Origin of the sequence: Pseudomarimonas arenosa (assembly GCF_014841215.1) — a bacterium.
GTDB lineage: Bacteria > Pseudomonadota > Gammaproteobacteria > Xanthomonadales > Xanthomonadaceae > Pseudomarimonas > Pseudomarimonas arenosa.
In genome coordinates this window covers 1-57,671 of sequence record NZ_JACYTR010000013.1, presented here as the reverse complement: position 1 = coordinate 57,671, position 57,671 = coordinate 1, and the positions used below count along the sequence as shown (strand labels likewise).

General features: G+C 64.0%; 38 protein-coding genes (1 of these 38 running past the window's edge). 22 read left to right on the top strand and 16 right to left on the bottom strand.

Annotated elements, in window-relative coordinates; all coding sequences use genetic code 11:
- On the bottom strand, nucleotides 1-409 hold the 5' end (the start) of the coding sequence (locus IFO71_RS08830; RefSeq protein ID WP_192029265.1) for a serine/threonine-protein kinase. Its footprint begins 2,015 nt before the window's first position; the window shows 409 of its 2,424 coding nt (coding positions 1-409); it begins with the start codon at nucleotides 407-409; the stop codon falls past the left edge of the window.
- 228 nt (nucleotides 410-637) lie between these two features.
- On the opposite strand from IFO71_RS08830, the gene IFO71_RS08825 reads away from it, so the two are divergent.
- Nucleotides 638-1,381, top strand: a complete 744-nt coding sequence (locus IFO71_RS08825; RefSeq protein ID WP_192029264.1) for a M48 family metalloprotease — start codon at nucleotides 638-640, stop codon at nucleotides 1,379-1,381.
- A 10-nt stretch (nucleotides 1,382-1,391) separates the two neighbouring features.
- Here the strand turns inward: IFO71_RS08825 and IFO71_RS08820 are convergent, their stop codons facing one another.
- A complete protein-coding gene (locus tag IFO71_RS08820) occupies nucleotides 1,392-2,123 on the bottom strand; it encodes a ComF family protein (protein ID WP_192029263.1) in 732 nt (243 codons plus the stop codon).
- Between the two features lie 83 nt (nucleotides 2,124-2,206).
- On the opposite strand from IFO71_RS08820, the gene bioB reads away from it, so the two are divergent.
- The 3 genes from bioB to bioH are packed head-to-tail and all read left to right on the top strand — an operon-like array spanning nucleotide 2,207 to nucleotide 5,222.
- Complete coding sequence (gene bioB, locus IFO71_RS08815; protein ID WP_192029262.1) at nucleotides 2,207-3,223, top strand: biotin synthase BioB; 1,017 nt, start codon at nucleotides 2,207-2,209, stop codon at nucleotides 3,221-3,223.
- A 44-nt stretch (nucleotides 3,224-3,267) separates the two neighbouring features.
- The gene (gene bioF, locus IFO71_RS08810) at nucleotides 3,268-4,458 is read left to right on the top strand and encodes an 8-amino-7-oxononanoate synthase (RefSeq protein WP_192029261.1); all 1,191 of its coding nucleotides are present in this window, start codon (nucleotides 3,268-3,270) and stop codon (nucleotides 4,456-4,458) included.
- A 2-nt stretch (nucleotides 4,459-4,460) separates the two neighbouring features.
- Nucleotides 4,461-5,222 carry a pimeloyl-ACP methyl ester esterase BioH gene (gene bioH / locus IFO71_RS08805; RefSeq protein WP_192029307.1) on the top strand — a complete coding sequence of 254 codons (762 nt, stop codon included), beginning with the start codon at nucleotides 4,461-4,463 and terminating at the stop codon, nucleotides 5,220-5,222.
- A gap of 51 nt (nucleotides 5,223-5,273) precedes the next feature.
- Here the strand turns inward: bioH and IFO71_RS08800 are convergent, their stop codons facing one another.
- The 9 genes from IFO71_RS08800 to IFO71_RS08760 form a co-directional block, all read right to left on the bottom strand.
- Nucleotides 5,274-6,920 (bottom strand): diguanylate cyclase, encoded by a 1,647-nt coding sequence (locus IFO71_RS08800; protein ID WP_192029260.1) that lies wholly within the window; start codon nucleotides 6,918-6,920, stop codon nucleotides 5,274-5,276.
- Complete coding sequence (locus tag IFO71_RS08795) at nucleotides 6,917-7,300, bottom strand: response regulator (RefSeq protein ID WP_192029259.1); 384 nt, start codon at nucleotides 7,298-7,300, stop codon at nucleotides 6,917-6,919. The genes IFO71_RS08800 and IFO71_RS08795 overlap by 4 nt, the downstream gene beginning before the upstream one ends.
- A gap of 126 nt (nucleotides 7,301-7,426) precedes the next feature.
- Nucleotides 7,427-8,032, bottom strand: a complete 606-nt coding sequence (locus IFO71_RS08790) for a 1-acyl-sn-glycerol-3-phosphate acyltransferase (protein ID WP_192029258.1) — start codon at nucleotides 8,030-8,032, stop codon at nucleotides 7,427-7,429.
- On the bottom strand, nucleotides 8,032-8,457 hold the full coding sequence (arfB, locus tag IFO71_RS08785; RefSeq protein ID WP_192029257.1) for an alternative ribosome rescue aminoacyl-tRNA hydrolase ArfB: 426 nt from the start codon (nucleotides 8,455-8,457) through the stop codon (nucleotides 8,032-8,034). The genes IFO71_RS08790 and arfB overlap by 1 nt, the downstream gene beginning before the upstream one ends.
- A gap of 117 nt (nucleotides 8,458-8,574) precedes the next feature.
- Nucleotides 8,575-9,138: a hypothetical protein gene (locus IFO71_RS08780; RefSeq protein WP_192029256.1), complete on the bottom strand. Its 564-nt coding sequence runs from the start codon at nucleotides 9,136-9,138 to the stop codon at nucleotides 8,575-8,577.
- Between the two features lie 360 nt (nucleotides 9,139-9,498).
- Nucleotides 9,499-10,863 carry a sigma-54-dependent transcriptional regulator gene (locus tag IFO71_RS08775; RefSeq protein WP_192029255.1) on the bottom strand — a complete coding sequence of 455 codons (1,365 nt, stop codon included), beginning with the start codon at nucleotides 10,861-10,863 and terminating at the stop codon, nucleotides 9,499-9,501.
- A complete protein-coding gene (locus tag IFO71_RS08770) occupies nucleotides 10,850-12,277 on the bottom strand; it encodes a sensor histidine kinase (RefSeq protein WP_192029254.1) in 1,428 nt (475 codons plus the stop codon). The genes IFO71_RS08775 and IFO71_RS08770 overlap by 14 nt, the downstream gene beginning before the upstream one ends.
- A 128-nt stretch (nucleotides 12,278-12,405) precedes the next feature.
- Entirely contained in the window at nucleotides 12,406-13,191 is a 786-nt protein-coding gene (locus tag IFO71_RS08765; RefSeq protein ID WP_192029253.1) for a hypothetical protein, read from the bottom strand.
- Between the two features lie 72 nt (nucleotides 13,192-13,263).
- Nucleotides 13,264-14,052 carry an undecaprenyl-diphosphate phosphatase gene (locus tag IFO71_RS08760; protein WP_225444505.1) on the bottom strand — a complete coding sequence of 263 codons (789 nt, stop codon included), beginning with the start codon at nucleotides 14,050-14,052 and terminating at the stop codon, nucleotides 13,264-13,266.
- A 114-nt stretch (nucleotides 14,053-14,166) separates the two neighbouring features.
- Between IFO71_RS08760 and IFO71_RS08755 the strand changes: the two genes are divergently transcribed.
- Both IFO71_RS08755 and IFO71_RS08750 read left to right on the top strand, forming a co-directional pair.
- Entirely contained in the window at nucleotides 14,167-16,242 is a 2,076-nt protein-coding gene (locus tag IFO71_RS08755; protein WP_192029251.1) for an amidohydrolase family protein, read from the top strand.
- Between the two features lie 45 nt (nucleotides 16,243-16,287).
- Complete coding sequence (locus tag IFO71_RS08750) at nucleotides 16,288-17,628, top strand: amidohydrolase (RefSeq protein WP_192029250.1); 1,341 nt, start codon at nucleotides 16,288-16,290, stop codon at nucleotides 17,626-17,628.
- Nucleotides 17,629-17,888: 260 nt separating this feature from the next.
- Here the strand turns inward: IFO71_RS08750 and IFO71_RS08745 are convergent, their stop codons facing one another.
- Nucleotides 17,889-19,208 (bottom strand): APC family permease, encoded by a 1,320-nt coding sequence (locus tag IFO71_RS08745; RefSeq protein WP_192029249.1) that lies wholly within the window; start codon nucleotides 19,206-19,208, stop codon nucleotides 17,889-17,891.
- Nucleotides 19,209-19,310: 102 nt separating this feature from the next.
- Here IFO71_RS08745 and IFO71_RS08740 point away from each other — a divergent pair, with 102 nt between their 5' ends.
- Nucleotides 19,311-20,522: a helix-turn-helix domain-containing protein gene (locus IFO71_RS08740; RefSeq protein WP_192029248.1), complete on the top strand. Its 1,212-nt coding sequence runs from the start codon at nucleotides 19,311-19,313 to the stop codon at nucleotides 20,520-20,522.
- A 132-nt stretch (nucleotides 20,523-20,654) separates the two neighbouring features.
- Nucleotides 20,655-22,466: a serine hydrolase domain-containing protein gene (locus IFO71_RS08735; protein WP_192029247.1), complete on the top strand. Its 1,812-nt coding sequence runs from the start codon at nucleotides 20,655-20,657 to the stop codon at nucleotides 22,464-22,466.
- Between the two features lie 74 nt (nucleotides 22,467-22,540).
- Here IFO71_RS08735 and IFO71_RS08730 read toward each other — a convergent pair whose 3' ends face one another.
- Nucleotides 22,541-24,148 (bottom strand): hypothetical protein, encoded by a 1,608-nt coding sequence (locus IFO71_RS08730; RefSeq protein WP_192029246.1) that lies wholly within the window; start codon nucleotides 24,146-24,148, stop codon nucleotides 22,541-22,543.
- Nucleotides 24,149-24,301: 153 nt separating this feature from the next.
- Between IFO71_RS08730 and IFO71_RS08725 the strand changes: the two genes are divergently transcribed.
- Nucleotides 24,302-26,212: a hypothetical protein gene (locus tag IFO71_RS08725; protein WP_192029245.1), complete on the top strand. Its 1,911-nt coding sequence runs from the start codon at nucleotides 24,302-24,304 to the stop codon at nucleotides 26,210-26,212.
- Nucleotides 26,213-26,292: 80 nt separating this feature from the next.
- Here IFO71_RS08725 and IFO71_RS08720 read toward each other — a convergent pair whose 3' ends face one another.
- On the bottom strand, nucleotides 26,293-27,183 hold the full coding sequence (locus IFO71_RS08720; RefSeq protein WP_192029306.1) for an alpha/beta fold hydrolase: 891 nt from the start codon (nucleotides 27,181-27,183) through the stop codon (nucleotides 26,293-26,295).
- Between the two features lie 43 nt (nucleotides 27,184-27,226).
- On the opposite strand from IFO71_RS08720, the gene IFO71_RS08715 reads away from it, so the two are divergent.
- The 7 genes from IFO71_RS08715 (at nucleotide 27,227) to IFO71_RS21815 (ending at nucleotide 42,682) form a co-directional block, all read left to right on the top strand.
- On the top strand, nucleotides 27,227-27,751 hold the full coding sequence (locus IFO71_RS08715) for a globin (RefSeq protein ID WP_192029244.1): 525 nt from the start codon (nucleotides 27,227-27,229) through the stop codon (nucleotides 27,749-27,751).
- A gap of 211 nt (nucleotides 27,752-27,962) precedes the next feature.
- Nucleotides 27,963-30,107, top strand: coding sequence for a type I secretion system permease/ATPase (locus IFO71_RS08710; protein WP_269749971.1), 2,145 nt, complete (start codon nucleotides 27,963-27,965; stop codon nucleotides 30,105-30,107).
- Nucleotides 30,108-31,532: an HlyD family type I secretion periplasmic adaptor subunit gene (locus IFO71_RS08705; RefSeq protein ID WP_192029243.1), complete on the top strand. Its 1,425-nt coding sequence runs from the start codon at nucleotides 30,108-30,110 to the stop codon at nucleotides 31,530-31,532.
- A gap of 68 nt (nucleotides 31,533-31,600) precedes the next feature.
- Nucleotides 31,601-32,143 carry a hypothetical protein gene (locus IFO71_RS08700; RefSeq protein ID WP_192029241.1) on the top strand — a complete coding sequence of 181 codons (543 nt, stop codon included), beginning with the start codon at nucleotides 31,601-31,603 and terminating at the stop codon, nucleotides 32,141-32,143.
- A 153-nt stretch (nucleotides 32,144-32,296) separates the two neighbouring features.
- On the top strand, nucleotides 32,297-33,388 hold the full coding sequence (locus IFO71_RS08695) for a WD40 repeat domain-containing protein (protein ID WP_192029239.1): 1,092 nt from the start codon (nucleotides 32,297-32,299) through the stop codon (nucleotides 33,386-33,388).
- Between the two features lie 107 nt (nucleotides 33,389-33,495).
- Complete coding sequence (locus tag IFO71_RS08690; protein WP_192029237.1) at nucleotides 33,496-34,566, top strand: hypothetical protein; 1,071 nt, start codon at nucleotides 33,496-33,498, stop codon at nucleotides 34,564-34,566.
- A gap of 268 nt (nucleotides 34,567-34,834) precedes the next feature.
- Nucleotides 34,835-42,682 carry a calcium-binding protein gene (locus IFO71_RS21815; protein ID WP_225444503.1) on the top strand — a complete coding sequence of 2,616 codons (7,848 nt, stop codon included), beginning with the start codon at nucleotides 34,835-34,837 and terminating at the stop codon, nucleotides 42,680-42,682.
- A 268-nt stretch (nucleotides 42,683-42,950) separates the two neighbouring features.
- On the opposite strand, the gene IFO71_RS08670 is transcribed toward IFO71_RS21815, so the two are convergent.
- Nucleotides 42,951-43,235, bottom strand: a complete 285-nt coding sequence (locus IFO71_RS08670; protein ID WP_192029235.1) for a 2TM domain-containing protein — start codon at nucleotides 43,233-43,235, stop codon at nucleotides 42,951-42,953.
- A gap of 182 nt (nucleotides 43,236-43,417) precedes the next feature.
- Here IFO71_RS08670 and IFO71_RS08665 point away from each other — a divergent pair, with 182 nt between their 5' ends.
- The 6 genes from IFO71_RS08665 (at nucleotide 43,418) to IFO71_RS08640 (ending at nucleotide 55,542) form a co-directional block, all read left to right on the top strand.
- Nucleotides 43,418-46,666 (top strand): S41 family peptidase, encoded by a 3,249-nt coding sequence (locus IFO71_RS08665; protein ID WP_192029233.1) that lies wholly within the window; start codon nucleotides 43,418-43,420, stop codon nucleotides 46,664-46,666.
- Nucleotides 46,667-46,891: 225 nt separating this feature from the next.
- The gene (locus IFO71_RS08660; protein WP_192029231.1) at nucleotides 46,892-47,164 is read left to right on the top strand and encodes a YcgL domain-containing protein; all 273 of its coding nucleotides are present in this window, start codon (nucleotides 46,892-46,894) and stop codon (nucleotides 47,162-47,164) included.
- On the top strand, nucleotides 47,151-50,525 hold the full coding sequence (locus tag IFO71_RS08655; RefSeq protein WP_192029229.1) for an ankyrin repeat domain-containing protein: 3,375 nt from the start codon (nucleotides 47,151-47,153) through the stop codon (nucleotides 50,523-50,525). Before IFO71_RS08660 ends, IFO71_RS08655 begins: the two co-directional genes overlap by 14 nt.
- A gap of 237 nt (nucleotides 50,526-50,762) precedes the next feature.
- Nucleotides 50,763-52,961, top strand: coding sequence for a catalase/peroxidase HPI (gene katG / locus IFO71_RS08650; RefSeq protein ID WP_192029227.1), 2,199 nt, complete (start codon nucleotides 50,763-50,765; stop codon nucleotides 52,959-52,961).
- Between the two features lie 146 nt (nucleotides 52,962-53,107).
- A complete protein-coding gene (locus IFO71_RS08645; RefSeq protein WP_192029224.1) occupies nucleotides 53,108-54,739 on the top strand; it encodes a Na/Pi cotransporter family protein in 1,632 nt (543 codons plus the stop codon).
- Nucleotides 54,740-54,837: 98 nt separating this feature from the next.
- On the top strand, nucleotides 54,838-55,542 hold the full coding sequence (locus IFO71_RS08640; protein ID WP_192029222.1) for a sterol desaturase family protein: 705 nt from the start codon (nucleotides 54,838-54,840) through the stop codon (nucleotides 55,540-55,542).
- On the opposite strand, the gene IFO71_RS08635 is transcribed toward IFO71_RS08640, so the two are convergent.
- Nucleotides 55,449-57,338: a monovalent cation:proton antiporter-2 (CPA2) family protein gene (locus IFO71_RS08635; RefSeq protein WP_192029220.1), complete on the bottom strand. Its 1,890-nt coding sequence runs from the start codon at nucleotides 57,336-57,338 to the stop codon at nucleotides 55,449-55,451. The two genes, IFO71_RS08640 and IFO71_RS08635, sit on opposite strands and share 94 nt — an antisense overlap.
- Nucleotides 57,339-57,671 lie beyond the last annotated feature (333 nt).

The following is a 57,671-nucleotide window of genomic DNA, read 5'->3' as shown; positions in this document are numbered from 1 at the left end:
TGTGCGGATGACTGAGCTGGGCCAGCACATGGCGTTCGAACTGAAAGCGCTCGCGGGCGGCGGCGTCAAGCTGTGCCTCTCGCACCCACTTCAGTGCCACCCGCTGCTGAAAGTCCTGGTGGTCACACTCGGCCTCGGCGACCTGACCCATGCCGCCGCGACCGAGGTCACGCAGCAGCCGGAAGCGTCCGAGCTGCGCCGGCCGCGGCGCCGATTCGACATCGTCGGTGACCATGCGGCCGAGTCGATCGGTGGCGTTGGCATGGCCACGCAGCAGGCTGCGCACTCGCGCCGCCACCGCGCTCGGCTGGCGCTCAAGCTCGGCCCAGAAGGCCGGTTCGGCCTCGTGATCCAGATCGAGCAGCTGACGGAACAGACGTAGGGCGTGACGTTCGGTCTCGATCTGCAAGCGTAGGTGTCTCCGGCTCGGCGATGACAGGTTGGCGAAAACAGTGGTTGATGAACAGCGCAGGCGGCTGAACACCTGCGGGTGACTCTCAGTAGCCCACGCCTGGGTCGGCGTCCACCCTCGGGCTGGCCCGCCTGATCAATTATCCAACGAAATTACGTAACTCACTGTGGTGCGCCCTCCGTTCGAGCGGCGTTCCGCTACCCCTTATGCAATTGGAGCAAAACGATGGATCGCAGACAGTTCTTGATGGCCGGCGGCAGCCTGGCGGTGTCGGGTCTCGCCGTGGCCGGCGAGCGTAGCCTGGGCGGCCTGTTCGGCGCCGGCGCCAAGGCCTTGAAGGCCGCCACCCTGAGTGACGAGCAGGTACGGCAGTACGGTGCACAGATGGCGAGCTACTACGATCAGCGCGCGCGTATCGCACCGTTCTCCGACCCCTATGCCAAGCGCTTGCTGGCCGTGACCCGGGGTCTCGACGAAGATCAGGGGCTGGCGCTGAACTACAAGGTCTATCTGACCCAGGACATCAATGCCCATGTCACGCCGGATGGCAGCGTGCGCCTGTACTCCGGCCTGATGGACATGATGGATGATGACGAACTGCGCTTCGTCATCGGCCACGAAATCGGCCATGTGGCGCATCAGCACCAGCGCAAGCGGCTGCAGACCGCGCTCACCGCCAGCGCGGCACAGGACGCGGCCGTCGCCTCCGGCAATGACAGGGTGGCGCGTCTGGCCGACAGCGCGCTGGGCGATCTGATCGTCAAGGTGATCACCGCCCAGCACTCGCAGGGCAATGAGAAGCAGGCCGATGACTATGGCCTGGCCTTTATGGGGCGGCGCAAGTTCAGCCGGCCGGCCTCGGTATCAGCGCTGGACAAGCTGGCCCGTCTATCGGACGCCAAGGCGGCCTGGCTGAGCACTCATCCCGATCCGAAGAAGCGCGCCGAGCGCCTGCGGCGAGCGGTCTGATCGCACCGGCTCAGCGTCGGCTCGGCGCTCGGGCCAGCGCCAGCCAGTGCACCTCGGCGGCACCCGCGGCGAGCAGGGTGCGGGTTGCCTCACTCAGGGTGGAACCGGTAGTGATGACGTCGTCGACCAGCAACACCCGGCGTCCAGCGACCCGCTCGCTGGCGCTGAACACGCCGCGCACGTTGCGTCGGCGTTGACCGGCATTGAGGTCGGATTGCGGGGCGCTGGCCCGGTTGCGGGTCAGCAGCTCCGGCGCCAGCCGCGCGCGCCAGGCCGACGCGCAGCCGCGCAGCAGTTCGGCGCTCTGGTTGTAGCCGCGCTCGCGCCACCGCTGTGCATGCAGAGGCAGCGGCAGCAGCAGGTCGAGGTCTGTCGGCGACAGGCGCTGATCGAGCAGCGCCTGCAGCTGCGTGGCCAACCCGGCGCCGGCGGCGAGATCGGCGGAAAACTTCAGCCGTGCCAGCAGTCGATCGATCGGGTCGGCATAGAGAAAGAGCGCCAGGGCGCTGCGCTGCGGCGGTGTTCGGCGCAGGCAGCGGCCGCACAGTGCGCTGGGCTCGGCGGCCGGCAAGGGCAGGGCGCAGCGCTGACAGGCGCGGCCCAGCCAGGGCAACTCGGTGAGGCAGGGTGGGCAGAAGGCCTGCTCGGCCGGGCTGTTCATGCCACAGGCCAGGCAGCGCCGCGGCAGCAGCAGATTCAGGCCTTGCCCCAGGACCGCACGCCAGGGTATGGATTGGCTCAAGTTGACAGTCTCCGCCTGGCTTCCCAGACTGCTCGCCCACGCGTTGCCGGCGCCATACGCCGGTGAGAAAGCCAAGGATAGTCATGAGTCAAGCACTGCGTCACGATTGGAGTCGCGAAGAGGTTGTCGCGCTGTTCGATTTGCCCCTGCCGGAATTGCTGTTCCGGGCGCAGAGCGCGCATCGCCAGCATTTCGACCCGGCCGAAGTGCAGGTCTCGACCCTGTTGTCGATCAAGACCGGCGGCTGCCCGGAGGATTGCGGCTATTGCCCGCAATCGGCCCGCTTCAACACCGGTCTCAAGGCACACAAACTACTCTCGGTTGAAGAAGTGGTTAAGAGGGCGCAGACCGCCAAGGACGCCGGCGCCACGCGCTTCTGCATGGGCGCAGCCTGGCGCAGTCCGAAGGACAAGGATGTTGCCCAGGTCGCCGAAATGGTCAGCGCAGTGCGCGCGCTGGGCATGGAAACCTGTGCCACTCTGGGCATGCTGAGCGAGGATCAGGCCTGCACACTGAAAGGCGCCGGGCTCGACTACTACAACCACAATCTCGACACCGCACCGGAGTATTACAACGAGGTGATCCACACCCGCGGCTATCAGGATCGCCTCGATACCTTGGATAACGTGCGCAAGGCTGGAATGAAGACCTGTTGCGGCGGCATCGTCGGCATGGGTGAGAGTCGCGAGCAGCGCGCCGGTTTGCTGCAGACCCTGGCCAATCTGGCCGAGCATCCGCAGTCGGTGCCGATCAATCGGCTGGTTCAGGTGGAGGGCACCCCGCTGCACGGTACTGCCGAACTCGACGCCTTCGAATTCGTGCGCACCATTGCGGTGGCCCGTCTGCTGATGCCGGCATCGATGGTGCGGTTGTCGGCCGGGCGCGAAACCATGAGTGATGAATTGCAGGCGCTGTGCTTCAGCGCCGGCGCCAATTCGATCTTCTATGGCGAGAAGTTGCTGACCACCGGCAACCCGGATACCGAGCGCGATCAGGCCCTGTTCGCCCGCCTTGGATTGCGCCCGATGGCGGTGCAGCCGAGCGGCCATGACGGCAGCGTGCATGTGTCGATCGAGTGCGAGTCCTCGCAGGCCGCCTGATGTGAAGCCCCTCCCCCTGGCGGGGGAGACGGGCAACCGCCGACATGCCGCGCCCTTCGCTAGTCCAACGCCACCAGCTGCAACAAAGCGAGCGCGCCCAGCAGTCGCGGCTGCGCCGACTGCGCCTGGCCGAGCCGCAGCCTGGCGCCCGGGTGGTGGTCGAAGGGCGCGAGTATCTGGGCTTGGCAGACAATGATTATCTCGGTCTGGCCGATCATCCGGCGCTAAAGGCGGCGGCTGCGCGGGCGATCGAGACTCAGGGTGTTGGCGCGCGCTCGGCCCATCTGATTCTCGGTCACGGACCTGAGCATGCCGCGCTGGAGCGGGAAGTCGCCGAATGGTTGGGCCAGCCGGCCGCGCTATTGTTCGGTTCGGGCTATCTGGCCAATCTTGGTGTGCTGCAGGGGCTGCTGTCACCGGCGGACCTCTGTGTTCAGGACAAGCTGAACCACGCCTGCCTGTTGGACGGAGCCAAGTTGTCCGGCGCCCTGTTGCGGCGTTATCCGCATGCCGACGTGGCGGCTGCCGAACGTCAGCTGCAGTCCGCCGAGCGCCCGGCCTTGCTGGCCACCGATGGGGTGTTCAGCATGGATGGTGACCTTGCGCCACTCCAGGAGCTGACTGCCCTGTGTCAGCGCGAATCGGTCTTGTTGTATGTCGATGATGCGCACGGCGCCGGTGTGCTGGGTGCATGTGGTCGCGGCACGGCGGCGGAATTGGGTGTTCAAGATCAACTGCCGTTGCAGCTGGTGACTCTGGGTAAGGCCTTCGGTGCCTACGGCGGCGTGGTCGCCGGCCAGCAGGAGTGGATCGAGGCGATTCTGCAGTCAGCACGACCGTATCTGTTTGCCACCGCTCTGCCGGCGCCGCTCGCCGCGGCGGCGCGCGCCGCTCTGCGCATCATCGCCAGCGATGAGGGAGCACAGCGACGCGCTCAGCTGCATGCGATGGTCGATCGGTTTGTCGGCGCTGCGGCCGAGCTTGGGCTGCCTCTGCTGCCGAGCCGCACAGCGATACAGCCGCTGCTGCTGGGCGACGACGCGCGCTGCATGCGCGTTGCGGCGGCCCTGGCTGAACAGGGCATCTGGGTCGGGGCGATTCGGCCGCCGACCGTGCCGGCGGGCCAGGCCAGGCTGCGAATCGCCCTGTCGGCCCGACACACTGAGGATGACGTCGATCGCTTGTTGCAGGCGCTGCACACCGTGCTCGGCCAGGAGCGGGAGGCGCGTGAGTGACCTTGCATGTCGACGTGGTGGGCAAGGGGCCGCCCTTGGTGATGCTGCACGGTTGGGCCATGCATGGCGGCATCTTCAGGCCGCTGAGCCAACGCCTGCAGCAGCACTTTGAGCTGCATCTGGTTGATCTGCCTGGGCACGGCCACAGCCGTGCGCTGAGTCTGGCGCTGGACCGCACCCAGGTCATCGATCAATTGCTCGATGCGCTGCCCTGTGCGCCCTGGCTGGGTTGGTCACTGGGCGGTCTGTTGGCGATCGAAGCGGCGCTTCTGCGCCCCGAACGTCTGCAGGGCTTGATCGTGCTCTGCGGTTCGCCGTGCTTCGTGCGTCGCGAACACTGGCCGCATGCGGTCGAGGCCGAAGTGTTCCGTCAATTTGCCCGCGATCTGGCCGCTGACTACGCGGCCACCATCGACCGCTTCATCGCCCTGGAAGCTCATGGTTCGGACCAGATGCGCGCTGACCTGCGTGAACTGCGTGCCCACGTTTTCGACCGCGGTGAGCCGGATCCGGCGATCCTCAGCAGTGGGCTGAGCCTGCTCGAACAGGGCGATTGTCGCGCTGGTCTGTCGACCTTGAACCTGCCCAGTCTGTGGCTGGCTGGCCGTCGCGATCGGCTGGTGCCCTGGCAGGGCATGCAGCAGGCGGCCGAACTCTGTGGCGGTGCCTATGCACGCATCGAGTCAGGCGGACATGCACCCTTTCTCAGCCATGCCGATGAGGTGGCGGCGTTGATCTACGGCTTCCAGCCGAGCTGCAGATAGTAGACTGCGCCGCAACGCCCAGGTTCTTGCGCCTGGCAGCCAGGCCGAATCCTACGGTGCCGTGCCAATCTCACTGCGATCGCGGCCGTTCTGTTTGGCTCGATACAGGGCCTCGTCGGCCACGGCGATCAGGGCGGTGGCGTCGGCCACCTCTTCGCTGCAGGCGATGCCGGCGCTCAAGGTCACGCTGAACTGCTGATTCTTGGCGGCAAACTGCAACGCCTTGAAGCGCTGACGGATGTCGTCGGCAAGCTGCTGCGCTGAGTCAGCCCGGCAGTTGGGCAGCACCAGCATGAACTCCTCGCCTCCATAACGTCCAATTCGATCGCTGGCCCGCACCCGTTGCCGCATCAGATTGCCCAGGGCGCGAATCACCTGGTCGCCAGCGGGGTGACCGTAGGTGTCATTGACCTTCTTGAAGTGATCGATATCAGCCATCACCACCGACAGCGGTAACCTGCTGCGCCGCGAACGACTGACCTCGTTGATCAGTTCCTCCTTGATTCGGGCGTGCTTTAACAGGCCGGTCAGACTGTCGCGGTTGATCAGCATCGACATCTGATAGGCGCGCTCGCAGCGATTGCGTGCAGCCGCCACCAGGTGTCCATCGCTGATTGGCTTGGTCAGAAAGTCGTCGGCGCCCTCGCTGGTCGCGGTGAGCTGCAGATCGACATCGGTTTCTGCTGACAGGTAAACGATCGGCGTTGCCAGCCAGTCTTCATGCATGCGTATCACGCGCGCCAGCTCGGTGCCCGAGCAGCCCGGCATGTAGATGTCGAGCAGAACCAGATCGGGGCGGAAGCGCGCCATCACATCCAGCGTGGCATAGGGGTTCTCCACCACCTCGACGTCGAATCCGCCCGCTTCAAGGATGGTCGCATGATGACGTGCCAGCAGGATGTCATCGTCCACCACCAGCACCTTGAAGCGTGGCGCGGCACGGTGCTGTCGGGCCAGTTCGAGCCGGTCGACGATGGCCATCGGATCGATCGGTTTGACGAACAAGCCGCTGGCCGCGGCGCGCGCGGCGGATAGCCGCAGCTCGGTGGAATCATCGGTGGAGAGATAGAAGACGACGCTCTGTGAGAGATCGCCGTCGTCGCGCAGGGTCTGCACGCGATCGAAAATTCGGCGAATGCTGTCCTGGCCTCCGCCTTCGCAGTCGAGGTCGATGATCAGTGCCTCGGGGGGCTGATTGCCTACCTCCGCGGCCAGCTCGTCGAGACTGCTCTTGACGCGCACATCGTGACCGAATTGCAGCAGGGTGGCGGCCAGCCGCTCCGCCTCGCTCTGGTTGGGCTCGAGCAGCACGACAAAGTTGTCCTGCGTTGCGCGCCTGCTGCTGAGCCGCGGGCCGCTCAGCGGATCTCCCGGTGTGCCCAGATGCTGGCCCAGGTCGGCGATCTGCTCGGCCAGGCCATCGGCATCGAAAGCGGTCGAGACATCAGCGGCGTTGCGCAGGCCGCGAACTTTCAGTTCCAACTGGCGCGCGGCCCGACTCAACTCGGTGTAGCCAAAGCTGCCACCCGAGCCGGCCAGCTTGTGCAGCTGTGACTCGACCTCGGCCAACACATCTTCATCGGCGCTTTGTTGCAGCCGCACCGCCAGGGATTCCACCACCGCCCGCGTACGGACCTTGTAGTCGCGCTTCAGAGCCTCAAGCTGCGCCAGCGCCTGGGCGGCGCGTTGTTCGTTCACGAGCGGCGGGCCCAGATCTCGCGCAGTTGCTGGGCCAGTTTCATCGGGTCGAAAGGCTTGGCGACCACGTCCAGCGCACCCAAGGATTTCAGCTCGTCGACCTCGTTGGGCTGCACCTTGGCAGTCATGAACACCACCGGGATTTCGCGCGTCTGCGGATCACTGCGCAATTGCTTCAGCGCGCCCGGCCCATCCAGCCCCGGCATCATCACATCGAGCACGATCAGGTCGGGCCGGCAGCTGCGCGCGGTTTCCAGCGCTTCCACCCCCGAAGGACAGAAGCTGGTGCGCAAACCGCCAACCGTTTCCAGGGCGATTTGCGCCACGGTTCGGATGTCGGGTTCATCCTCGACACAGAGCACATGCTGCAGTTCGGCCATGCTGAATTCTCTGGGGCTGGGGAGACCTCACTTTACCCCAACCTGGATATTTCATGAGGTTGCGCCGACAGAACCAGAGCGCCAGGCGGAGCGAGAGCTTCGCCGGGCTCCACCATGCAAGGTCGATCAGTTCACTCCGCGATGCTTGCCGCGGTAAGGCCGATAGTATTCGCGCAAGCGGGCAATGTCGGCTTCGCAATCGTCGCTCATGTGGATGCAGTCGCCCAGGCCGATGCGTCGACTGGGGTAATCGAACCAGGCGCAGAACACCGGCACGTCGGCCTGGCGTGCAATATGCCAAAAGCCGCTGCGCCAGGGTTTGCCTGGCTTGCGGGTGCCTTCCGGCGCCAGCGTCACCCACATCACCGGTCGCGAGTGCAGCAGGTCGACGGTCTGGCCGACCAGGCCGGTGGCGGCATGGCGATCGGCCGGCACCGCGCCAAACCAGCGCAGGATCGGCCCCAGCCAGAAACGATTGAGTCCACGAAACAGCTCGGCCTTGGCCAGAAAGCGGATATCCACGCCGAGCGCCAGCTTGGCCGCCAGGCCCCAGATGCCGTCCCAGGCCGAGGTGTGCGGTACCGCCAGCATGACCAGCTTGGGCTGGTCGGGGAAGCTGCCGACCACGCGCCAGCCGCCGAGGGCCAACACCATCCGGCCAAAGCCGCGCACCAGCCAGCCATGGCGCTGCGGGGCACCGGCCGGCAGCGCCTGTTCGACCACGCCGCCCATCAATCTTTGTCCCAGCTGCGCGCCGCACGCTCGCGCTTGATCGAGGCGCGCTCGCGCTTGCTGAGCAGGCGACGCTCTTTCGAGGCTCGGGTTGGTTTGGTGGCAACCCGTGGTTTGGGCGGCTGCAATACGCTCAACAGGGCGCGCTGCAGGCGCTCGCGGGCATCCTGGCGATTGCGCTCCTGAGTGCGAAAGCGCTGCGCCAGAATCACCATCACGCCGTCTTCGGTCATCCGCCGATCAGCCTTCTGCAGCAGGCGCTGCCTCAGCCCGGGCGGCAGCGCGTCGGAGCCGGCGACGTCGAAGCGCAGCTCCACGGCGGTGGCAACCTTGTTCACGTTCTGGCCCCCAGGACCGCTGGCGCGCACAAAGCGCTCCTGCAACTCGTGGTCGGGAATGCTGATCGAGGGGGTAATCTTGAGCATGATGCGGAAAGTGACGTCGACTCCGCATTTTATCTGGCAATTGGCGAAACGCATGTGGCGCCGCGCAAACAACAACGCCCGCGATTGCGGGCGTTGTCCAGCGGGCAGCGGCTTGGATCAGTCGTGCTGCTCGTGTTTGATCACCTTGCGGGTGACGATCACCTTGTCCTTGCCGACTTCGACGCTGTCGTCGATGTCCTGCTCGGCATCGGCGATCAAGACGGCGATTTCATCTTCACTCAGGCGGGCATCTTCGCCGCCCTTGTGCATGATCACCACCTTGCGCTCGTGGCGTTCGCCATCGGCGCCTTCATGCAGGCTTTCATCGTCGAGCTCGATGATCTTGACCTTGCCGTCGCCGGCATCGGCGTGCCATACGCCGGCATGGCCGGGGCTGGCCAGACTGACTTCGGTGGTCTTGCCGGCGACTTCGACGCTGAGCCCGCTCTCGGTGCGGGTCACGATGGCCGGCTTGCCCGAGCTGGAGGTCAGCTGCCGACTTTCGCCCACTGCCAGCTGATCGAGATCGATCTCGACCGCTTCTTCGCCGCTGGCATTGATGATCCGCACATTGGCGACGTCCGAAGCCTGGCTGGGCGCCGACAGCAGGGCGCCGGCGCCGAGCAAGACGCCGAGCAGCAGTGGTCCGTTGAACAGGGTGTTAAGGTTGCGGTTGATCATGTCTTCACTCACTCCGTTTGAATGTTGCTGTGACATGGGGCAAATCTGCGCCCCGAGCGTTGGCTTGCAGGCAGAGGCCGGGATCCTGTCGGCCCCTGCCTGGCTTGCCCGAGGATGTAATTGCAGAAGCCGTGCCAAGGCGTGCTGTGGTCGGCAGGCAGGCTCAGCGATCGTCCAGTTTCGCCTCATAATTCAATGGCTTGCGCAGCATTCCACGGGCAGGCGGCGGATCCTTGCGGGCGCCGAAGGCATGGTCTCGAAGCGCCAGGCAGGTATGAGCTCAGGCACCCATACCGAATTGGGGATTGCGGTCCCGAAATCGGGATTGCGGCTTCAGCCGGCTGCCAGTGCCTGCTCAGCTCAGGAGTCCAGGCCGTATTTTTCCACCCGATACAGAAACGCCTTGTAAGGCAGGCCGAGCAGCTGGGCGGCGCGCTTCTTCTGCCCCTGCGCCTGCTGCAAGGCCTGGCTCAGCAGGGAGCGCTCCAGGGTTTCCCAGTCCAGTCCTTCAGGCGGCAGCAGGAACTCGGGGCTGGCGCTGCGTCTGGGGCCGTCGGGCAGGTCCTCGATCCGTGGCTCGCCGTCCTCAGCCAGCAGCAGCAGGCGTTCGACGCTGTTGGCCAGTTCACGCACATTGCCGCTCCAGGGACGATCGATCAGCGCCCGCAGCACGTGCTTGGGAAACAGCGTCGGTGGAAGTCCATGTTGTCGGGCAGCGCGCGCGGCCAGATGCTCGACCAGTAGCGGTATGTCTTCGCGGCGTTCGCGCAGCGGCGGCAGCTGCAGACTGACCACATTGAGCCGCCAGTACAGATCCTCGCGGAAGCGACCTTCGCGCACCTCCTGCGCAAGATCGCGATTGCTGGCAGCCAGCACTCGCACATCGACCTCGACTTCGCGTGATGAGCCGACCCGGCTGATTCTGCTCTCCTGCAAGGCACGCAGCAGTTTGGGCTGCAGCGACAGCGGCAGCTCGCCGATCTCATCGAGGAACAGCGTGCCGCCATCGGCGTTTTCGAAGTGCCCTCGACGCGCTGCCTGCGCCCCGGTGTAGGCGCCTTTCTCGGCGCCGAAGAACTCCGCTTCCACCAGGCCTTCCGGGATGGCCGCGCAGTTCACCGCCACAAACGGCCGCTCATTGCGTCGTGACAGCTTGTGCAGGGCCCGCGCTACCAGTTCCTTGCCCGTGCCCGATTCGCCGCCGATCAGCACCGTGGCATCGGTGACTGCCAAGCGCTCGATCTGTCGGTACAGACGCTGCATGGCCGGTGCGCGGCCGATCAAATCGACCAGTCGCTCGCGCTCGCCTAACGCATCGTTCAGTCGACGATTTTCCTCGCGCAGGTCGCGTGTGCGCAGCGCCTTGTCCAGGGTCAGCAGCAAGGCCTGACGTTCAAACGGTTTGGTCAGATAGTCGTCGGCGCCAGCGCGCACCGCTTGAACGGCATGTTGAATGCTGCCGTACGCGGTCATCAGAATGAAGCTGAGCTCCGGGCGCCTTTGTCTGACCTCCTGCAACAGCGCCAGGCCATCGCCTTCGGCCAGCCGATAGTCCGACAGCACGCCGACCAGATCGGGCTGGTCCAAGGTCTCCAGCGCCTGTGACTGGCTTTCCGCCTGACTCAGCGCGAAGCCGACGCCGCGCAGAATATTGCCTACCAACTCGCGTTGCGCCGGATCATCCTCAACCAGCAGCAGGCGACCGCGCGTCTCACTCTGGCGCATGCAAGGGCTCCTGATCCGCCTGCCGATCGTGCAGCCGCAGCTGGGCGCGAATGCCCCGGCCCTCGCGGCTCAGCAGCTGAATCTCGCCGCGATAGCGCCGCCGCGCCAGGCGTTCAGCCAGAAACAGGCCCATGCCGGCACCACTGGGCTTGCTGCTGACATGCGGCTGAAACAGACGCTGGCGAATCGATTCGTTAAGGCCAGGGCCCTCATCGTCAACCTCGATCAGCACCGACTGGCCCTGCCGGCCGGCCCGAATGCTGACCGTGGCGCCGTCGGGGCTGGCCTCGAGTGCGTTCACCACCAGGGCTTGCAGCATGATGCGCACTTCAACCGCCACCGCACGCAGCTGGCAGTCGTCAACGTCGCGACGCCACTGCACCCGGCCCTGGGCGCGCTGGCTGGCTTCCAGCAACACATCGTCGATGATCTCCCCCACCCGCACCGATTCGGGCTGGGCATCGGTGCTGGCCGACAGTGCCAGGAAACCGCGCAGCGCCTGATCGATCCTGGCCAGCTGTTCGCGACCCTGCGCGCCGAGCCGCTCGCCTTGTTGATCATCACCCACCTGCTGGCGCAAGGCATCGAGGCTCAGGCCTAGTGCGTGCAGGGGATTGCGCAATGAGTGCGCCAGACCGCGGCCGATTTCACCCAGTTCGGCCAGCTCGCGCTGGTCGCGACGGCGCTCCTGCTGCTGCTGCAGCTGGGCCAGGTCACGACTCATCCGATTGAAGGCTTCGATGCTGCGCTGGACCTCGCTTGGGCCTTGCGCAGCGAGTTGCTCGCCCAGGGCACCATGTCCGACCCGCTCGGCGGCCGCTGCCAACTGCCGCAGCGGTGCGGTGACGCGCCGCGCAATCAGCGCGGCCAGTCCGATGCCGACCAGCAGAAAGGCGACAAATCCCAGCCACAGATGACGACTGAAGCGCTCGACCGCCGCTTCGGTGGGCGATCCCGAAATGGGGATCGCCAGGGCGCCGCCATCGGCCCGATGCAGCCACAGCGCCGCGTCATCGGAATTCAGCGCGCGCTTGAACTCGACATGTACCTTGCCCGGTTCGTCTTCGCCCGGTTGGAAGCTGAAGTGCTGCAGTTCGGGTGTCAGCAGGCGGCCCTCGGCCTTCATCGCGGCAATCTCCTCGGCGTTCAGTTCGCGGCCATTGACCACCACCCGCATTTCTCGCTGCAGGGTCGATTCCTGGCCGGCACCGGCCTCCGGGCGCTCAATGACGCGCTGCTCCTCGCGCTGATCAAAATCGAGCACGGTGACCAGCGAATGGCTGACTTCGGTGACCGTCTGGCCCAAGGCCTGGCGCAGATCCGCGGTCAGTGCGCGCAGGCCGAGCAGGGCGGCCAGGGCCAGGCCGACGATCAGGGCGGCAAGGGCCAGAGTAAGTCGCAGCGAAAGAGACATGGGGCAAGCTTGGCCAGGGGGTGAGCCCTTGTCCAGCAAGGGCCATGCCAGTGGCATAGGGTGCATCTCGAACGCACCGCACACATCGCTCGATGCACCGATGCTGCGTCCAAGACGCTCCCTATGCGTTAGCGGCCGAGCTGACAGGCCACCAGCGGTTCCTGCTCGGCCTGCTGCCAGCGGCCGTCGTCCAGCGCATCGCGTTGCTCGGCCGGCGGGAACTGGATATCGGCGACCAGATTCTCATCGGCGCTGGCGCGTATGTTCGACAGGCCGACAAAGCGCATCAGGCGGCGATCGGAGTTGCGATAACTGACATCGATGGCGTCGGCAAACCAGCCGAACAGCCCCGACAATGCGAGCCGAAAGGTACTGGCCGACTCGCCGTACAGATTCTCCTCGCCGGTCTTCTGCAGCTTGAAGCCGTAGGCTGCCAGGCGACTGGGGACCAGAAAGCGCAGGCTGACTTTCTTGCCGGCCTGCAGCTCCTCCCAGTGACTGCGCACGAACTCATCGAAGCCGGCATCGACCACCAGGGACTCGCCCAAGCTGATCGCGTCGGTTTCAGCCGGCTGGTTGGAGGCACGCTGGACCAGGGCCTCGCCAGCCGCCTTGCCGCGCGAGAAGCCCTCGGCATAGCCAAGTCGCGCATCGTCCATGCGAAAACTCGGGGCGTAGGGCGGCTCGCCATAGCTCACTGTCTTGCGGGCAAAGGCCTCGCCGCTGGGGCAGCGATACATCACCAGGCGTTCCCGCGGTCGCCCGCCTTCGGTGCGCAGGTAGTGGTGCTCGGCATACAGCAGGTTGCCCGAGTCGGTGGCCCGGGCCTCACCGCGATATTCGATGCCGCTGGCCGCCGCGGTGCTGCAGATGCAGAGCAGGGCCAGGCAGATTGCAGTGCTGTTGATGTTCATGCACTAAGCCTACCGGAGCTTGGATGAAGTTGCAGTGTCCCTCTCCGCGCCTGCAATCGGGCCAATCACCCGTCACCAATCCCACAGCAGGCCGATCAGCAACAGGCCCAGGGCAATGCGGTACCAGGCAAACACAGTGAAACGATGTGATTTGACGTAGCCGAGCAGCCAGCGCACGGCAATAAAGCCGGTCACGGTGGCAGCAACGAAGGCCACGCCGAGATCGGCCCAGGCTTCGCCGCTGCCGCCGTTGAGGAAATAGCGCAGAATCTCGAAGCCGGTGGCGGCAAACATGGTCGGAATGCCAACCAGGAAGGCGAACTCGGTGGCCGCCGGGCGGTTGCCGATGCCGGCTAGCAGGGCCGCGAAGATCGCTGCCGCCGAGCGCGAGGTGCCGGGGAACACGCCGGCAATCACCTGCGCCGCGCCGACGATGATGGCCACTCGCCAGGTGATGCGGGTCAGCGCCTCGAAGTGCTCGCTGCGGCCCTCAATCCACAGAATGGCGATGCCGCCCAGCATCAGCGCCGCCGCCACCGGCAGCACGCTCTCGGGCAGCTCCACGCCGGCCAGCTTGGCGATCAGGCCCAACACCGCAGTGACCGCAAAGGCGCCGATCAACTTCAATGCGTAGTCACGCTGCTCAGGCTCACGCCAGCCGCTGGCCAGGCTCCACAGGCGCTGCCGATAGACCAGACTCACCGCCAGAATCGCACCCGATTGCACGGCGATATTGAACAGATCCGAGCGTCGTCCGAGCCAGTGCTGGGCGATCAGCAGATGGCCGGTACTGGAAATCGGCAAGAACTCGGTCAGCCCTTCGATGATGCCGAGCAGCAGGGCGGCAAGCAGATCGTTCAAGTGCGTCGGTCGGTGTGGCGGGGCCGCAAGCATACGCCATGGTGGGCGGACCGGGGTTGCGCTCCCTGCTGGCGCTCTGCACAGTGCGGTCTGCTGCCAAACGGAACCGCGAACATGCGTATGCCAGGATGGACTCGATGGCTTTGTCTGCTGTGGGCGACGTCGCTGTGCTCAGTCGCGCTGGCCGCCGATTCGACGGAACGCTTCGCGGTGTTGATCAGCGCTGCGCGGGTGGGGCATCTGCACGTTTCGCATCAGCACGACGATGGCGTTCGAACCATCGAGATCGACTTCGACATCAAGAACAACGGACGCGGTCCGACCATCAAGGAGCGCTTGCAGCTTGATGACCAGGGTTTGCCGATCAGCTGGTCGATTCAGGGCGCCACCACCTTCGGTAGTCGTGTCGATGAAGTGTTCACCCGCAGCCGGCGCGGCGCGCAATGGCACGATGCCAGTGGGGAGGGTCGTACCAGACTGACGACGCCGGCCATGTACATCGGCCAATCGGCCAGTCCCTGGGCGCTGGGCATGTATGCCCGGGCGCTGCTGGCGGCAGACGGCGGCCGTATGGCTACCCTGCCTGCTGGCGAAATGCGCCTTGAGTTGCAGCACACCCTGACCCTCACTACCGAGGGTCAGGATATCGGCTTGCGCGCGCTGGCGATCAGCGGGCTCGACTTGAACCCGAGCTATATCCTGCTCGATGACGACAATGCCCTGTTCGCCTACGTCGGTGGACGTACTGTGCTGGTGCGTGAAGGTCATCAGATGCACGAAGAGCGGCTGCGACAGCTGGTGGTTGATCTGGCCGCGCGTCGACTCAAAGCGCTGGCGCAGTCCTACACGCATCGTTTCGACGGACCGCTACGCATCCGTAATGTGCGGGTGTTTCAGCCAGCCACACTTGACCTGAGCGAACCGTTGAGCGTGGTGGTGTCGGGCGCGCAGATCAGCAGTCTGCAGCCGCTCGACACCCCGGGCACCGAAGGCGAGACCCTGGTTGAAGGCGAAGGCGGCACCCTGGTGCCGGGCCTGTTCGAAATGCACGCCCACAGCTCGGATAGCAGCGCCGTGCTCAACGTGCTGGCTGGCGTCACTTCGATGCGAGACATGGGCAACAACAACGAGTTGCTGGCGCAGATGATCGGGCGCATCGAAACTGGCGAATTGATCGGCCCACGCATCACCCGCAGCGGCTTCATCGAAGGCAAGAGCCCGTTCAGTTCCAACAATGGTCGATTGGTGGACAGCGAACAGGCGGCGATCGAGGCGGTGCGTTGGTACGCCGCCCGCGGCTATTGGCAGGTGAAGCTGTACAACAGCCTGAATCCGGCCTGGTCGCCGGCGGTGATCGCCGAGGCGCAGCGGCTGGGTCTGCGCGTCGCCGGTCATGTGCCGGCGTTCTCCACTGCCGATGCGATGATCGACGCCGGCTATGACGAGCTCACCCACATCAATCAGATCATGCTCGGCTGGGTGCTGGCGCCGGATGAGGACACCCGTACCCTGCTGCGCATCACCGCCCTGCGTCGACTGGCGTCGCTGGATCTTGACAGCGACGCGGTGCAGGCCACCCTGGCCGCCATCCTTGAACACAAGGTTGCGGTGGAGCCGACGATTGCCATTCACGAAGCCGCCATGCTGGGCCGCAACGGCGACGTGCCGCTGGGGCAGCGCGATTACTTCGACCATATGCCGGTCGGTCATCAGCGCGATGCCAAGCAGGCCTGGCTGGATCTGGCAGAGAAAGGCGATGATCAGGCTTACCGTGCCAGCTATCAGAAGCTCCTGGAGCTGCTGCGGATGATGCATCAGCGTGGCGTACTGCTCATTCCAGGCACTGATCTGGGTGGCGGATTCACCTTCCATCGCGAACTGGAACTGTTCGCCGCCATAGGCATGAGTCCTGCCGAAGCCCTGCGCCGCGGGACCTACGATATGGCCGAGTATCTTGGCCAACATCAGCAGCTCGGTTCGATTGAGCGCGGCAAGCGCGCCGATTTCTTCCTGGTGGCCGGCGATCCGACCCAGGATCTGAAAGCCATCAAACACATACGCATGGTGGTGCAGGATGGCAAGATGTTCCTGCCGGCTGAGGTCTATCCGCAGTTTGGTATTCGGCCGTTGGCCGAATCGCCGCGGATCATCGCGGCGCAAGCCACGTCCAGGTCCGCCCAGGTCGAGTAGGGTGACAGTGCCTGCCTTCCACCTTCACTGACTTCGAGGATTCGCATGTCCAGTACCTCAACCGCTGTTTCGCATTCGCTTCGCGCCGCACTCCTGGTCTGCCTCGGGTTGGCTGGGTCATCCATGCTTCAGGCCAGCCCGCTGGATCCGCAGGTTCAGCAGCTGGCCGCCGAGGTGAAGTCCAAGGTGGTGGCGTGGCGTCGCGACATTCATCAGCACCCGGAGCTGGGCAATCGCGAGACGCGCACCGCCGCCTTGGTCGCCGAGCATCTAGGTCAGCTCGGGCTCGAAGACGTGCGCACCGGAATTGCGCATACCGGCGTCACCGCGCGCTTGAAGGGCGGCAAGCCCGGCCCGCGCATTGCCTTGCGCGCCGATATGGATGCCTTGCCGGTTACCGAACAGACCGACCTGCCGTTTGCTTCCAAGGTGACCACCGAGTACCGCGGCGAAACCGTTGGCGTGATGCATGCCTGCGGCCATGACGCGCATACCTCGATCCTGATGGGCGTGGCCGAGGCCTTGGTGAAACAGCGTGCAGAGCTGCCGGGTGAAGTGCTGTTCATCTTTCAGCCGGCCGAAGAAGGCCCCCCGGAAGGCGAGGAAGGCGGCGCCTCGATGATGCTGCAGCAGGGCATCTTTGACGATTTCAAGCCAGAAGCGGTGTTTGGCTTGCATGTATGGAGCGCGCTTCCTGTCGGAACGATTGGTTATCGTAGCGGCCCGTTCATGGCCGCTTCGGATCGCTTCGGCATCGTGGTGAAGGGGCGGCAGACCCATGGTTCAAGGCCCTGGGGCGGCATTGATCCGATCGCCATCAGCGCCGAGCTGATCAGCTCCTCGCAACACATCGTTTCGCGCGAGATGGATATCAGCCGGCTGCCGGTGGTGCTGAGCTATGGCGCCATCAAGGGCGGCATCCGCTACAACATCATCCCGGACAGCGTCGAGCTGGTTGGCACCATCCGCAGTTTCGATGAGGGCATGCGCAAGGAGGTTCATCAGCGCCTGCGCCGGGTGGCCGAACACACCGCCGCCGCCCACGGCGCCACGGTGGAGCTGCAGGTGCCGGCCGATGCCGGCAATCCAGTGACGGTGAACAACCCCGAACTCACTGCACGCATGCTACCGGTGCTCGGCAGCGTCGTCGGGCCGGACCAGGTGATCGAGATGGATCGGGTGATGGGTGCCGAAGACTTCAGCCTCTATGCTCAGCGCGCACCGGGCCTGTTCTTCTTTGTCGGCTCGACGCCGAAGGAAACGCCTATCGCCGAGGCGCCCAGCAATCACTCGCCGATGTTCCACCTCGACGAGCAGGCGCTGGATGTAGGTGTTAAAGGGCTGCTGGCGGTGAGCTTGGACTACCTCACGCAGGGGGCGCGCTGAGACTACTGAGCTTGGGTCAAGCGGCGTGTTAAAGACTGCCATGGAAGGCGCGCCAATAAGGCAAGCTCGCGGGCACTCGCTTCAGGGTGCGTTGCGGCAAAGTCTGTGTTGGCATTCACCGACCGCGGCCAACGCTGGCTCAGCCTGCCGCAGCCAGCCTCGGCAAAGCAGACCGTTCGACGCCCTCATGGACTCGTCGCGCCTTGCACTCGGCGCAAAGTCCTCGGTGATCATCCGCACCCCCTCATGAAACATCCGGGCTAACCTCGCCGTAGCAGCCCACGGATGACATACATCAGGACCGTGACGGCCAGCAGCAGGCCGGCGCCAATTGCCTCCTGTGCGCTCATCTGCAGTAGCAGCCAGATGATCACTGCCGCGCTGAGCATTGGCACCAGCGGACCGCCGGGAATGCGGAACTGTCCCGGCTCCGGCGGTCCATGCCGCCGACGTAGCGCGATCACCGCCAGGGCCACGCCCAGATAGATCAGCAAGATGGCGCCGGAGGCTACGACGGCCAGCAGTTTGAAGCTGCCGGTGAGCGCAAACACGCAGCCTGCGGCAGCGAAGAAGGCGATGGCCACGTGGGGCGTGCGGTGTCGCGGGTGCACCTTAGCCAGCACGCCAGGCAGCAGTCCGTCGCGGGCGGAAGCGAAGATCAAACGTGGTGTGTTGAGGACGTCGCCGCTGAGCGCGCCGAAGATCGAAACGATCATCGCCAATAGCAACAACTGACCGCCCCAGTCGCCGAGCACGTGGTTGGCCACGGCTGACAGCGGCGCTTCGGTGTTGCCGGCGAGATCCGCGCCCAGGGCGCCCTGCGATACGCCCTGCAGCAGCACATAGAGGATGAACACGCCGCCGACACCGAGCAGCAGCCCGCGCGGAACCGTTCTGGCCGGGTCCTTGATCTCACCGCTGGTGTTGAGGGCGGTTTCGGCGCCGGCAAAGGCGAAGAACAGGATCAGCACGGATGCACCGAAGTCTTGCAGCGTTGGCCACGTATCGATGTGCAACTGATCGAGGCGCATGGCAAACAGACCTACGCCGGTCAGCAAAAGCAGCGGCAGCAGTTTGGCGATGGTGGTCAGCAGTACCAGGCGCACGCCGGATTTCAGGCCGGCAATGTTCACCATGGCCAGGAACCCGAACAGTGCGATCAGGAACAGGTTGCGCGGCGCGCCTTCGGCCAGCGCTGGAATGACCAGTGCGAGGGCATCGGTCAACGCAATGGCCAGCGCGGCATCGGCCAGCACCGACCAGCCCAACCAGAACAGGGTGGAGGCCACAAAGCCGGCAAACGGGCCAAAGGCTTCAGCGATGTAGGTGTAGCTGCCGCCGCTGCGCGATATCCGACTGCCCACTTCGGCATAGCACAGGAACACCATGCTCACCGTCACCGCACAGGCCAGATAGGCCAGAATCGCGGCCGGCCCCAGCTGCGCCGCGACGATGCCGGGCAAGGTGAAAATGCCGGCGCCGACCACCAGGTTGACGATGTTGGCGCCGAGCGCCCCGGTGCCGATACGGCGCACCAGACCTTCGCTGGTTTCCTGAGAACCTCCGGTGTGCTCCGTCATCGCCCCGCTCCCCCGAGCCCTTGGCTAACCTGGGCGAGACCGCCGAATCGCGGCGTCACCTGCGTATCCCGGTTGCAGCATACGCGAAGCAGGGCGTTGCTCTTGGCCGCGCCGCCAGCCGAGCAGTCCCCGGGGCCCGCTCGGCTGGCGCAGATCGGGCTCGCCGCTGAAACCGCTGGAGGCTTCGCCCTGTTGATTTCGGCGCAGGAGATTCGGTCTCGACAGCATGGCGCTGCGGCGGTGTTTGGCCATACTTATGCCATGCCGGTCTTCACCACCATCGAGTTGCTGCAGGCCTTGGTCATGCTGCCGAGTCTGCTGCTGTCCGTCCTGCTGTTCTGGCAGCGGCGGCTTTGGCCCTTGGCGGCATTTCTGGGCTTGCTCGGCCTGCAGCTCGGATGGAATCTCGCGTTAAGTCATGGTTTTCCAGGACCGGCGGAAATTGCTGCGGGCCTGGACTTCAGCTACGGGCCGCTGATCCTGGCCCTGGCGCGTCATTTGGGATGGCGCGAAAGGCCAGGACTTGGAATCTGGCATGCGCTGCCCGTGGTGCTGATGCCGTTGGCATTGCTGGCATGGCCCGAACTGAGCAGTTCTGTCTGGTGGCTGGCGGGTTGCAGTGCGAGTGTCTATCTGTTGCTGGCCCTGCGCGAACTCGATCGATACCACCGCGCATTGCGTGCCACGCATTCAGCGTTCGAAGCGCAAAGTCTGGTCTGGCTGCGACGTGCCATTTGCGGCCTGCTGCTGGTGTTCCTGCTCGACGTACTGCGGGTGGCTCTGCGACCGCATTGGCCCGGCTCGGAGCCTGGCTTGATCATCGCCATCTATCTGGGCGCACTGTGCTTCGTGGGGGCGCTGGTCTGGCGAGGCTTGCAGCAACCAGCGTTGTTCGCCGGCATCAGCCTCGACGAGCCGGCCTTGGCAGCAGCTCCAACGCGGCAAGAGTGCGCGGAGGACCAGAACACCGTCTTGGCCTCGTTGGCAGAACGGATCCAACGACACCTGCACGAGGCCAGGCCCCATCTTGATGCGGAGCTGACCGTGCAGACCTTGGCGGCGCAGCTGGGTGCCCCGGCCAAGCAGGTTTCTGCGGCGATCAATCAACATCTAGGGCGGAACTTCAATGATCTGATCAATGCTGCGCGAGTAGAAGCCGCGTGCGCCTTGCTCCGCGACCCGGCTCGCAGCGGCGACAAGCTCCTCGCCATCCAGCTTGATGCCGGATTTGGTTCGCGCACGGTGTTCAATGCCGCCTTCAAGCGCGAAACCGGGTTGACACCCAGCCAATGGCGGCGGCAAAACAGACCGTGAAGCCCTCGACGGCCGACTCAGCGACATCGCGGCGTTGATGTCCACAATCCGGATCGCGGACAACTTCTCTGGCGTTCGCGGGCAGACTGGGTCGGTGCTCGCGTCCCGAGCGGAACCAAGAGAACTACCACCGTGATACCGATACCGGCCCCGCTGCGCTGGCTGATCCTGTCGCTCGCACTGTTGGGCAACCCTGTTTGTGCCGCCGCCCCAGAAAGCCTGCGGACGCAGCTGCAGACACTGATCGATAGCGGTGGTGTTCGCGGTGTCAGCTACGCCCTGTTCGATCGCCAAGGCATAGTTGCCGCCGGCGCCCTGGGTAGCGCCGATGTGGCACGCAAGCAGCCGATGAGTGGGCGTACCCTGATGCGCGCCGGCTCAATCACCAAGACGCTGACCGCTATCGCGGTACTGCGGATGGTCGAGCAGGGCAGGTTTGCTCTGGACACGCCGGTCCGCGAACTGTTGCCGGAAGCGCCGGTGGTGAATGCCTGGGAAGCAACTGATCCGATCCGGGTTGTGCACCTGCTCGAACACACGGCTGGCTTCGACGACACCAGTCTCGGCAAATTGTTCGTTCGGGAAGAGCTGCGCCAGGGCCATCTCGCCAGTCTGCACGCCGATCCGCGGCCATTGACTGCTCGCTGGCGGCCGGGCTCGATGATGAGCTATGCCAATCCCGGCTATGCCTTGCTGGCCGCGATCATGGAGCGGCAGACCGGCCTGTTGTGGGAGGACATCATCCGCAGCGAGGTGCTGCAGCCGCTCGGAATGGTCGACAGCGTTCTGACCATCGCCGAAGCAACGCAGCGCGAGCATGCAACCGGCTATCGCGGCGCCGGCATGCAGGCGGTGCCCTTGCTGCCGATGCCCGATCGCGCAGCCGGTGCCTTGTGGAGCACACCAGAAGACCTGGCGCGGCTTGGTCGCTTTCTGATGAGCGATGGAGCCAGCGCGCCGGGTGTGTTGGCTGCAGACAGAGTGCGGGCGATGAAGTCGGTGCATTCCACGCTCGCCGCCAAGGCAGGGCTGCACTGGGGCTATGGTCTGGGCGTGCAGCGCAGCGCCGCGCATGGCGTTGAGTGGCTGGGCCATACCGGCAGTGTGTATGGAGCGGGTGCGACGCTGCAGTACCAGCCACAGCGCGGGTTGGGCTACGTGTTGATGGTCAACACCGATGAGGTGGGCGAACTGGCTGACCCGTTGGCGCAGTTCATCGTCAGCCAGCCCGCGCCGCCAGGCGAAACGCCATCCAAGGTGGCGATCAGCGGCGATGTCGAGGGGTGGTACCGCCGCCGTGACACGCGCCCCGAACTTGGCGCCGGCATCAATTGGTTGCTCGGTGTGGTCCGGGTCTGGCGTGATCCCGATGATGCCCGGCAGCTGTATGTGCAGGCCCCGCTGTCCGAGCCCAGCGGCTACAGCTCGCCGGACGACAGCCGCCTGACCAACGACAGCAGCGGTCTGATCCGTTCGGCCATGATCCGGCAGGGCGGGCGCGTGATTGCCCTCGATCTCAATGGGGGTCTGTTCATGGAGCGGGTCTCTGGATTCTCGGCCGTTGCGCCCTTGCTCGCCGCCGGGCTCAGCACAATCGCCCTGCTTACCGCACCGTTTGGCCGCCGCAATGCGCTACACAACCGATGGTTGCGACGACTGCCAAGCCTGGCCCTGCTGTCGCTGCTGGTCTTCATGGTGCTGATGCTGCAACTGGAGCTGACCACGCTTGGACAGATCAATGCGGTTGCCATCGGCATCCTGGTGAGCACATTGTTGTTGCCAGCATTCGCGCTGTCAGGGCTGGGCCTGAGTCTTTTCTGCTGGCGGCAGGAGAGCGCCAGACTGGCAAAGACGCGCTGTCTGCTGGGATCGCTGGGCGCTACGTGCATCGCCCTGTTCTTTGCCTGCTTTCATGGCTTCGCGCTGTGCATCTGGACGTGGTGAGGGGTGACCGTACCAGGTCCTTGTGGAGGACAATGAGCGCCACCCAGCGCGCTGTCGGGTTGCAATCATCACCCTCAGGTGCTCGATGCGGCGCTGCGGGCCTTTGCCTGCTGCGTCGCACTGTGCGCCCGCAGCAGGCGGGTGAACTCGGCGCCAAAGCCATGCATCATCTGGCGCAGGGCGGCCAGTTGCTGCGGGTCGGCGCTGTGCGGAGCAGCCGGTTCGGCCCACCACAGTCCCACCGCCGTGTTGTTGACCGCCACGCTGGCCAGCATCAGTCCGCGCTCAGGCTGCCATGACTCAAGTGCCTGCGGCAACTTGCCGTTCAGTGATTCCAGCTGGGCCGGTGCAATCAGCAGCGCGGCACGCGGATTGCTTAACAGTCCTTTCAGCAGGCCGCCCTGCTCGGGCGGAAACTGAATCGCGCGGGCGGCTTTGGCATCGCTGAAGCCATGAGCGAAGTAGACGCCGATGCGTTCCGGGTTGCGCATTCTGAGCAGCAGGGCGCAGCGACCAATGCCCTGTTGTTGCAGGTGCTGGGCGGCGGCAGCGAGGAACTCACCGGTCGAGGAAAACTCCTGCTTGATGCAGCGGGCAATGAAGTCGGCCGGGCGCGGGACCGGTCGGTTTGCCGGGTGCGGGGCGCTCAGCGCCGAATGGCCGGCCAGCAGCTGGCTCGCTTCAGTGCTCGGCGTGCTGTCGTCGGCGCGTCGGTGGTCTGGCCGAGGGTGCGGTAAGCGGATCATCCGCGCCGCCGGCGCCAGCAGTTCGCGCCCGTAGGCCGACTCCTCACTGGCCTGCAGGGCGGCACGTTCCAGGTCATAGCGCAGACTGGACACCGAGCGGCCGAAGCAGGTGGCCGCGATCCGCAATAACAGATCGGTTCGCTGTGAGTGCCAGTCGTTCTGCGCTTCCAGCGCCAGGGCGTAGGCCAGGCGGCAGCTCAGCATCGGTTCGCGCAGTCGACGAGCGAGTTCAGGCGCGGCTGACAGGGGACGTTCGTTGTCGCGTGCCAGGCGTGCGGCAGCGCGCATCAGGCCTGGCGGCAGCTGCATCCGTTTGGCCAGATCCTCGGCCATGGCGAAACCCAGATCCTGCAGGTGTTGCGTAGTGAGCTGAGCGGTGCTCAGGCCAAGCAGGGCGCGCTCCGCCGCGGCACGGCGTTCGCCAGCGGCAACTCGCCGATCGAGCTCGGCGCACAATGCCGGATCGATCAGGGGCAGTTTCCAGCGCATCACACCGAGCAGGGCGGTGACCCAGAAGCGATAGTCGGCATCCCCGGCCACGTCATGTAGCATCCAGCGGGCATGGATCAAGCAGGCCAGTCGGCTGTCGGCCAGCGCCTGCAACACCTGTCGATGCGTTGGCTGAGTCGGGTCGAGACGATCGCCGGGATAGCGCTGCAGCTGTTTCAGCAGGGCGACGCAGCCGAACATGCGCAAGGCGTGCTGCAGACCGCTCAGATTGGCAGCGATGCGCGGCGAGCGATTGGCCTCACAGAGCACCGACAGCGCGATCGGCAGGTCGGCGGCGATCTGCTGTTGCAGGGCCTCGAGATCATCCTTGCAGTCGAGCAGGGCCTTCCAGGCAGCGCCATCGGCCACCGTCGGCAGTACCGCCGCGCGCAGACGTTGGCGCCATAGCGTTGACGCGTCAGCGGTGTTGGGTCTGGCCTCTGCCATGTATGCCCCTGAGATTGGCCCCTTCCGCAGCATAGCAGGCGCGTCTGGCCGGCCGACATCAGTGCCGCTGCGGTGATCAAGCCGGGCAACCCCCTTGGCGGTTGACGACCACTTCTTACGATCCTCAATCAGATCCGGAATTCCTTGCCCGCCATGCTCAAACACGCCCTGTTCCACGCGACCGTTGTCTTGAGCAGCCTTTGCCTGCTGCCGACGTCGGCGCAGAGTGCTGTGTTCAGTGTCGGCCCGGTCAGTGATCCAGGCTGTACCCATACCGATCTGCAGGCGGCGATCAGCGCTGCCGTGGCGGATCCGGCAGGGCCGCATCGGATCAAGATTGCGCGGGCTGATATCGAGTTTGAATTGAATGCCGTCGGTGAGGCCTATGCCCTGCTCAACCCACAGGCCGATATCAGCATCGAGGGCAATTTCAGCCAGTGTTCCGATGAGTTCTCTGCCAATGATGGCAACCGCAGCACCATCCGTCTGAGCAGCGGATCGGTCGGGCGGGTGATGCGCATCGAGCTTCCCGCTTCGCCCGCGCGCCAGGTGACCCTGCGCGAGATCGCGCTCTCAGGCGGCAACACCACGAGTTTCACCGATGAGTTTGGCTACGGCGCAGGCCTCCGAGTGAGTGGCGCGGGTGCGGTCAAGCTCGATCGCAGTGCTGTGCTGGACAGTCGAGCTGCACGTGGCGGCGGTGTGGCCGTGCTGTCGGGGGCACGGCTGGAATTGATCAATGGCAGTAGCGTTGGCAACAATCGCGCCGAGACCAGCACGGGGCGCGGCGGTGGCATCTACTGCCAGGGCAGCCTCAGCAGTGTGCTGCTCGGCTGGGCCAGCGTGCTGCAGAACCACAGCGCAGGCAACGGCGGCGGCATCTACCTGGATGATTGCGGCGGTCTGTTCAGCCTCGACACTACACTTGGTTTCACTGCGGCAATCAATCTCTCCAACAACAGCGCCGGTGAGGACGGCGTCAGCGGGCGCGGCTATGGCGGGGCGATCTACAGCCTGCATTCCTCGATCGAGATCGACTCGGCCAGCAGTTCACCCTATCTGCTGTGGATGAACAACAATTCTGGGCACCGCGGCGGTGCGGTTTACCTCGATAGCGACAATTCGGCCACCACCAGCGCGCAACTCGCCGGCGCGGCCTACACCAATAATTTCGCCCGCGATCGTGGGGGCGCCTTTTATCTGAGAAACTCGGCGTCTTTGAGCGTGTTTCATCGTCGCAGCACGCCCTGCACACTTTCAGCGCCGATCCTGGGCCAGCTGCGTTCCCTCAATGCCTGTAGCCTGTTCGCAGGTAACCTGAGTCTTGGCAACGGATCTGCCTCGGCGCCCGGCGCTGCCGTCGTCTATGCCACGGCGACTTCCGCTCAGCCCGCCTTGGTCGACATCCAGCGCAGCCTGATTGCCTTCAACCAGGACAGCGGTCGCGCGGCCGTGGCCTACATCAATAACGCGCGGTTTCGCCTGCGCAATAGCCGAGTGCATGAGAACAGCGCGGCGGGCTCGACGGCCGGTGGTCTGGGGCCCGTGTTGTTTCAGCTATTTGCGCCCGGCCCGCACCTGTTGCAGCACACCACGGTACTCGGCAATGGCGGTTTGAATCATATGGCCGAAGTCTGGAACAGCCAGCTCGACCTCAGCGGCAGCATCGTCCACTCGTCGACCATGCAGGTCTGGAATCCGCAGAGCGGGGCGAGCCTGAGGCACCGCGGCTGTTTGCTGACCCACCCCAACGAGGCCAGTCTTCCAAGCTCGTCCGAAGAGATCGCCCCCGGCCTGTTCTCCGATGGTCCGACGCAAGCTGATCCGCAGCTGGCCGCCGATGGCACCCCCGTCATCGGCAGTCGGGCCATTGATGGCTGCAGCGCGGTGCGGGTAGACGCCGGCCTCGACTTCTTTGGCCGGGCGCGTGGCCGCGACGCTCCCGGCGTGGTCAATTTTCCCTTCGCCGGCAGTATCGCCGAGGACTTCTTCAATGACCTGGGTGCGGTCGAAGCGGCGGGGGGTGACGGGATCTTTCACAACGGCTTCGAATCCCTGCCGTAAACCATGATCCGGCGAGTCGCCTTCCTAACCCGGATATTTCATGAGGGGGCGCGGATGACCGGACCGCGTTTTCCAGTGGCTCAGCGCAACGGATTTCGCTCCAGAAACTTCAGCACCTTCGGCACGAACTGGGCGTGCTTGTCTTCCAGTAAGTAGTGGCCGGCATCTTCCCAGGCGTGTACCTCGGCATTCGGCAGGGCCGAGGTGAAGCCAGCGAGGAAGTGCTTGTCGAACACGAAGTCGTTCAAGCCCCAGCCGATGATGGTCGGGCGGTCGGCGAACTCGGGCAGTCGCTTGCCGGCTTGTTCGACCAGCGACCAGGCGCGATCACGCGGCGAGAGCGGGATGTCCTGCACGAATCTCAAGGTGGCGATACGGTTCTTCCAGCTGTTGTAGGGCGCGACATAGGCGTCGCGCACATCGGGGCGCATGCGCTGCTCAACACCGTACCTCGCTGCGCCTGCGGCAAAGGCGTTGAAGGCGCGAATGAGGAAGGCACCGAACAGTGAGTTTCGCCCAAGGACCAGCTGCCAGGGCATGGGCTTGGCCGGGGGCAGGGGAAACGCTCCGGTATTGGTGATGATCAAGCGTCTTACCGCTTCGGCGTGCGACAGCGCCCAGCCAAAGCCGATCATGCCGCCCCAGTCGTGCACCGCCAGGGTGATATCGCGCTCGATGCCAAGGTGCTTGAGCAGGGCACTGAGATCATCCACCCGAGACTGCAAGGTGTAGGCGTACTTCGAATCGCCCGGCTTGTCGGAATTCCCCATGCCGATATGGTCGGGCACGATGCAGCGGTAGCGGCCGCGCAGGGCCAGCACCAGATGCCGCCAGTAGTACGACCAGCTGGGGTTGCCATGCAGCATGACGATGACGTCGCCATCCTTCGGGCCTTCGTCGAGGTAGTGCATGGAAAGGCCCGGACGCACTTCGAAACGCTGGCCTTGGAACGGGTAGTCGGGAAGATTCAAGACGATCACCAGGATCTCGGCCCCAAGGCCGCAGAGCCGAGCATTGTCCGACAATCTTCCGGCGGTTCAAGTCTGGACCCGCCTCAGCCGGGCACACGCGCTCACCGTAGAATGGCTGCAGGCGGTGCCACACTGGAGGGCAACCATGGTCGATGCGGATGTGGCGGACACCGTACAGCGCTCCTGGCGTCGGCTGCGCAGCCGGGAGGGCCGGATCGCCCGCGCCTTCTACCGGCACATGTTCGAGCGTCGCCCTGAGTATCGGCAGCATTTTCAGCGCGACATGGCCGAGCAGGAGATGATGTTCCTGCAGATGGTCTGTCTGGTGCTGAACAGCTATGAGTACGGCGGCAGTCTGAATTTTGTGCTTGGCGCGCTGGGCAGGCGTCATCTCGAGGCCGGGGTGGCGCCGGCACACCTGATCGAGTTATCTGATTTCCTGCTCGCCGCCCTGAATGAGGTCGAGCCGCTGCCGGCCGAGGAACAGCAGGCCTGGCGCAGCATTCTGGATGACTTGGGTCAGCGCATGCTGCCTGCGGCTACGCAGGGCCCTGCAACGACAGGTTAGGCTGGCGGAGTCTTTCGGCGCGACCTCATGACATATCCGGGTTAGCCCGCATGGCGTCTCAACGCCCTGTTCAAGCGTTCGCGAAGCTGAACCTCGGACAACACAAGCGGCTTGATCTTTTTCCCTTTCGACCGTCACAATTCACGGTTCCTTCGCGTTTGTCGGCGAGGCCTACACAGGGAAGACGGAAGTGGCACACGGAAGTGCCGCGTTGGCGGACGATCAGTTGTCGGCAGCGCGCGAGCAAACCCCGGATCTCGGTCTGCAGGGCCTGGTCTTGCTGGCCCAGCTGCACGGCGTGGCAGCCGATCCCGAGCAATTGGCACATGAATTTGGCCGGCAAGGCGAGTGTCTTGATCGCACTGAATTGCTGTTGGCGGCGCGTCGACTGGGGCTGAAGGCACAGATCAACGCGCAACCGATCGCGCGATTGGACAAAGTGGCCCTGCCGGCAATGGCCTTGCGCGACGACGATGAGGCCTTCCTGCTCGCCAAGCTCGGCCCGGAGGGTGTGCTGATCCACGATCTGCGCCTGAAGCGCCCGGTTCGACTGAGCCCCGAGCAGTTTGCCGAGCGCTACCAGGGCCAGCTGCTGCAGGTCACCTCACGCGCCGGATTGGCCGCTCAGTTGACCCGCTTTGACTTCAGCTGGTTCATCCCCGCGGTGGTCAAGTATCGCCGTCTGTTGGCGGAAGTGCTGGTGGTGTCGCTGTTCATCCAGCTGCTGGCCCTGGTCACCCCGCTGTTCTACCAGGTGGTGATGGACAAGGTGCTGGTGCACCGCGGTCTGACCACGCTGGATGTCATCGTGATTGGCCTGGCCTCGATTGCCCTGTTCGATGTGCTGTTGAACGGGCTGCGCAGTTATGTGTTTGCCCACACCACCAGCAAGATCGACGTTGAGCTGGGAGCCAAGCTGTTTCGCCATGTGCTGGCCCTGCCGCTGGCCTATTTCGAGGCGCGTCGGGTTGGCGACACCATTGCGCGGGTGCGCGAGTTGGAAAGTGTGCGCGGCTTCCTTACCGGCCAGGCGCTGACCTCGGTGCTGGATCTGCTGTTCGCCGGCGTGTTCCTGGCGGTGATGGCTTACTACAGCGGCTGGCTGACCTTGATCGTACTGGCCTCACTGCCAATTTACGCGCTGATCTCGGCCGCCATCACGCCCCTGCTGCGCCGCCGGCTGAACGAGAAATTCGCCCGCGGCGCCGACAATCAGGCCTTTCTGGTCGAAACCATTAGCGGTATTGGTACGGTCAAGGCGATGGCGGTGGATCCACGCGTCACCCGCACCTGGGACAACCAACTGGCAGGTTATGTGAGTGCCGGTTTTGGAGTGACCAAGGTTGCCACTTTTGGCCAGCAATCGATACAGCTGGTGCAGAAGCTGGTCAGCGTGGCGGTGCTGTACTGGGGCGCCAAGCTGGTGATCGAAGGCGAGCTGACCGTCGGGCAGCTGATCGCCTTCAATATGCTGTCGGGACAGGTGACCGCGCCGATCCTGCGATTGGCCCAGTTGTGGCAGGATTTTCAGCAAGTCGGCATTGCCGTCGAGCGGCTCGGCGACATCCTCAACACCCGCACCGAGGTGGCCGGCAGCAAGCTGCAACTGCCGGCCCTGCAGGGCCGGGTCAGCTTCGAGCGGGTGCGCTTTCGCTATCGGCCGGATGCGGCTGAAGTGCTGGCCGGCATTGATCTCGATATTGCCCCGGGCGAAGTGATCGGCATCGTTGGCCGCAGCGGCTCGGGCAAGAGCACCCTGACCAAGCTGGTGCAGCGCCTGTACACGCCGGAAAGCGGCCGCGTGTTGGTCGATGGCCAGGACCTGGCCCTGGCCGATCCGGCCTGGCTGCGTCGCCAGCTCGGTGTGGTGCTGCAAGAAAACTTCCTGTTCAATCGCAGCATTCGCGACAATATCGCCCTAGTTGACCCCGGCCTTCCAATGGAACGTATTGTTCAAGCGGCCAAACTGGCCGGGGCGCACGAATTCATTGTCGGCCTGCCGGAGGGCTATGACACCGAGGTCGGCGAGCACGGCTGTGGCCTGTCCGGCGGTCAGCGCCAGCGCATCGCGATTGCCCGCGCCCTGGTCGGCAATCCACGCATTCTGATCTTTGACGAAGCAACCAGCGCGCTGGACTACGAATCCGAACACGCGGTGATGAGCAATATGCGCGAGATCTGCCGTGGTCGCACCGTGTTGATCATTGCCCACCGCCTGTCCACCGTGCGTCGCGCCCACCGCATCGTGGTGATCGATCGCGGCCAGATCGTCGAAAGTGGTCGCCATGATGACTTGGTGGATCGGGTCGGCGGCCACTATGCACGTCTGCATCGACTGCAGCAGGGTGAGGGTTAGATGAGCGCCGCCTGGGTCGCCTTACTAAAGCGCTATGCCGCCGTCTGGCGCGGTGCCTGGGCTGAGCGCGCCAGCATGGAGCCGGTCAAGCGCAGCCCGGATGAGCTTGCCTTTCTGCCCGCGCATCTTGAACTGATCGAACAACCGACTTCACCGACGGCCCGATGGACGATGCGCTGTCTGATCGCCTTGTTCAGCGTGGCCTTGATCTGGGCCTGCGTCGGCCAGGTCGATATCGTGGCGGTGGCACAGGGCCGCACCGTGGTCGGCTCGCGCAGCAAACTGGTGCAGCCGGTCGAGACCGCGGTGGTCAAGCGCATCCTGGTGCGCGATGGCCAGAGCGTGCAGGCCGGTGACCTGCTGATCGAACTGGATGCCACCCTCGCCCAGGCCGACCTGCAGCAAGCCCGAACCGGCCTGCTCGACGCGCGCTTGGCCGAGCTTCGCTTCAGCGCCCTGGCGTTGGGCCTGCAAACCGGCAGTGCGCCGCTGCTGGCGGCCGCCGACGATCTGCCGGCAGATCTACCGGAAAGCCGGTTGAGCGCCGAGCAGCAACTCGCCAGCAGTCAGTTCGAGGCGTATCGCGCCCGCCATCAGGCGCTGGAAGCCAGCATCGCACAGCGTCAGGCCGAACTGGACACGCTGAGCGCCAGCGTCGAGCCGCTCAATGCCTCGGCCAGGATCGCCGCCGAACGAGCGCTGGACTACGGCCGCCTGGTGGAGAAGGGTCATGTCGGCCGCCACGACTATCTGCTGGTCGAGCAGCAGCGCATCGATGCCGAGCGTGATCTGGCGGCCCAGCGCAATCGCCTGCATGAAGTGCGTTCCGCACTGGCGGCTGCCAAGGACGAACTCGATGTGCTGCGCAATGACACCCGACGCCAAGTGCTCGACGGTCAACGTGAAGCCGCCGAGCAAGCCCGGCAGTTGCAGGCAGAGCTGGCCAAGGCCGACCAGCGCGATCGCCTGATGGCCCTGCGCGCACCGGTCAGCGGCACCGTGCAACAACTGGCCGTGCATAGCGTCGGCGGCGTGGTGACACCGGCACAGCCGTTGATGGTGGTGGTGCCCGATGATGAGTCGCTGGAGATCGAGGCGCAGGTACTGAACAAGGACATTGGCTTTGTCCGCAGCGGCCAGATCGTAACGGTAAAGGTGGAGAGCTTTCCCTACACCCGGTATGGCCACCTCGAAGGCGAAGTTGAATCGGTTTCGCTCGACGCCGCCCAGGACGAACAACTCGGGCTGGTCTTTCCCGCCCGGGTGCGCCTCGAGCGATCCGCGCTCACCATTGACGGCGTCGATGTGCGGCTCAGCGCTGGTATGAACGTCAGCGTTGAGGTGAAGACCGGTCAGCGGCGCATCATCGACTTTCTGCTCAGTCCGCTGCGCAGCCATTCATCAGAGGCGCTGAGGGAGCGATGAGCAGGGGATTTGCAGCCGTGCGGATTGCTTGGACTGCCATTCCAGGCCGGGGTAGTAAGGGCGCAGGTATGGGCGAGACAGCTTGCCTGTTTGGCCTGATCGCCGTGCTGGCCCCGACGCTCGCAATCTGTGCTCCACACCCGTGGTGCGACAAGGTGATCGAAGCGAGCAACGCGGGGCAGTTGTCGCAGGCCAGACTTGCCGAAGCGATGGCGCCGATTGCAAGCGATGTGCTCGCGTCCGCCTTGGCAAACGGCGAAGTTCAGCATGCCGAAGTCATCAACGTCGCCACCCCCGGCGTGGTGGAACCCTTGGTTCGGATGATCAGCGCCGGATCATGCAGTTCCAGCGCCCTGATCGGGCTAGACGCGTTTGAGCGTGAGGGGCCCGAGGCGCTGCGATGGTTGGGGTGGCAACAGTTGCCCACTCAGGCGCAGGAGGCGCTCACCTGGGCAGGGTGGGGTAGCGAGGACGGCCTGTTCCTGATTGATGGCCAGATTGCGCTGATCAAAGAGTCCACGCTTACGCCAGAAGCCAGTGCGCACAACGCCACTGTGAGCCTGGCGACGCGAACAAGAGAAGCCTTGCAGAATCCCGGGCGAGCGATGTGATCAATCAATCGTCTGCGAACTTGCTACACTTAACTGGCTGCTACACCGCGTCTGGCCTGCTGCAGCGGGAATCGCCCAACATGAGGTCTTAACAAGGAGATGAGCAAAGAGACAAAATCACCCGATGCGCGGCCGGCGCGAAAGCCCTGGTGGTTGGTCATCGGCTTGCTACTGGTGCCGGCCGTATCGTTGCTTGCGCTGTGGGCCATGTCTGAACTAGACGAAAGGACGGCAGAGAGCTTTTGGCAGACATTCATTGCGGCCAACAAAGAAATCGATGATCGCCCCAGCACGGTGGTCTACGATCCCGAACTGAAGATGCTGGCCGTAGGTCGGGAAAGTGGTCGGCTTGAGCTATGGGACCCAAACCAGCCCGGTTCACGCACCGCCTTTCAGGCCCACCCATGGCGCACCGAGTTTCTGGCGTTTGGTGCCAAAGATGGCATCTTGCTCAGTAACTCGCGTTCTGGGCATCCAGACAGGTCGGATGAACGCGGAACGAGAATTTGGGACGCGCGAACGGGTGAGCTCTTGCACGCACTCTCAGACATGATTGCGCCTGGGCCGATCGCAGCGAGTCTCCGTCCGGGCATCTATCTCATCGCCGACTCTGATCGTCTACTGATTTACGATCATGCAAAGCGCAGTTTGCTCAGAAAAGCGCTCAAATTCGAGGGCGAAGTGGATGCGCTTGCAGTGGGAGCCGAGTCCGATCGAATCGCCGTCGGAACCTCGGATGGCCTGATCTCGATAATGCGTCTTGTTGACCAGGACGGTTCGCCAAACTTGCAGATCAGTCAGCAGCAGCCGGTATCAGCAGAGTTCCGCGCTCAGCGAATCTACGCTTTGATGTTTGTCGATCAGGATCGATTGATTTCTGCCTCTCAGGCTCATCGGGACAAGCAGGCGCCGCAGGTGATCGAATGGGATGCGAACAACCTGCAACCGCGACGCAGCTACAACATTACGCTGCAGACAGTGAACTGGGCCGGCTTCACTGCCGGCGAGCCCTGGTTGGTGCTGGCAGGAACTTACGGCAAGGGCAAGGTCGAGCTTGTGGACCTCAACAGCGGCGTCGCTTGGCGTTACCGCGCCAACAGCAGCCACCCACGCGCCGCCCTGTTGCCGGACTTGGGCATTGGCCTGATTTTGCAATCAGGTAAAGCGCGGCCCATTCGATATCTCGCGCAAGAGAGAATCTGGAGCGAGAAGCAGTCACAGCAAACTCGAGTTGCAGAGGACTAAGTCAATGTCGACTCTAGTAATGCACTCGGCTGTCTCCTCAATACCGTGGTGACCTTGGTGGTCAAGTGGTCGAGACATTGAACAGATCATCTAATGAGGGAGTGGAGATGCGAGAGGTTCGAGCCACGAGGCTTGATCGTGTCCAGCAGAACTTAAGAGCTTGCGCTTTACTGCTGCTTGCTTTGGCGCTAGGTGCTCCTATTGCTGCATCGAGCGATGCCCACACATGTGAGCGAGTCGTTGCTGCCAGCAATGCTGGTTTGCTGGCGGAAAGCATTGCGACAGTGTCAGACGTGGCGTTAGCCAATGAGTTGGCTGAACAGATCAGTGCAACTGGGCTATATCAGATGGAAGGAGCTATTAGACTCGACGCGGAATCAGGCTTCGATGCGCTCATCAGGGTGACGAGCACGGGTTCATGTAGTACATCCTCGGTGATCTCGCTTGAGGCGCTGAAGAACGAGTCCTTTGAAGCCTTGCAATGGCATGGATCGGAAGCCTTGTCGGTGGAGATGCAAGAGGAGCTACGCTGGGCTGCGTGGGGGACTCGAGATCGGTTGTATACCCTTGATGGCGAGCTGCTCGTAGTCAGCATGGCCAGCGACGACACGCCGAGGATCGTCTCGCGATTCGTTGACTCACGGCGCAAGCCCCTGTGTCTGATCGAGTCGATCTCTGAAATAGCACTCAAGGTCGAGCATTCGGAAGAACCCTCCCTTTGCGAAGCGATTGCATCGGGTCAACTCCCGACCTTGCCCTGGAGCGAACAGGCTGCCGTGCCCGGCGAGTACCGAATGCTTGTCGGTCGGAGTGTCGACGAGCTCAGATCACTACAGCTGCCGGTGTCGGATTCGGAGTCCTCGATTCAGCTCGCTCACCTTCAGCACCACTCGGGCAGTGGGTGCGGAGGCATCTATGAGTGGTTGATTGAGGTCGACGCCGCCACCGGCGAGTTCAAGAACAGTGAATTGAGTCAGGCGCTCGCGCCGGAAGACGCCCAGGGGTTCCTCCCTCGCAAGCAGTTTCGCCAACCGCGTGTGTTTGACTACCAGGGCCGCGCGGTCCTGATGGGGGAGGTGGATGGTGATTATCTGGCTTTTTTCCCTACAAGCAGTCTGCCGCCGATGTGCAAGTTCAGCGCCCAACCGCAAGTGCGTGTTCGGACGCAGTTCCCTTAGCGGCCTAGCTTGCGGATTTTCAGGCCAGCCTGAGTCCACCAAGGCGACCACCGTAGAGGCAGGCTGCCGAGCAGGCCCTGAAGCACGAAGATAAAAAGCGCGTAGCGCGCCACACAATTCAATGAGGAAAGGAGGAATACAGCACGGACGCTGAGCTCTAGTCGCATCGAACTCACAACAGACTATTCACCGCAAGCCCTGAATCTGAGCGAATTGCCAGAAGTGTCCGCGCAGCCGGGCCGGGCTTGCTCGCCTGCGAGAACAAGCTATGCCTATCACCTACACCCCTCTGCCCAGCGGCAGCAGTGCGACACCTGGTACTTACGAGTATTTGCGCTACCTGATCATCCTGCAGCTCGAAGAAAGCGGGCATCCGGCCCGCACTACTTATGCCGACAATGTTGGCATTCCGACCATTGGCTGCGGCTTCAACTTACGTGTGCGGGACAATCTGGTTGAAGTCTTGCAGGTCGTTCTGGGAGACGCCGCGTGGAGCCCCACCTCATCAACGGCGAATCAAACCCTGTTCAATTCGCTGGCGGCGATCTTCTCGACCGATTGGCGCGGGCAAGTGGCCGCCAATAACAATCAGGTTGATCTGCTGATTCAGAACTATCTTGGCGATCCAAGCGCCAGCTTTGAGCTGACCGACGACCAAGTGCGTGAGATTTTCGACGAACTGGCGCCGCGTTATGAGACCGTGCTCGATGGCCGAGCCGCTGGCGTAACGCAGAGCTATGAGCGTCTGGCCCTTCTTTCATTCTGCTGGAACAGCCCTGCCCTGGTGGGGCCGAACATGCAGGCTTCCATTGCAGCTGGCGATCGCGCGGCCGTTTGGTATGACATGCGCTACCGCAATAATGGGGGGGCGTCAGCGGGTAACGGCATCGCCAAGCGGCGCTACTTCGAAAGTCAGCTGTTCGGACTCTACGAGTCGGGCGTTGACGCATCGAACATCAGTGACGACGCCAGCGTTGACGTGTACCGAATGTATACCGAGCATCGCTCGATCATCATGGCCTACGAACAGCGCTACAGCGCGAACGTGGGCCGAGCCAACAACGACTATGCTGCCGTTCTGGCGCATGTGGCTGACGCCAGTCGCTCAGCTGTACAGACATTGGAGCAAAGTCTAGCGGTCGCTGGGGACGCGCTGCTGGATCGCTTCGTTGAACGGGTTAACAACCCGGACAACACAGTGGTTGGCGTTGCGGACATCAACTATCTCGATATCCAGGTCATGGACGCGGCCGGTGGGACCCTGCAAGGCTCCACCCGTGACGGCTACAACCTGACTTCAACCAATCAACAGCACAACGACCTGTTAGTTGGCTCAGATGTCCAGGACACACTACGCGGTTTGGCCGGAACAGATGCATTGATTGGCCAGGACGGCGACGACATTCTGGAAGGCGGCGAGGGCAATGACTTCCTTAACGGCGGTGAGGGACGGGACATTCTTCAGGGCGACGCAGGCGAGGACGTTCTAGTTGGCGGCAACGGCTTTGATACCTATCGAGTCGGCAATGGAGATTCGTTGCGCGACGAAGATGGTAGCGGAGAAGTGCTATGGAACGGCGCGCAACTGGTCGGTGGTGTGCATGAGGAAGGCGATCCGGCCAACACGTACTACAGCGAAGACGGTCGCTTTACCTATGTGCTGAGCGGCGACACCCTGACCGTGACCAATGAGTCGGGAGAGTCGATTACGATCAACGAGTTCTCCAAGCCCAGCAACGACCTCGGAATCGTGCTCGAGGAAGAGGAAGACGACGACGACGACGACAACGATGAAGATCCGGACTTCGACGATGCCGAGACGCGCACTTCGCCGATTGTGATCGATCTGGATGGCGATGGGGTGGAGACGGTCGAGCGGAGCCGCCATCGCTACTTCGATCACGATGCCAATGGCATGCGTGAGAGCACGGCCTGGGCCGGGGCCGATGATGGGTTCCTGGTGCGCGATCTGGATGGCAACGGGCGGATCGATTCCGGTCGCGAGATGTTTGGCAGCAATACCCGTTTGGCCAATGGCAGTCTGGCGGCGCATGGTTTCGAAGCGCTGCGTGAGCTGGATGAGAATCAGGACGGGGTGATCGACGCGACGGACAGCGGGTTTGCCGAGCTGCGTGTATGGCGCGACGCCAATGGCAATGGTCGCACCGATGAGGGCGAACTGCTGACCTTGGAGCAGGCCGGCATCGCATCGATCAATACCCAGTGGCAGGATTCGACTCGCATCGATAGCGCCGGCCAGGCGCACCGCCAGGAAGGCACAGCGACTCGAACAGACGGTTCCACTGCAGCGGTCAGCGATGTCTGGTTCGACGTCGACGCCGGGCGGCGGATTGCCGACTTCGAGGGTGAGATCAGCAACGAGCTGTTGCGCCTGCCGAACGCGCGTGGCTTTGGCAATCTGCCCGATCTGCGGCAGGCGATGGCCGGCGACCCGGTGTTGCGTGCGATGGTAGAGGCCTTTATGGCGGAGACCGATGCTGGTGCACGCGATGCAATGCTGGAAGGCCTGATCTTCCAGTGGGCCGGTGTCACCGATGTCGACCCGAACAGCCGCGACCCCAGGAGCCACTATGGCCATGTGATGGATGCGCGGCAACTGATTGTGTTGGAACAGTTGGTCGGGCGGGGCTATCTCGGTACATGGTGCTGGGGGCAGCGTGACCCCAATCCGCACGGTGGTGCCGCCCCGTTACTGATTGCCGAGTTCAATCGCTTTGCCCAGTTCGTTCGCGCCCAATTGCTGGCGCAGACCGATGCGGAGCTTTCTGATTTCGTCCAAGGAGGCATGGCTTCTGGCTATCGTCAGCCCTTGGTCGACTGGGCTGAATTCGTGAGCGCTGCCGGTGAGATGCGCAGCCAGGGCGATCTCGACGCCCTTGGCCGGGCGGTCGAGGTGTTGCGAGGCCTGGGCACCTACTCGTCGGACTTCCGCACTGCCATGGAGCAGGCCTTCGGACAGGTGCTGGCGCACTGGCCGGATCTGGCGCCTGTGTTCAATGCGCCCTCGCTGATCGGCACCGATCACAATGATCGTCTGCTCGGCCGTTCGATCGACGAGCTGATCATCGGTGGTTTGGGTGATGACCAGCTGAGCGGCGGTGCCGGCAATGACACCTACTACTATCGCCTTGGCGACGGCGCCGATCGCATCTACGATTCCTCGGGCAACGACCAGTTGGTGTTCCTGGAAGGGATCAGCGCAGCGGACATCCGCGTCGGTCGCGATATGACCTCAATCCTGATCGAGATCGGCAGCGGTGATGAGGCCGGCTCGATTCGCATCGACAATGTGTTCGATGAAAACGGCCATTTGCGTGAGGGCGTGCTGGAATCGGTGCGCTTCCACGATGGCACCGTCTGGTCACTCAACGACCTGCTGGCCCGTATCGTTCTGCCGGTGACCGAGCAGGCCGATGTGCTGTACGGCAGCATCGTGGCCGATGTTATTGACGGTCTCGGCGGTGACGATCAGATCATGGGCCTGGATGGCAACGATCAGCTAAATGGCGGCGCCGGTAATGACACCCTGCTGGGTGGCAATGGCAATGACATCCTGATCGGCGGCAATGGCAATGACCGGCTGAATGGCGGTGCCGGTAGCGATACCTATCGCTTCGCCGCCGGCTTTGGCAGCGATGAAATCGAGAACTACGACAACAGCCCGGGCAGACAGGATCGCATCGAGTTTCTGGCCGGCATCAGCGCCAGCGATGTGCAGGTCACCCGCCAGGGTCTGGATCTGATTCTCAGCTTTGCCAATGGCGATCGGCTGCGGGTGCGCAACCACTTCAGCGATGATGGCCTGGGCGCCAGTAGCATCAATGAGATCCGCTTCGCCGATGGCACCGTGTGGAGTGCCCTGCAGCTGCGTAACGAGGCCTTGCGTGGTACTGAACAGGCCGATCAGCTGACCGGCTATGCCGAGGATGATGTGATCGATGGCGGGGCCGGCGATGACACGGTGTATGGTCTGGACGGTAACGATCAGTTGCGCGGTGGTGAGGGTCATGACCGGCTGTATGGCGGCCAGGGCGATGATCGCCTGCTCGGCGGCGAGGGCAATGACCGGCTGCAAGGCGACGATGGCAACGATCTGCTCGAAGGCCAGGCCGGCAACGACCACCTGGACGGTGGTTACGGTGACGACCGCCTGTTTGGCGGCGAAGGCAATGATGAGCTGCACGGGGGTATCGGTGACGACCAGCTGATCGGTGGCCTTGGCGATGACCGTCTGATCGGCGGCGCTGGTGATGACCGCTATTACTTCGCCCGTGGCGATGGTCGCGATGCGATTCTTGATCGCCAAGGTCAGACCACCATCTATATCAGCAACCTCAGCCTCGATGAGCTGATCTTCCGTCGCGAGGGCACCAGCCTGGTGGTGAGCTTTGCCACCAGCGAGGGCGACGAAATCCGCCTGGAGCAGTTCTTCAGCGAGCTCACCGGACTGGCGCTGGGCGGCATCATGATCGATTCGGGCAGTGGCGCACCGTGGATGCTCTCGCCGAGTGATCTTGATCTGCAGGTGCTGCTGGGCACCTCGCGGATGGACCTGATTCAGGGCAATGTACTGAACAACGAGATCGACGGTCTGGCCGGTGATGACGTGATTTTCGCCGGTGAAGGCGATGATCTTGTCACCGGCGGTGAAGGCGCTGACCAGTTGTTCGGTGAAGCCGGGCGCGATCACCTCGATGGCGGGGCAGGCAATGACCGTCTGGACGGCGGTGCCGACGCTGATCATCTGGCCGGCGCAGACGGTGATGACGAGCTGTTGGGCGCTGCTGGCAATGACCGTCTGTACGGTGGCGAAGGCAATGACCTGCTGGATGGCGGCGTCGGTGACGACCTGATGGAAGGCGGTGCCGGGGACGACGTTTACCGCGTCGACAGTGCGGCCGATCAGGTGGTGGAACACGATGATCAAGGAACCGATCGCGTGCAAAGCTCGATCAGCCTGAGTCTGCCTGACAATGTCGAGGTGCTGGAACTGGTCGGCGAGGCCGAGATCGATGCCAGCGGCAGCGCGCGCAGCGATACCTTGCAGGGCAATGCGGCACGCAATGTGCTGCGCGGTCTGGCCGGGGATGACCGGCTCGAAGGCCGTGCCGGCGACGACGAGTTGCACGGCGATGCCGGCAACGATGTGCTGAATGGTGGCAGCGGTCGCGATCAGATGCTGGGTGGCAGCGGTGACGACGTCTATCACGTCGACAATGTGGGCGACCAGGTGATCGAAGCGGCTGGCGAGGGGCATGACATCGTCTACGCCAGCAGCGACTTCCGCTCTTCGGGCAATGTCGAAGAGCTGCGTCTGGTCGAGGGAAGTGCGGGCTATGAGCTGGTCGGTCACGACGGCGATGAGCAGCTATTCGGCAACAGCAGTGACAATCGACTCGATGGCGGCGAGGGTGCCGACTACCTGGAAGGTGGTGCCGGCAACGACACCTATGTGGTGGACCACGTTGACGATCAGGTGGTCGAGGCGGAGTCCGAAGGCGAGGACACTGTCGAGGCCAGCATCGACTATGTGCTGGGCGACACGCTGGAAAATCTGCGTCTGCTGCACGAGCAGAATCTGAACGGCACCGGTAATGCCGGCGACAATCGGATCGAAGGCAATGACGGCAACAACCGTCTCGACGGCGGCGCCGGCGACGACGAGCTGATCGGTGGGTGGGGCGACGACTACATGATCATCGACTCGGCCGGCGATCGGGTGGTGGAACACGAAGATCAGGGCGAAGACACCGTCGAGCGGCACTTCGAAACCGATCTGGTGCTGGCCGACAATGTCGAGAACCTGATTCTTGGCAGCGGCGTGATCACCGGCAACGGCAACGAGCTCGACAATCGGATCGAGGGCAATGCGGGCGACAACCGCCTCGGCGGCTGGCAGGGCGAGGACGAGCTGCATGGCCTGGCCGGCAACGATGCCCTGTTCGGTGGTCAGGATCAGGATCGCCTGTTCGGTGGTGAAGGCAATGACTACCTCGACGGCGGCAGCGATGCCGATCACCTGGAGGGCGGGGTCGGCGACGATACCTATATCGTTGATCATGCGGACGATGTGGTGGTGGAGCAGGCCGGGGGCGGCAACGACCGGGTCCAGGCGACCGTCGATCACAGCCTGAGCGACAACGTCGAGATCCTGTTCCTGCAGGGCAGTCAGGCCATTGATGGCACCGGCAATGCGTTGAACAACTACCTCTCAGGTAATAGCGCAAGCAATGTGCTAAGTGGGCTGAGCGGCAATGACACCCTGGTCGGTGGCGGCGGCGATGACCTGCTGATCGGCGGCGCCGGTGATGATCACTACGTCATCGATGCCGACTCGGGCAGCGATGTGATCGACAACAGCGGCGGCGGCTTCGACGGCGTATTCGTCAATGGCGTGGCCCGCGATCGTCTGAGCTTCAGCCGCGACGGCGATGACCTGCTGATCAGCATCGATGGCAACGAGGTGCCGGCACTGCGTGTGCTGAACCACTTCCTCGGTGGTGAGCACGCCATCGACTTCGTGCAGCCTGCCGGTGGCAACTACCTGACCACGGCCGATATCAACGCCCTGGTTGCCGGTGGAAGTACGGGTGGTGAGTTCGATCGCGTGGTCGAGGGCACCGCCGCCGGTGAGCAGTTGCTGGGCAGCAATGGTCGCGATCACCTCAACGGTCTGGGCGGCAACGACCAGCTGTTTGGATTCGCCGGTGACGACCTGCTGCAAGGCGGCGATGGCAACGACTACCTGGCCGGCGGCAATGGCAGCGGTAACGGCTCGGGCAACGATCGCCTGGAAGGCGGTGCCGGCAATGACACCCTGGCCGGCGAAGACGGCGATGACACCATGCTGGGTGGTGCGGGCAACGACCACTACGTTTACGGCGGCGGTCAAGACGTGATCGACAATCGCGGCGGCGGCACCGATGTGCTGTTCTTCAACAACGGCATCTCACTGGATCGCCTCGGCTTCAGTCGCGATGGCGATGATCTGGTCATCTACGTCGATGGCAATCTCGCTCAAAGCGTGCGCGTGCTGGGGCATTTCCTGGGCGCCGATTCCGCCTTGGATTATGTCCAGCCGGCCGGTGGAAGCCTGCTCAATCCGGCAGCGATCGCTGCTCGCCTCAGCCCAATGCCGGGCGCGCCCGCGCCTGATCCGGATCCCGAACCGGATCCGGGCGAGCCTGAGCCGGGTGAAGGCGACTACGCCAACACCATCGAAGGTAGCGCCGCAGGGGAGCAACTGTTGGGTACCAATGACACTGACCTGATCCGTGGTCTCGCCGGTGACGACCAACTGTTTGCCTTCGCCGGAAACGATCGACTCGAAGGTGGCGATGGCGATGACTATCTGTCCGGAGGAAACGGCTCGTTCAGTGGCTCGGGTGATGATCGCTTGCTGGGTGGCAGCGGCGATGACACCCTGGTCGGCGAAGACGGTAACGACTGGTTGCAGGGTGGTGCCGGCAACGACACCTACTTCTTCCGTGCCGGTGATGGCAGTGACACCATCGACAACCGCGGTGGCGGCAGTGATTGGGTGTACTTCGATGGCGTCGATCGCGAGCGGCTGAGCTTTCATCGTGACGGCGACGATCTACTGATTCGCGTGGATGGCGATTCGGCCCAGCAGGTGCGCGTACTTAACCACTTCCTCGGTGGCGAGCAGGCGATTGCCTATGTGCAGCCTGGTGACGGCGGCTATGCCCTGTCGGCACAGGACATCAATGGCCTGCTCACGGCGGGCAAGACGGTCGAGTTTGCCGACTCTGCTGAGCAGATCGAGTACCTGCGCGAACTGATGTGGGGCGAAGCACCGAGCTTGATGCCGACGGTTCAACGCACAGCTGCGCCGGTCATCGGCCCCGAAGCACCGGTGGGTGGCTTCCCGAGTGGCCCGGTGGCCGATCGGAATGCTGACCTGCAGCGTGAGCTGGGACGCCTGCTGGAAGGCATGGCCGGCTTCGGTGCAGAAGGCGGTTCGGCCATTGATCCCTCGCTGATCGAGATCAATTGTCCGCAGCAGCTGCCCTTGGCCGGAAGCGCCGAACCTGCGCCCACTCATCGCTCTCCGCGTGAGTGTGCGTATTTCTAGGGAATCTCTGAATAAGGTCAGAGATTCCTGTGGTGCACGGATGTACCGCCGCGATCAACAACGTACGTTGTTGATCAGCGTATTCGAGCGAAGCTCGACGTAGCCGCGAAGCGGCCGAACCGAGTTCGGACCTGTGCCGAACTCGGCGGATTTGCGCTCTGAACAGAGCGTTTAGCAGGTTGCTGAGACTCGTTTCAGCAGCCTGTTTTTCGGCAGCCTGTTAGTCGTCATTGCTAGCCGGCCCGGAGCATTCCGGGCCGGCTTCACCTCAGTCAGCGGGAGGCGGCGGCGGTTGCAGGAACTCGCGTAGCTTGGCCTTGCCCTGCTCGCCCCAGCGCTCGTAGGCCCACTTGCCGCCCAGCGCCAGCAGGCCGGCGATAACAGCGAGTTTGATGGCTCGCGCCCAGGCCGAGATCACCGCGATACCCATGCCGAGGACCACCCACTGCACCCACCAGTGGCCGGGTGAGGTCATCCAGTTGATGAAGAAACAGATGCCGATCACGAAAACGGCGGTGAACGGCAGGGTGATGGCTTCGTGAACAGTACGCATCGGGTTCATGCTGACTGCCTCATCAGGGGCTTGTGGCCTATGACGCGCTGATCACGCTGGCTGTGACCGCCGGCAGGCCGCCGTAGTTTGGGCGCGCTCCGGCCGCCCATGACCTTGGCCAGTTTCCTCGCCTTGCCGAGTCCTGCTAGGGTCGCCGGTTCAGATCAACGACCGAGGCCGCCATGGTTCGCACGACGATTTCCCTCGCCCTGTTGCTCGGCACTGCCAGCTTCACTGCTGCGGCACAGACCGACAGCCCGAGCAAGCTGCTGCGCTTTGCCGATATTCATCAGGACCGCGTGGTGTTCAGCTATGCCGGCGACCTGTATACCGCGCCGCTGGCCGGCGGCACGGCGTTCCGTCTGACTTCGCACGAAGGGCAGGAGCTGTATCCAAAGTTCAGTCCGGATGGTCGCCAGATCGCCTTCTCCGCCGAGTACAACGGCACCCGCCAGGTATTCGTGATGCCGGCCGCGGGCGGCGAGCCGACCCAGCTGACCTGGTACAACGATGTCGGCGTGATGCCGCCGCGCGGTGGCACGGATAACCGGGTGATGGATTGGAGTCCGGACGGCCAGTGCATCCTGGTGCGGATGAATCGCACGCCCTGGGGTGAGCGCAATGGTCGACCCTATTGCGTGCCAGCCGCTGGCGGCCTGGAGCGCCCGCTGCCGATGCCCGAGTCGGGCGGGGCCAGCTACAGCCCGGATGGACAGTCGCTGGCGTTCACTCCGATCGACCGCGAATTCCGCACCTGGAAACGCTATCGCGGCGGTCGTGCTCAGGATGTCTGGACCTACGATCTGGCCGCGAATACTTCGAAGCAGCTGACCGACCATATCGGTACCGACCAGCAGCCGATGTGGATCGGTGATCAGGTCTACTTCGTGTCCGATCGTGAGCTCGGCACCTTGAACCTGTATCGCGTACCGGCGAGCGGCGGTGACGCCAGCCAGCTCACTGCGTTCAGCGATTTTGATGTGCTTTGGCCCAGCGCCGGCCCGGGCGGCATCGTGTTCGAGAAGGGCGGATCACTGTGGCACTTCGATCCGGCCGATGGGCAAAGCCGGGAGATTCCGATCCGGATCGCCGCCGACTTGCCGGAAACCCAGCCACGCTGGGTCGATGGTCGCGATTTCATCGATTCCTTCAGCCTCGCTCCGGGTGCCGAGCGAGTCGCTATCGCCGCCCGCGGTGAGCTGTTCACTGTGCCGGTGAAACAGGGCGCGACCCGCAATGTGGCGCATAGCGCTGACGCCCGTGAGCACAGCGTGCGCTGGTCGCCGGATGGTCGCTGGCTGGCCTACTACTCCGATCAGAGCGGTGAATACGAGCTCTACGTGCGGCGTCAGGACGGCGGTGGCCAGCCGCGCCAGCTGACCCAGGGCGGCGATATCTGGCGCCTCAATCCGGTCTGGTCGCCGGACAGCAGCCGCATCGCCATTTCCGATCGGCTACATCGGCTCAGCGTGGTCGAGGTCAGCACCGGAACCTCGGTGCAAGTCGATGTTGGGCAGTACGGCAGCCCGGATGACTACGTGTTCTCGCCGGATAGCCGCTGGCTGGCCTATGCCAAGGTCAACAAGAGCAACAACAGTTCAATCTGGTTGTATTCGATCGCCGATGGCAAGACCTACCAGCTCACCGGTGACGAAAGTCGCGAACGCAACCCGGTGTTCGATCCCAAGGGGCGCTGGCTGTACTTTCTGTCCGATCGCGACTACAACCTGACCTTCAGCGCCTTCGAATTCAACTTCCTCTACACCAATGCAACCCGCGTTTACGCCGCCAGTCTGCAGGCCGACGGCGAGCCGTTCTACCGCAACCTGAGCGACGAAGCGGGTGCTGGCGGCAAGACCGAGGGCGGCGCAGGTAAATCGGACAAGGCCCCGCTGCGGATCGATCTGCCGGGGTTCGCGTCGCGCGTTCAGGCCTTGAAGCTGCCGCCCGGCAACTACGCCGGGCTCGCCGCCGGACAGGACGGTGCCTACGTGGCAGCGGTCAGCAATGGCGGCAATGGTGGTGGCGCCGAACTGAAGTATCTCGGCCGTGATGCCGATGAAGCGACCAGCTATGGGCAGATCACCGGCTATGAACTGTCGGCCGACGGCAAGCAGATTCTGCTACGGCGCGGCAAGGATTTCGCCCTGATCGACGCCAAGCCAGGGCAGGATTTCGACAAGCACAAACTCGATCTTTCCGAGCTGAAACTGCGTGTTGAGCCGCGTCGCGAGTGGCAGCAATTGTATGTGGATGCCTGGCGCATCCTGCGCGACGTGTTCTACGACGAAGGCATGCATGGGCAGAACTGGCTGGCGATTCGCGACAAGTATCAAGGCCTGATCCCGCATCTGGGCAGTCGTGCCGACCTCGACTATGTGCTGTCGGAGATCGCCGGTGAGGCCAATGCCGGGCATGTCTATGTCGAGAGTGGCGACCAGCCGCGGGTGAAGCGAGTGGCCAGCGGCCTGCTTGGCGCAGAGCTGCAGCCCGACGACAGCGGCCATGTGCGCGTCGGGCGGATCTTTGGCGGCGAGAACTGGGACCAGAGCCGTCGTTCGCCGCTGACCGAGCCCGGCGTTTCGGTCAAGGAGGGTGAGCTGATCCTCGCCATTGATGGTGTGTCGACCCGCGGCGTGGCCAATGTCTACCAGCTGCTCGAAGGCAAGGCCGACCAAGTGGTGGAACTGCGTGTTGCAGGTTCGCCGAGTGCAGACTCGCGGGTCGAGCGGGTCAAGCCGATCGCCTCAGAGGGCAATCTGCGCTATCTCGACTGGGTGGAGAGCCGTCGCCGCATGGTCGAACAGGCCTCAGGCGGTCGGATTGGCTACATTCATCTGCCGAACACCGCGGTCGATGGAAGCCGCGAGATGTTCCGTGGCCTGCTGGCCTATGCCTCGCGCGATGCGCTGATCCTCGATGATCGCTACAACGGCGGCGGATTCATTCCCGACCGCATGATCGAGCTACTGGCACGCAGCCCGCTTAACTACTGGAAGTCGAAGGGGCTGGAGCCCTACGCCACGCCGCTGCTTTCTCATCTCGGCCCGAAGGCGATGCTGATCAACGGCCAGTCCAGTTCCGGTGGCGACGCCTTGCCTTACTACTTCCGCCGGCTCGGCCTGGGCAAGCTGTTCGGCACGCGCACCTGGGGCGGCTTGATTGGCATCCAGGGCAGCAACCCGCGTCTGGCCGACGGCGGCACCATTCTCGCCGCCACCTTCCGTTTCCTCGATACCGAGGGACGCTGGGACGTCGAAGACACCGGTGTTGCCCCCGATGTGGAAGTGATCGACCGGCCGGAAGCCTATGCCAATGACCGCGATCCCACTCTGGAGGCGGCAGTGGCGCATCTGCTGCGCGAGTTGGAGAGCAACCCACCGAAACGACCGCAAACCCCGCCGGCGCCGACTACATTCCCACGCGAATAGTTGAGGTCGCGAGAAGTAGGATCGGCGACCTTCCCCAGCTCTCGCGCGCCAGCGAGAAGGGCTACAACTCGTTGTGGTTCCGGGCCTCTGTTCGGTGCCGAGCAGAAACGCGGCAGGGCATGAGCAGGAAATCTCGCTGGCCAAATTCGCCAGCCCCCCGCTACGCTTCAGGCGCCCGGCGGGGCTGGCGCGGTATGCTTGCCGCTTTGATTCCTGCCCCGGCTGATGCACTGCTACGTCTACAAGAGCCTTCGGCGCGCCGAGACCTATGTCTATCTGGCTGAGCGCGATGCTTTCCACAAGTTGCCGGCCGCCCTGCGCGAGCCGCTGGGGCGGCTGCAGTTCGTGCTTGAGATCGAGCTGACAGCGCAGCGCAAGCTGGCGCGGGAAAATCCCGAGGTGGTGCGTGGCAATCTGCTCACCCACGGAGTGCACGTGCAGTTCCCGCCGAAGGACAGCATCACCGAGCTACTGGCCACGCCCGATGCTGGAGACTGAGCGCGTGCCGGCCACCGGCGCCTGGCCCTGGGTGCTATGGCTGCTAGGGGCGGTGCTGGGTACGGTGGGTTATCGACTGGTCGAGCCTTACTGGTTGTTCGGCGTGGTGTTGGGCATGGCCACTCAGCTGGCCGGTGCTGGCTTGGCTCTGCAGCATCTGCCCGAGTCCACGATCGGCCAGACCGTGCTGCGACGCTTTCCGGTCGGTCTGATCTGGGTCTCCCTGCTGGTCGCCGCCCTGGTTGGTCTGAGCGCCTGGCCGCTGCTGCAACTGCGCGAACATGGCTTGCCGGCCGTTCTGGGTCTGAGTCTGGCCTTGGGCCTGGGCTGGCTCTCACTATGGCGGATCTGGCCCTTGCTGGCCTTGGCCTATATCGACCGGCCCCGGCGTCGCGGCCCGTGGCAGCTGCTGGCGCACTGCTGGAGTGAGTCGCGGCGGCTGGTTCGCGCCGATCCCTCGTCGGCGCGCGGTCTGCTGGCCGCCCTGGTGGCGTTGAGCCTGCTGGTCGGTGGCTTGGCCCTGGGCTTGATCGGTCATTGGCCACTGCCTTGGCGTATGACCCTGATCGGTGCCTGGTGGTGGTTGATCGCGCCGTTCCTGAGTTTCGTCCTGGTGGCCCTGGTCGAGCCGGCGCGGTTGTCGGCCAGCGAGACGCCGCTGCCAGCTCCGCCCGGCAGTCAGCCGGCACGGGCCAATCCGGCTAGCAAGCCGCGCGAAGAGCCGGTCACACCGACCTACCTGCCGGTGCTGCTGCCAGGCGATCCATCGGCGCGACTGATGGCGGCGGCCCGTCTGGGGCGAGTGGATGATGCTCTGGCTGCGCTGGATGCCGGCGCCGATCCCAAGCTGCTGCCGGCGGCCGAGGATCGCGATCAGCGCAGTCTGGTGATGCTGGCCGCGGTATTGCCTGACACACGTCTGCTGCGTCGTTTGATTGCCGGCGGTGCCGAGCTGAATCGACGGCATGCGGGGCTTACCCCGCTGCTGGTGACGACCCGCGACAGTTTGCGCGGACGGCCCGACGCGGTCATGACCTTGCTGGCCAATGGCGCCGACCCGCGGGCCAGCGATAACGAGGGGCGCACCGCCCTGCACTTCGCGGCCTTGATCAGTGAGCCTGATGTCGCCGCCTTGCTGATCGATGCCGGTGCCGAGGTCGATGCCTTGAACCGTGATGGCTATTCGCCGCTGGGCGTGGCCTGCGCCAGCGGCAATTGGCGCCTGGCGCGCTTCCTGCTGGAACGCAAGGCCAAGCCCGAGCCCGCCGGTGGACAGCCCGCCCTGCTGGCCGCCGCCGCGGGTGATGATGATATCGGTGGTGTGCAGCTACTGCTGAAGTTCAAGGCCAAGGTCGATGCGCAGGGTCGCCTCGGGCGCACCGCCCTGTTAAGCGCGGCCTTGGCCGGCAACAGGGAAATCGCCGAGCTGTTGCTGGCGGCCGGCGCCGATCCCGACCTTGCCGATGATCATCAGGTCACCCCGCTGCTGGAAGCGGCCCGGGCCGGTGCCAATGGGGTGATCTCCGCGTTGACCAAGGCCTCACCCAAGGTCGATGTTCAGGATCCACACGGCCGCAATGCGCTGCTGCTGGCCTGTCAATCACCGAGGGCCAACGCCGACACCGTGGCGTCCCTGCTGGCCCTGGGCGTCGATCCTGCGCAGCCGGCTGGCGATGGCCGACACGCCCTCCAATGCGCGATCGATCTCGGGCGCTGGCCGCTGGTCAAGGTGCTTGATCCAAGCTGTCAGCTACCCAGCTGTCTTGGTACCGAAGCCGATCTGGAAGTGCTGCAACAGGCGGTGGAACACGATGTTCGCCCGTGGCCGGTGCGGCTCGATGAGGCGCTCGCCGAGCAGGATTTGTGGCGCGTCGATGCAGTGCTGCGCGCCTCGCAGATCGATCCTAACGAGTTGTTTGACTTTGTGCTGCGTCAGGGCGAGCAGCTGGGGCAGCAGGCCCTGGATCGATTGATCGGTGCCTTGCCCGCAGAATTTCTGCAGGCAGTGCCCGACCCGGCGATGCGCACCCTGCGCCCGTTGCAGGCTGGGCTGCTACACGCGCTGGCACGGCGCGGAGTCAGTTGGGGCGGTTTTCCGCTGGCGCGAGTATTGCAGTCACTGCGCAAGCTGGATGCCGAGTGGCAGCGCTGGGCGATTCAGCGCGTCGAGGCGGGCGCCGAAATCTTCGCCCCCTGGCAAGGCAGCACGGCCCTGCATCAGTCGCTGCGGCTGGGCAGCGCGGCGCTGACCGAGCGCCTGCTGCGCTGTGGCGTCGATCCGAATGCCGCCGATGCCAATGGCGACACCGCTCTGCATCTGGCGGCGCGCTATGGCGATGCGCACGGCTGCGCGCTGCTGCTGCGCTACGGTGCGCAGATCGAACTCAGCAACGCCGAAGGCTGCTCGCCGTATGGGCTGAGTCTGCGGCATGCGCAGGCGGATGTGTACGACTGGCTGGATTGGCGCGGCTGGCAGCTGCCCGGTCGACCGCTGCGGGAGGCCGATCTGGTGGAAGCTGCGCGACTCGGCGACGCCCATGCAGTGGAGCGCCTGCTGATGCTCGGTCTGTCGGTCGATGGTCGCGACGCCCAGGGGGCCAGCGCCCTGTTGCGCGCTGCCGGTGGCGGCCACCTCGATTGTGTGCGCTGCCTGATTCGTCAACGCGCTGATCTGCAGGTGACCGCGCCCAGTGGTGCCAGCCCGTTGACCGCCGCAATCAGCATGCGTCACCGGGCCGTCGTGGAAGTGCTGCTCGACGCCGGTGTCGATCTCAATCAGGCTCTGCCGGGTGGCGTGACGCCGCTGATGGTGGCAGCGGCGCTGGGCTTGCCGGAAATGCTGGTGATGCTGATCGACCGTGGTGCCGATGCACGACGCACCGACGAGAACGGCAATACTGCCCTGCATGCCCTGGCCCAGTTCGGCTGCGCCGCGCGCGATCGCACGCGGCTGATGGCGTGCTGGAACGCCTTGCTAAGCTGTGCCGCTGAGCTGGCCGATCAGCCTGGCGGCAATGGCCTGTCGCCGTTGCTGTTGCTGCTCGGCGCCCGTGCCGAAGCCGGTCACCCCTTGGACGAAGAATGTCTGGGTGCGCAGCTGGAGATCCTGCTGCGCCACAAGCCCGACCTCGAGCGCCGCGATCAGCGCGGCTTTGCCGCCCTGCATCTATGCGCCCTGCATGGTTTGATGCAGCCGCTGCGCCAATTGTTGGCCGCCGGCGCCGATCGTCAGGCTCGCGACCAGCTCAATCGGCGGGCGCACGAGATCGCCGTGCTGCGCGGTTTTGTCGATATTGCGGCTGAACTCGACGAGACCACAGCGCCATCGATGGCGCGCTTGCTGCGCAAGACGGATTCGTAGGGCGGCCCCTGGCCGCACACATGGCGTGCGCGAGATCTTCGGCAGTACGCACGTCAGGCTCCGGCCCTTCCCCATCGGTAACCCTATCGTGGCAAGGTAGCGACTCGCCGAGCGCGGCTTGCGGTCGGTGATTCACCGCATCTATTGCTGCTATCGAAAGAATCGCTTGGATCGATGGCTGTTGCGGGGACTACAGTGGCAGGACACGTCGAATCCACGTCGCCAAAGGAGAGAGCCATGTCGAACGAATCGAAATGCCCGTTCTCGGGAGCGCACACCCAGGCCGTGCGCGGTCAGGGCCCCAGCAACGCTGACTGGTGGCCGGAGCAACTTAACCTGAAGATTCTCCATCAGCATTCCTCGAAATCGAACCCGATGGGCGAGGCATTCGACTACACCGAAGAGTTCAAGAAGCTCAACCTCGATGCGGTGATCAAGGATCTCACCGCCCTGATGACCGATTCGCAAGACTGGTGGCCGGCCGACTACGGTCACTACGGCCCGTTCTTCATTCGCATGGCCTGGCATGCTGCGGGTACCTATCGCATTGGTGACGGTCGCGGCGGTGCTGGTAACGGTGCGCAGCGCTTTGCGCCGGAGAACAGCTGGCCGGACAATGGCAATCTCGACAAGGCCCGCCGTCTGCTGTGGCCGATCAAGCAGAAGTATGGTCGGGCGCTGTCCTGGGCCGACCTGTTCATCCTCACCGGCAACGTCGCCCTGGAGTCGATGGGCTTCAAAACATTTGGTTTCGGCGGCGGCCGTGCCGATATCTGGGAAGCGGAAGACGATATCTACTGGGGCCCGGAGGGCGAGTGGCTGGCCGATCAGCGCTACAGCGGCGATCGCGACTTGCAGAACCCGCTGGCCGCGGTGCAGATGGGCCTGATCTACGTCAATCCCGAAGGCCCGAACGGCAATCCCGATCCGCTGGCTTCGGCGCGTGATATCCGCGAGACCTTCGCCCGGATGGCAATGAACGACGAGGAAACCGTGGCGCTCACCGCCGGCGGCCACACCTTTGGCAAGGCGCACGGCGCCGGTGATCCCAAGCATGTGGGGCGTGAGCCCGAGGGGGCCGACATTGAACAGCAAGGCCTTGGCTGGAAGAACAGTTTTGGCTCAGGCAAGGGCGGCGATACCATCACCAGTGGTATCGAAGGCGCTTGGACGCCGACCCCGATTCAATGGGACAACAGTTACTTCGACACCCTGTTCGGCTACGAGTGGGAACTGACCAAGAGTCCGGCTGGGGCGAATCAGTGGAAGCCCAAGGGCAGCAGCGGTGATGGCACGGTGCCCGACGCTCATGATCCCAGCAAGCGGCATGCGCCGATGATGACCACGGCAGACATGGCGATGCGCATGGATCCGGCCTACGAGAAGATCTCGCGTCGATTCAAGGATGATCCAAAAGCATTCGCCGACGCTTTCGCTCGCGCCTGGTTCAAGCTCACCCATCGCGACATGGGCCCGAAGGCACGCTACCTCGGCAAGCTGGTGCCGACAGAAGAGCTGATCTGGCAGGATCCGGTGCCGGCGGTCGATCACGATCTGGTCGATTCCAAGGACATTGCTGATCTGAAGGCGAAACTGCTGGCCAGCGGCCTGTCGATTGCGCAGCTGGTGCGTACGGCCTGGGCCTCGGCCTCGACCTTCCGCGGCAGTGACAAGCGCGGCGGGGCCAACGGCGCGCGCATTCGCCTCGCCCCGCAGAAGGACTGGATCGCCAATTCGCCGGCCGAGTTGGGCAAAGTCCTGGCTAAGCTCGAGGCGGTGCAGAAGGCTTTCAACGATTCGGCCAGCGGCAACAAGCGCATCTCTCTCGCCGATACCATCGTGCTGGGCGGCTGTGCTGCAGTGGAAGCGGCGGCCAAGAAAGCGGGCGTTTCGATCACGGTGCCGTTCAGCCCAGGCCGCACCGACGCCTCGGCGGAACAAACCGATGCCGACGCGTTTGCACCGCTGGAGCCGCGCGCCGACGGTTTCCGCAACTTCGTGGTCAATGATTACGCCGATCACGCCGCCGAGCTGCTGATCGACAAGGCCCAGCTGCTCACCCTTACTGCCCCCGAGATGACCGTGCTGGTCGGCGGCCTGCGCGTGCTGAACGCCAATACCGAAGAGGCCAAGCACGGCGTATTCACTGATCGTCCCGAAGTGCTGAGCAATGACTTCTTCGTCAACCTGCTCGACATGAGCACCGAGTGGCAGCGCTCCAAGGCAGACAAGAACGTGCTCGAAGGCCGCGACCGCAAGAGCGGCGCCGTCAAGTGGACCGGCACCGTGGTCGACCTGGTGTTCGGCTCCAGCTCACAGCTGCGTGCCCTGGCCGAGGTCTATGCCCAGTCCGACTCGAAAGAGAAGTTCGTCAACGACTTCGTCGCCGCCTGGAACAAGGTGATGAACCTCGATCGGTTCGATCTGAACACATGATCAATGGTTTGCTTTAACGCCCGACTACGTTGACTCGACAAGGCCTGGGGAACCCCGGGCCTTTTTCTGGCGTGACTTGAGTACCTGTCTTACCTGTTGCGCCATGTTCATGGCACCCTGAACTTGACCAAGAATGGCGCGGCGCTATGGATCTGACAGCCATCACCCAATTCGCTGGCGGCATCGGCCTGTTCCTGCTCGGCATGCGGCTGATGAGCGACGGGCTGAAGTTTGCCGCTGGGCCGGCGCTGCGGCAGATGCTGGCGCGGGCTACCGGCAGTCTGTGGCGGGCCGTTGGCTCCGGTGTGCTGATCACCGCCCTGGTGCAGAGCTCCAGCGCCGTGGTGTTCGCCACCATCGGTTTCGTCAATGCTGGTCTGCTCAGCCTGGGTCAGGCAATCGGCGTGGTGTTCGGCGCCAATGTCGGCACCACGTTCACCTCCTGGATCGTCGCCCTGGTCGGCTTCGATATCAAGCTGCAAGCGTTTGCCCTACCGGCGGTGGCCCTGGGCATGGGGCTGTGGATTGCCAGCAAGGGGCGGCGCGCGGCCCTCGGTCAGGCGCTGGTCGGTTTTGGCGTGTTCTTTCTCGGCCTTGATGTGTTGAAAGGGGCCTTTGCCGACATTGATCAGAGCTGGGCACTGGGCGCCTCCGAACAGGGCGTTTGGCTGTCGCGTCTGCTGTTTGCCCTGGCCGGCGTGTTCCTCACCGTGCTGATGCAAAGCTCCAGCGCTGCTCTGGCGGTGACTCTGACCGCCGCTGCACAAGGCCTGCTGCCTTTGTCGGCCGCCGCAGCGATGGTCATCGGCGCCAATCTTGGCACCACCTCGACGGCGATCTTCGCCAGCATCGGCGCCACTGCGGCCGCTCGGCGCACCGCAGCGGCGCACGTGGCGTTCAATCTGTGTGGTGGCAGCTTGGCCTTCCTCATCCTGCCCTGGCTGCTGCAGCTGTCACTGTGGCTGGCATTGCCAGCGGGGGGCGATCAGCATCCGGCCACCGTACTGGCCTTGCTGCACACCCTGATCAATGTGCTGGGTCTGCTGGCCATCTGGCCTTTAACAGCAGGTTTGGTGGCATGGCTGGAGCGCCACTTTGCTGGCAGGATCGACAGTCAGGCGGATATCGTGCGCCATCTCGATCGCAACGTGCTGCGCACACCGGCCTTGGCGGTAGATGCCGTGCTGAGTGAGCTGGCGCGATTGGGCAACAACGCGTTGGCGATGTCGCGGGCGGTGCTCAGTCAGGAGCCTGGCAGTGAGATCGACCTGGGCAATGAGCACTCGCGATTGGAGCGTGTGGCCAGCGCCATCATGGACTTCATCCCCAGCATTGAAACCGGCGGCGTGGAACGCATCGAGCACAGTCTGCCGCGCGCCCTGCGCATCGCCCAATATCTGCGCGCTGCCGGCGAGCGTGCGGTCGAGTTGTCGCATCAAGCACCGCTGGCCGAGGCCGATCCAGCGGTGGCCGAGCGCCTGGCGTCGGTGCATCTCTCGGCTGCCGGCGCCCTGGACCGGGTGGCGGCCGCCTTCTCTCAGGGGGGCCATGAGTCCTCATCCGAACGCCTGCAGCAGCAGCTCGACGAGTTTGAGTCGGCCTACCAGGGCGCCAAGGCTGAGTTGTTGCGCTTGGGCAGCCGCGGTCAGCTCGGCAGTGCCGGTCTGGTGCGCATACTCGATCGACTCAGCGGTCTTCGGCGCATTGTCGAACAGCTGGGCAAAGGCGCCGGGCTGTACGTCGATATAGAGCGCCAGCGGGTGCTGCCGCTGAACTGACTCGCGCCCTGGATTCGCGCCGGCCGTCAATCTGCGCAATGATGAGCGAGTTGCCCAGGCGTGTCGCCGGGCTACTGCATCGGCAGGCATGACCCAGCATGAAACAGGCAGCCAACGCGCGCTTTCGCGATGAGTATCGGCAGAAGGAGATTCCACGGCGCTACTGTGCGCCTTGTCATCTGCTGTTCACTTTCGCTGGCGGGCTGCTGGCAATTGTGCTGATGCTTTGGCAACTGCAGCAGGTTCAACCGCTGGAATGGCTGGTGGTGCCGGCGGCCTTGCTGTACGCCAATCTTGCCGAGTACTTTGGACATCGGTTTCCGATGCATCGACCGTTTCCCGGCCTCGGTCTGATCTACAAGCGACATGCCGGTCAGCATCATCGCTTCTTTACCCATCAACACATGCCGTTCGATCAGCTGCGCGATCTGTGCGCGGTGCTGTTTCCGCCCCTGCTGGTGACCTTCTTCTTCGGCGGTTTTGGTGTGCCGCTGTGGTTTGTCCTGGCCTGGCTGGTATCGGACAACGTCGCCTGGCTGGCTCTGGCATCGGGTGTTCTGTACTACCTCAACTACGAGGTGTTTCACCTGGCCTACCACCTGCCGGAACGGCACTGGCTGGCGCGGGTCGGGTTGATTCGTCGACTGCGCTGGTTGCACGCCCATCATCACGATCCGGCAGCGATGACCCGGGTCAACTTCAATATCAGCTATCCGCTCGGCGACTGGTTGTTCGGTACCTTGGAACGATCACCTGCTGCTACAGCAGCGCTGGCAGCCGTACCGGAGTCGCGCGCGCCCTGACTGCCCTCGCTGTCCAGCGGGCGCTCGGCGTCGGCGGCGAACAGCCGCGCCAGTTCACTGCGCGCTTCCTTGGACGATTGGATCAGGGCCGCTTCATCGTCGTACAGCAGGTGCTGTTCGCGCAGCAGCTCCTCATCGTGCTGGATAAAGCGATCGACCCGTCGTTGCGCGTCGGCATCGTCGGCGCCGACTGCCTGCAAGGTATGCCGGGCCAGCTCTATTGATGAGTAGAAGGTTTCGCGAATGACCTGATCAACGCCCAGGTCCATCAGCCGGAATGCGTGCTGCCGGTTGCGTGCCCGGGCCAGGATCTTCAGGTGCGGAAACAGCCGCTTGATCACCCGCACCGTGCGCAGATTGGCTTCCGGGTCGTCGGTGGTTACCACGATGACTTCCGCTCGCTCGGCATGGGCTGCGCGCAGAAGATCCGGCCGCGCAGGATCGCCGTAGTAGATCTTGCTGCCGAAACGGCGTGAGAAGTCGACCTGCTCGGCACTGTTCTCCAGCGCGGTATAGGCAATCTTCGAGGCAGTCAGCATGCGGCCAACGATTTGCCCCATGCGGCCGAAGCCGGCAATGATCACCCGCGGGTGTTCGTGATCGATGGTGTCGGCGGCCCGAGTCGGCGCCGGTTTCGGTTGGCTGGCGATCAGGCGATCGATCAACAGCAGCAGCGGTGGGGTGGCTGCCATCGACAGACCGACGATCACCACCAGCTTGTCGCGCATCACTGCATCGAGTAGGCCGGCCTTGAATGCCTCGGCAAACACTACGAAGGCGAACTCGCCGCCCATCGACAACACGGCGCCAAGTCGCAGGGCGCCGGCCGAATCAAGCCCACTGCCGCGGCCCAGGGCAAACAGCAGCAGGAACTTTATCAGCAGTAAGGCGGCAACCCCCAGCGCGATCAGAATCGGTTCGCGCGCCACCACATTGAGATCGATCGACATGCCGACGGCAATAAAGAACAGACCGAGCAACAGACCCTTGAATGGATCGATATGCGATTCCAGCTCGTGGCGAAACTCGGAATCGGCCAGCAGCAGGCCGGCCAGAAAGGCACCCAACCCCATGCTAAGGCCGGCCGAGTGCATCAGCCAGGCGGTGCCCACCACCACCAGCAGGGTGCTGGCGGAGAACACTTCGACCGAACCGTTCCTGGCCACGGCGCGAAACAGATGGCGCAACAGCCAGCGGCCGACCAGGATCACCGCGGCAATCGCCAGCACCGCATTGGCAATCAGGTTGCCGACCGACTGTTCGGCAGCGCCGGCCTTGACCACGCCGAGCAGGGGTACCGCCGCCAGCAACGGGATCGCCGCAATGTCCTGGAACAGCAGGATGGCGAAGGCCAGCCGCCCGTAGTGAGCGGGCAGCTCCTTGCGTTCGGCCAGCAGCTGCAGGCCGACGGCGGTCGAAGACAGGGCCAGCCCCAGGGCAACGATGAGGCCGGCCTTCCAGCCCAGCGGCAGCCAGACGAGCAGCAGGCCCAACAACAGGGCACTGCCCAGCACCTGCAGGCTGCCGACGCCAAACACCTGGCGGCGCATCACCCACAGCCGCGCCGGCGACAGCTCCAGCCCGATGATGAACAGCAGCATCACCACACCGAATTCCGACGCCGCCAGCACCGCGCTCGGGTCCGGCACCAGGCCCAGCAGATGTGGCCCGATCACCACGCCGGCCGCCAGATAGCCAAGCACCGCCCCCAGGCCCAGGGCGCGGAACAGTGGCACCGCCAGCACGGCTGCAATCAGAAACACCAAGGCGATATCGAGAAAGCCGTGGCCACTCATCGGCGCCGTTCCCAGGTTGAGGTCAGCCCCAATTATGCCTATCGCGGGTGGACGACCCTAGAAAGCCTTGTTGATCACTTAGCCCGGATATTTCATAAGGTCGCGCCGAAAGACACCGCCAGCCCAGGCACAGCAACGTTCTCGAACAACTCTCGCTGGATGACAACGTGCTCGCGGTCTTTCGCCGCTGGCACGGCCCTCATTCGGCCGCTGCGCGGCTACGCAGGGCATTCGCCCTGAGGTCCTTTGCACCGATTGCCGCGTTGTTCGGCTGCTACGCAGCAACGGCTACTTCGTAGCCTGCGCCTTCGCTACGCTCGGTCGGCTGCTACG

Coding starts and splice junctions, on each gene's coding strand:
- IFO71_RS08825 (WP_192029264.1), top strand. CDS start 638: ATGGATCGCAGACAGTTCTTGATGGCCGGCGGCAGCCTGGCGGTGTCG.
- IFO71_RS08745 (WP_192029249.1), bottom strand. CDS start 19,208: ATGACGGAGCACACCGGAGGTTCTCAGGAAACCAGCGAAGGTCTGGTG.
- IFO71_RS08645 (WP_192029224.1), top strand. CDS start 53,108: ATGGATCTGACAGCCATCACCCAATTCGCTGGCGGCATCGGCCTGTTC.
- IFO71_RS08670 (WP_192029235.1), bottom strand. CDS start 43,235: ATGCGTACTGTTCACGAAGCCATCACCCTGCCGTTCACCGCCGTTTTC.
- IFO71_RS08790 (WP_192029258.1), bottom strand. CDS start 8,032: ATGGGCGGCGTGGTCGAACAGGCGCTGCCGGCCGGTGCCCCGCAGCGC.
- IFO71_RS21815 (WP_225444503.1), top strand. CDS start 34,835: ATGCCTATCACCTACACCCCTCTGCCCAGCGGCAGCAGTGCGACACCT.
- IFO71_RS08700 (WP_192029241.1), top strand. CDS start 31,601: ATGGGCGAGACAGCTTGCCTGTTTGGCCTGATCGCCGTGCTGGCCCCG.
- IFO71_RS08755 (WP_192029251.1), top strand. CDS start 14,167: ATGCGTATGCCAGGATGGACTCGATGGCTTTGTCTGCTGTGGGCGACG.
- IFO71_RS08640 (WP_192029222.1), top strand. CDS start 54,838: ATGAAACAGGCAGCCAACGCGCGCTTTCGCGATGAGTATCGGCAGAAG.
- IFO71_RS08795 (WP_192029259.1), bottom strand. CDS start 7,300: ATGGCCGAACTGCAGCATGTGCTCTGTGTCGAGGATGAACCCGACATC.
- katG (WP_192029227.1), top strand. CDS start 50,763: ATGTCGAACGAATCGAAATGCCCGTTCTCGGGAGCGCACACCCAGGCC.
- IFO71_RS08750 (WP_192029250.1), top strand. CDS start 16,288: ATGTCCAGTACCTCAACCGCTGTTTCGCATTCGCTTCGCGCCGCACTC.
- IFO71_RS08780 (WP_192029256.1), bottom strand. CDS start 9,138: ATGATCAACCGCAACCTTAACACCCTGTTCAACGGACCACTGCTGCTC.
- bioB (WP_192029262.1), top strand. CDS start 2,207: ATGAGTCAAGCACTGCGTCACGATTGGAGTCGCGAAGAGGTTGTCGCG.
- IFO71_RS08655 (WP_192029229.1), top strand. CDS start 47,151: ATGCTGGAGACTGAGCGCGTGCCGGCCACCGGCGCCTGGCCCTGGGTG.
- bioF (WP_192029261.1), top strand. CDS start 3,268: ATGCCGCGCCCTTCGCTAGTCCAACGCCACCAGCTGCAACAAAGCGAG.
- arfB (WP_192029257.1), bottom strand. CDS start 8,457: ATGCTCAAGATTACCCCCTCGATCAGCATTCCCGACCACGAGTTGCAG.
- IFO71_RS08660 (WP_192029231.1), top strand. CDS start 46,892: ATGCACTGCTACGTCTACAAGAGCCTTCGGCGCGCCGAGACCTATGTC.
- IFO71_RS08635 (WP_192029220.1), bottom strand. CDS start 57,338: ATGAGTGGCCACGGCTTTCTCGATATCGCCTTGGTGTTTCTGATTGCA.
- IFO71_RS08705 (WP_192029243.1), top strand. CDS start 30,108: ATGAGCGCCGCCTGGGTCGCCTTACTAAAGCGCTATGCCGCCGTCTGG.
- IFO71_RS08765 (WP_192029253.1), bottom strand. CDS start 13,191: ATGAACATCAACAGCACTGCAATCTGCCTGGCCCTGCTCTGCATCTGC.
- IFO71_RS08725 (WP_192029245.1), top strand. CDS start 24,302: ATGCTCAAACACGCCCTGTTCCACGCGACCGTTGTCTTGAGCAGCCTT.
- IFO71_RS08690 (WP_192029237.1), top strand. CDS start 33,496: ATGCGAGAGGTTCGAGCCACGAGGCTTGATCGTGTCCAGCAGAACTTA.
- IFO71_RS08770 (WP_192029254.1), bottom strand. CDS start 12,277: ATGTCTCTTTCGCTGCGACTTACTCTGGCCCTTGCCGCCCTGATCGTC.
- IFO71_RS08665 (WP_192029233.1), top strand. CDS start 43,418: ATGGTTCGCACGACGATTTCCCTCGCCCTGTTGCTCGGCACTGCCAGC.
- IFO71_RS08730 (WP_192029246.1), bottom strand. CDS start 24,148: ATGGCAGAGGCCAGACCCAACACCGCTGACGCGTCAACGCTATGGCGC.
- IFO71_RS08775 (WP_192029255.1), bottom strand. CDS start 10,863: ATGCGCCAGAGTGAGACGCGCGGTCGCCTGCTGCTGGTTGAGGATGAT.